51 protein-coding genes, 1 pseudogene and 2 riboswitches (1 of these 54 cut by a window edge) are annotated in these 53811 nt (G+C 73.4%); of the genes and pseudogenes, 29 read left to right on the top strand and 23 right to left on the bottom strand.

Annotated elements, in window-relative coordinates:
- Positions 1-131: 131 nt before the first annotated feature.
- Together RF640_RS07420 and RF640_RS07415 are read right to left on the bottom strand one after the other, a co-directional pair.
- Positions 132-1004 carry a hypothetical protein gene (locus RF640_RS07420; protein WP_161976663.1) on the bottom strand — a complete coding sequence of 291 codons (873 nt, stop codon included), beginning with the start codon at positions 1002-1004 and terminating at the stop codon, positions 132-134.
- The gene (locus RF640_RS07415; RefSeq protein ID WP_035927917.1) at positions 1001-2227 is read right to left on the bottom strand and encodes a homogentisate 1,2-dioxygenase; all 1227 of its coding nucleotides are present in this window, start codon (positions 2225-2227) and stop codon (positions 1001-1003) included. The genes RF640_RS07420 and RF640_RS07415 overlap by 4 nt, the downstream gene beginning before the upstream one ends.
- A 97-nt stretch (positions 2228-2324) precedes the next feature.
- Between RF640_RS07415 and RF640_RS07410 the strand changes: the two genes are divergently transcribed.
- The gene (locus RF640_RS07410; RefSeq protein ID WP_368827310.1) at positions 2325-2936 is read left to right on the top strand and encodes a MarR family winged helix-turn-helix transcriptional regulator; all 612 of its coding nucleotides are present in this window, start codon (positions 2325-2327) and stop codon (positions 2934-2936) included.
- Positions 2937-3183: 247 nt separating this feature from the next.
- On the top strand, positions 3184-4101 hold the full coding sequence (locus RF640_RS07405) for a type IV toxin-antitoxin system AbiEi family antitoxin domain-containing protein (RefSeq protein WP_126346924.1): 918 nt from the start codon (positions 3184-3186) through the stop codon (positions 4099-4101).
- A 73-nt stretch (positions 4102-4174) separates the two neighbouring features.
- On the opposite strand, the gene RF640_RS07400 is transcribed toward RF640_RS07405, so the two are convergent.
- From RF640_RS07400 to RF640_RS07390, 3 genes are read right to left on the bottom strand one after another with little or no spacing between them, the layout of a single operon-like run.
- A complete protein-coding gene (locus RF640_RS07400; RefSeq protein WP_035927922.1) occupies positions 4175-5365 on the bottom strand; it encodes an acetyl-CoA C-acetyltransferase in 1191 nt (396 codons plus the stop codon).
- A complete protein-coding gene (locus RF640_RS07395) occupies positions 5362-6063 on the bottom strand; it encodes a CoA transferase subunit B (RefSeq protein WP_115163072.1) in 702 nt (233 codons plus the stop codon). The genes RF640_RS07400 and RF640_RS07395 overlap by 4 nt, the downstream gene beginning before the upstream one ends.
- Positions 6060-6797, bottom strand: coding sequence for a CoA transferase subunit A (locus RF640_RS07390; RefSeq protein WP_017833113.1), 738 nt, complete (start codon positions 6795-6797; stop codon positions 6060-6062). The genes RF640_RS07395 and RF640_RS07390 overlap by 4 nt, the downstream gene beginning before the upstream one ends.
- 142 nt (positions 6798-6939) lie before the next feature.
- Between RF640_RS07390 and RF640_RS07385 the strand changes: the two genes are divergently transcribed.
- Positions 6940-7719, top strand: coding sequence for an IclR family transcriptional regulator (locus RF640_RS07385; RefSeq protein WP_035927930.1), 780 nt, complete (start codon positions 6940-6942; stop codon positions 7717-7719).
- 16 nt (positions 7720-7735) lie between these two features.
- Here RF640_RS07385 and RF640_RS07380 read toward each other — a convergent pair whose 3' ends face one another.
- Complete coding sequence (locus RF640_RS07380; RefSeq protein WP_035927934.1) at positions 7736-8500, bottom strand: 3-hydroxybutyrate dehydrogenase; 765 nt, start codon at positions 8498-8500, stop codon at positions 7736-7738.
- 192 nt (positions 8501-8692) lie between these two features.
- Positions 8693-8796, top strand: a riboswitch (SAM riboswitch).
- Between the two features lie 13 nt (positions 8797-8809).
- Between RF640_RS07380 and RF640_RS07375 the strand changes: the two genes are divergently transcribed.
- From RF640_RS07375 to RF640_RS07360, 4 genes are all read left to right on the top strand, one after another.
- A complete protein-coding gene (locus RF640_RS07375) occupies positions 8810-10012 on the top strand; it encodes a cobalamin-independent methionine synthase II family protein (RefSeq protein ID WP_368827306.1) in 1203 nt (400 codons plus the stop codon).
- A 46-nt stretch (positions 10013-10058) separates the two neighbouring features.
- Positions 10059-11270: a cobalamin-independent methionine synthase II family protein gene (locus tag RF640_RS07370; RefSeq protein ID WP_043738859.1), complete on the top strand. Its 1212-nt coding sequence runs from the start codon at positions 10059-10061 to the stop codon at positions 11268-11270.
- A 247-nt stretch (positions 11271-11517) separates the two neighbouring features.
- Positions 11518-12927, top strand: a complete 1410-nt coding sequence (locus tag RF640_RS07365; protein WP_368827304.1) for an MFS transporter — start codon at positions 11518-11520, stop codon at positions 12925-12927.
- A 137-nt stretch (positions 12928-13064) separates the two neighbouring features.
- Complete coding sequence (locus tag RF640_RS07360; protein WP_176337342.1) at positions 13065-14729, top strand: thiamine pyrophosphate-binding protein; 1665 nt, start codon at positions 13065-13067, stop codon at positions 14727-14729.
- Positions 14730-14778: 49 nt separating this feature from the next.
- Here the strand turns inward: RF640_RS07360 and RF640_RS07355 are convergent, their stop codons facing one another.
- Positions 14779-15582 (bottom strand): alpha/beta fold hydrolase, encoded by an 804-nt coding sequence (locus RF640_RS07355; protein WP_368827302.1) that lies wholly within the window; start codon positions 15580-15582, stop codon positions 14779-14781.
- A gap of 86 nt (positions 15583-15668) precedes the next feature.
- Here RF640_RS07355 and RF640_RS07350 point away from each other — a divergent pair, with 86 nt between their 5' ends.
- Positions 15669-16982, top strand: coding sequence for a condensation domain-containing protein (locus tag RF640_RS07350; protein WP_368827300.1), 1314 nt, complete (start codon positions 15669-15671; stop codon positions 16980-16982).
- 103 nt (positions 16983-17085) lie between these two features.
- The gene (locus tag RF640_RS07345) at positions 17086-17358 is read left to right on the top strand and encodes a hypothetical protein (protein ID WP_052132991.1); all 273 of its coding nucleotides are present in this window, start codon (positions 17086-17088) and stop codon (positions 17356-17358) included.
- A gap of 24 nt (positions 17359-17382) precedes the next feature.
- Here RF640_RS07345 and RF640_RS07340 read toward each other — a convergent pair whose 3' ends face one another.
- The 3 genes from RF640_RS07340 to RF640_RS07330 all read right to left on the bottom strand — a co-directional run bounded on the left by RF640_RS07340 (position 17383) and on the right by RF640_RS07330 (position 20563).
- Positions 17383-17763 (bottom strand): DUF1622 domain-containing protein, encoded by a 381-nt coding sequence (locus RF640_RS07340; RefSeq protein ID WP_368827299.1) that lies wholly within the window; start codon positions 17761-17763, stop codon positions 17383-17385.
- 78 nt (positions 17764-17841) lie between these two features.
- Positions 17842-19551 carry an FAD-dependent monooxygenase gene (locus tag RF640_RS07335; RefSeq protein ID WP_368827297.1) on the bottom strand — a complete coding sequence of 570 codons (1710 nt, stop codon included), beginning with the start codon at positions 19549-19551 and terminating at the stop codon, positions 17842-17844.
- A gap of 43 nt (positions 19552-19594) precedes the next feature.
- The gene (locus RF640_RS07330) at positions 19595-20563 is read right to left on the bottom strand and encodes an MBL fold metallo-hydrolase (RefSeq protein WP_035927953.1); all 969 of its coding nucleotides are present in this window, start codon (positions 20561-20563) and stop codon (positions 19595-19597) included.
- A 229-nt stretch (positions 20564-20792) separates the two neighbouring features.
- Between RF640_RS07330 and RF640_RS07325 the strand changes: the two genes are divergently transcribed.
- The 4 genes from RF640_RS07325 (at position 20793) to RF640_RS07310 (ending at position 24459) form a co-directional block, all read left to right on the top strand.
- Positions 20793-22001, top strand: a complete 1209-nt coding sequence (locus RF640_RS07325) for a thiolase family protein (RefSeq protein ID WP_115163075.1) — start codon at positions 20793-20795, stop codon at positions 21999-22001.
- Positions 22001-22786 carry an enoyl-CoA hydratase/isomerase family protein gene (locus RF640_RS07320; RefSeq protein WP_115163076.1) on the top strand — a complete coding sequence of 262 codons (786 nt, stop codon included), beginning with the start codon at positions 22001-22003 and terminating at the stop codon, positions 22784-22786. Before RF640_RS07325 ends, RF640_RS07320 begins: the two co-directional genes overlap by 1 nt.
- A 13-nt stretch (positions 22787-22799) precedes the next feature.
- A complete protein-coding gene (locus RF640_RS07315) occupies positions 22800-23669 on the top strand; it encodes a 3-hydroxyacyl-CoA dehydrogenase family protein (RefSeq protein ID WP_115163077.1) in 870 nt (289 codons plus the stop codon).
- A 79-nt stretch (positions 23670-23748) separates the two neighbouring features.
- A complete protein-coding gene (locus RF640_RS07310; protein WP_017833097.1) occupies positions 23749-24459 on the top strand; it encodes a tyrosine-protein phosphatase in 711 nt (236 codons plus the stop codon).
- A 59-nt stretch (positions 24460-24518) separates the two neighbouring features.
- Here RF640_RS07310 and RF640_RS07305 read toward each other — a convergent pair whose 3' ends face one another.
- Positions 24519-24956, bottom strand: coding sequence for a hotdog fold thioesterase (locus RF640_RS07305; RefSeq protein WP_368827293.1), 438 nt, complete (start codon positions 24954-24956; stop codon positions 24519-24521).
- Positions 24957-25113: 157 nt separating this feature from the next.
- Between RF640_RS07305 and paaZ the strand changes: the two genes are divergently transcribed.
- On the top strand, positions 25114-27204 hold the full coding sequence (gene paaZ / locus RF640_RS07300) for a phenylacetic acid degradation bifunctional protein PaaZ (RefSeq protein ID WP_017833095.1): 2091 nt from the start codon (positions 25114-25116) through the stop codon (positions 27202-27204).
- A gap of 145 nt (positions 27205-27349) precedes the next feature.
- Here the strand turns inward: paaZ and RF640_RS07295 are convergent, their stop codons facing one another.
- The 3 genes and pseudogenes from RF640_RS07295 to RF640_RS07285 all read right to left on the bottom strand — a co-directional run.
- The gene (locus RF640_RS07295) at positions 27350-27973 is read right to left on the bottom strand and encodes a TetR/AcrR family transcriptional regulator (RefSeq protein WP_368827291.1); all 624 of its coding nucleotides are present in this window, start codon (positions 27971-27973) and stop codon (positions 27350-27352) included.
- A 58-nt stretch (positions 27974-28031) separates the two neighbouring features.
- Positions 28032-29375, bottom strand: a complete 1344-nt coding sequence (locus RF640_RS07290; protein WP_368827289.1) for a phenylacetate--CoA ligase family protein — start codon at positions 29373-29375, stop codon at positions 28032-28034.
- Positions 29376-29499: 124 nt separating this feature from the next.
- A pseudogene (locus tag RF640_RS07285) lies at positions 29500-29892 on the bottom strand (hotdog fold thioesterase); the annotation flags it as partial.
- Between the two features lie 213 nt (positions 29893-30105).
- On the opposite strand from RF640_RS07285, the gene paaA reads away from it, so the two are divergent.
- The 7 genes from paaA (at position 30106) to RF640_RS07250 (ending at position 36951) form a co-directional block, all read left to right on the top strand.
- The gene (gene paaA / locus RF640_RS07280; RefSeq protein WP_017833091.1) at positions 30106-31122 is read left to right on the top strand and encodes a 1,2-phenylacetyl-CoA epoxidase subunit PaaA; all 1017 of its coding nucleotides are present in this window, start codon (positions 30106-30108) and stop codon (positions 31120-31122) included.
- A gap of 2 nt (positions 31123-31124) precedes the next feature.
- A complete protein-coding gene (gene paaB / locus RF640_RS07275; protein WP_017833090.1) occupies positions 31125-31442 on the top strand; it encodes a 1,2-phenylacetyl-CoA epoxidase subunit PaaB in 318 nt (105 codons plus the stop codon).
- Complete coding sequence (gene paaC, locus RF640_RS07270) at positions 31439-32266, top strand: 1,2-phenylacetyl-CoA epoxidase subunit PaaC (RefSeq protein WP_284563232.1); 828 nt, start codon at positions 31439-31441, stop codon at positions 32264-32266. Before paaB ends, paaC begins: the two co-directional genes overlap by 4 nt.
- A 7-nt stretch (positions 32267-32273) precedes the next feature.
- Positions 32274-32819, top strand: a complete 546-nt coding sequence (gene paaD / locus RF640_RS07265; RefSeq protein ID WP_017833088.1) for a 1,2-phenylacetyl-CoA epoxidase subunit PaaD — start codon at positions 32274-32276, stop codon at positions 32817-32819.
- Positions 32819-33979, top strand: coding sequence for a 1,2-phenylacetyl-CoA epoxidase subunit PaaE (gene paaE, locus RF640_RS07260; protein WP_284563231.1), 1161 nt, complete (start codon positions 32819-32821; stop codon positions 33977-33979). Before paaD ends, paaE begins: the two co-directional genes overlap by 1 nt.
- 87 nt (positions 33980-34066) lie before the next feature.
- On the top strand, positions 34067-34843 hold the full coding sequence (locus RF640_RS07255; RefSeq protein WP_368827285.1) for an enoyl-CoA hydratase/isomerase family protein: 777 nt from the start codon (positions 34067-34069) through the stop codon (positions 34841-34843).
- A 125-nt stretch (positions 34844-34968) separates the two neighbouring features.
- Complete coding sequence (locus tag RF640_RS07250; protein WP_368827283.1) at positions 34969-36951, top strand: M13 family metallopeptidase; 1983 nt, start codon at positions 34969-34971, stop codon at positions 36949-36951.
- Positions 36952-36982: 31 nt separating this feature from the next.
- Here RF640_RS07250 and RF640_RS07245 read toward each other — a convergent pair whose 3' ends face one another.
- A complete protein-coding gene (locus RF640_RS07245) occupies positions 36983-37339 on the bottom strand; it encodes a hypothetical protein (RefSeq protein ID WP_017833084.1) in 357 nt (118 codons plus the stop codon).
- A 90-nt stretch (positions 37340-37429) separates the two neighbouring features.
- Positions 37430-38236: a carbon-nitrogen hydrolase family protein gene (locus tag RF640_RS07240; RefSeq protein WP_095649815.1), complete on the bottom strand. Its 807-nt coding sequence runs from the start codon at positions 38234-38236 to the stop codon at positions 37430-37432.
- 164 nt (positions 38237-38400) lie between these two features.
- On the opposite strand from RF640_RS07240, the gene RF640_RS07235 reads away from it, so the two are divergent.
- Entirely contained in the window at positions 38401-38787 is a 387-nt protein-coding gene (locus RF640_RS07235; protein WP_095649816.1) for a YidH family protein, read from the top strand.
- Position 38788: 1 nt separating this feature from the next.
- Positions 38789-39157: a DUF202 domain-containing protein gene (locus RF640_RS07230; protein ID WP_035927992.1), complete on the top strand. Its 369-nt coding sequence runs from the start codon at positions 38789-38791 to the stop codon at positions 39155-39157.
- 93 nt (positions 39158-39250) lie between these two features.
- Here RF640_RS07230 and RF640_RS07225 read toward each other — a convergent pair whose 3' ends face one another.
- Positions 39251-40537, bottom strand: a complete 1287-nt coding sequence (locus RF640_RS07225) for an adenylosuccinate synthase (RefSeq protein ID WP_031282833.1) — start codon at positions 40535-40537, stop codon at positions 39251-39253.
- 241 nt (positions 40538-40778) lie between these two features.
- Here RF640_RS07225 and RF640_RS07220 point away from each other — a divergent pair, with 241 nt between their 5' ends.
- A complete protein-coding gene (locus RF640_RS07220) occupies positions 40779-42182 on the top strand; it encodes an amino acid permease (protein WP_109221908.1) in 1404 nt (467 codons plus the stop codon).
- A gap of 82 nt (positions 42183-42264) precedes the next feature.
- Here the strand turns inward: RF640_RS07220 and RF640_RS07215 are convergent, their stop codons facing one another.
- Genes RF640_RS07215 through RF640_RS07205 form a run of 3 tightly spaced genes read right to left on the bottom strand, consistent with a single transcriptional unit; the run spans position 42265 to position 43538 of the window.
- Positions 42265-42681 carry a VOC family protein gene (locus RF640_RS07215; RefSeq protein ID WP_017833078.1) on the bottom strand — a complete coding sequence of 139 codons (417 nt, stop codon included), beginning with the start codon at positions 42679-42681 and terminating at the stop codon, positions 42265-42267.
- 2 nt (positions 42682-42683) lie between these two features.
- The gene (locus RF640_RS07210; protein WP_095649819.1) at positions 42684-43181 is read right to left on the bottom strand and encodes an SRPBCC family protein; all 498 of its coding nucleotides are present in this window, start codon (positions 43179-43181) and stop codon (positions 42684-42686) included.
- Positions 43182-43184: 3 nt separating this feature from the next.
- Positions 43185-43538: a helix-turn-helix transcriptional regulator gene (locus RF640_RS07205; RefSeq protein WP_095649820.1), complete on the bottom strand. Its 354-nt coding sequence runs from the start codon at positions 43536-43538 to the stop codon at positions 43185-43187.
- A 265-nt stretch (positions 43539-43803) separates the two neighbouring features.
- A riboswitch (SAM riboswitch) is annotated at positions 43804-43910 on the top strand.
- Between the two features lie 70 nt (positions 43911-43980).
- Between RF640_RS07205 and RF640_RS07200 the strand changes: the two genes are divergently transcribed.
- Positions 43981-44907, top strand: coding sequence for a methylenetetrahydrofolate reductase (locus RF640_RS07200; RefSeq protein ID WP_017833075.1), 927 nt, complete (start codon positions 43981-43983; stop codon positions 44905-44907).
- Positions 44908-44963: 56 nt separating this feature from the next.
- Positions 44964-47369 carry a 5-methyltetrahydropteroyltriglutamate--homocysteine S-methyltransferase gene (gene metE / locus RF640_RS07195; protein ID WP_368827279.1) on the top strand — a complete coding sequence of 802 codons (2406 nt, stop codon included), beginning with the start codon at positions 44964-44966 and terminating at the stop codon, positions 47367-47369.
- Between the two features lie 73 nt (positions 47370-47442).
- Here metE and RF640_RS07190 read toward each other — a convergent pair whose 3' ends face one another.
- Positions 47443-49383 (bottom strand): ABC transporter ATP-binding protein, encoded by a 1941-nt coding sequence (locus tag RF640_RS07190; RefSeq protein WP_368827277.1) that lies wholly within the window; start codon positions 49381-49383, stop codon positions 47443-47445.
- A gap of 73 nt (positions 49384-49456) precedes the next feature.
- On the opposite strand from RF640_RS07190, the gene RF640_RS07185 reads away from it, so the two are divergent.
- Positions 49457-49957 (top strand): MarR family winged helix-turn-helix transcriptional regulator, encoded by a 501-nt coding sequence (locus RF640_RS07185; RefSeq protein ID WP_126346914.1) that lies wholly within the window; start codon positions 49457-49459, stop codon positions 49955-49957.
- 25 nt (positions 49958-49982) lie between these two features.
- On the opposite strand, the gene ald is transcribed toward RF640_RS07185, so the two are convergent.
- Positions 49983-51077, bottom strand: a complete 1095-nt coding sequence (gene ald / locus RF640_RS07180; protein WP_368827274.1) for an alanine dehydrogenase — start codon at positions 51075-51077, stop codon at positions 49983-49985.
- A gap of 75 nt (positions 51078-51152) precedes the next feature.
- Positions 51153-52154, bottom strand: coding sequence for a D-2-hydroxyacid dehydrogenase (locus RF640_RS07175; RefSeq protein WP_368827272.1), 1002 nt, complete (start codon positions 52152-52154; stop codon positions 51153-51155).
- Between the two features lie 64 nt (positions 52155-52218).
- On the opposite strand from RF640_RS07175, the gene RF640_RS07170 reads away from it, so the two are divergent.
- Positions 52219-53490 carry an aspartate aminotransferase family protein gene (locus RF640_RS07170; protein WP_368827270.1) on the top strand — a complete coding sequence of 424 codons (1272 nt, stop codon included), beginning with the start codon at positions 52219-52221 and terminating at the stop codon, positions 53488-53490.
- A gap of 94 nt (positions 53491-53584) precedes the next feature.
- Positions 53585-53811 carry the 5' portion of an NAD-dependent succinate-semialdehyde dehydrogenase gene (locus tag RF640_RS07165; RefSeq protein WP_368827268.1) on the top strand. It continues 1291 nt past the right edge of the window, so the window shows 227 of its 1518 coding nt (coding positions 1-227); the start codon lies at positions 53585-53587; its stop codon lies off the right edge, out of view.

The raw sequence follows: 53811 nt of genomic DNA, 5'->3' as shown, positions 1-53811 counted from the left end.
AGCCCGGGGGGGGGAAGGGGGGGGGGGGGGTGCTCGGGGGGGGGTTCCCCTTGGCGGGGGGGGGGGGGGGGGGAGGGGGGCCCCCCCCCGCCCGGGGGGGCCGGGGGGGGGGGGGGGGGGAGGGCGCCGTGTCAGGTGAGGCCGTGCGGGAAGAGGCCGAGGCGCTCGAGGCTCGCGGCGGGCTCGTCCACGCTGCACGTCCCGAAGGACGTGAAGGACCCGCGCCAGGACCCGTCGGAGGCCCGGGCGAGCTCGACGAGCGGTGCCGGGTCGGTCTCGGTGAGCAGCCGGGCCACCCGCTCGGCGGGCTCGTGGTCGCGGGCGGCCTCGGTGGCCATCGCGATGTTGAGGAAGCCGTGGTGGGTGAACCCCGTGGCGGGGTCCGTGTACCGCACGGCCTCGTGCAGGCCGGCGGTGAGCTTGAACGGGATCCGGGCGGCCACGGCCTCGGTGAGCACCGCGGCCAGCTGCTCGGGGCTGGGGAACAGGTGCGCCTCGATCCCGCCGGTGCGGTGCTTGAGGCGCAGCCCGGTGCCCTCCAGCAGCTCCAGCGCCCCGCCGCGGACCTGGTCCGCGGTCAGCTCCACGTAGACCGGGACGTCCTGCACCCGGGCCGCCTCGGTGATCTGCGCCTGCCAGGCGTCGGTGTCCGACGGGTCGGTCCTGAGCTCGACCGAGACGACCCGCAGCTCGGGCCCGGTCTGCTCGACGGCGTCCAGTGCGGCCTGCAGCTGCCCGGTTGGCGTCACGACGGAGACCTCGACCGCCCGGCCGCCGCGGTCCAGGCCGGCGGCGATGCGCCGGGCCTCCGGCAGGTCGTCGAGCTTCAGCACGGCCGGACCCACGGCGGCGACGAGCGGGTCCGCCCACCGCGCCACGTGGTCCGTGACCGCCTTCTCCAGCGGGGCGAGTCCCGGTGGGAAGGTCGCGGCGTCGTCGAAGAACGCAACGAACTGGGCCGGGACGCGCCGCTCGGCGGTCTCCGTGGTCGGGGCGGCGCTCACGAGTTCGACCAGAGCCCGCCGGTCCACTCCCGGCCGGGGGTCCAGGACGTGACGTACTTGCCGTCGTCGCCGGCCAGGCCTGCCTCGCCCAGCTCCAGCGGGGCGAAGGTGTCGACCATGACGGCGGTCTCGTCGAAGTACTCCACGCCCAGAGACTTCTCGATCGCCCCGGGCTGCGGGCCGTGCGGGTGCCCGCCCGGGTGCAGGGAGATCGAGCCCCTGCCGATGCCCGAGCCCTTGCGCGCCTCGTAGTCCCCGTCCACGTAGAACATGACCTCGTCCGAGTCCACGTTCGAGTGGTAGTAGGGCACCGGGACGGCCAGCTCGTGGTAGTCGACCTTCCGGGGCACGAAGTTGCAGATCACGAAGTTGCGCCCCTCGAAGACCTGGTGCACGGGCGGCGGCTGGTGCACCTTGCCGGTGATCGGCATGTAGTCCTTGATGTTGAAGGTGTACGGGTAGAGGCACCCGTCCCAGCCCACCACGTCGAAGGGGTGCTGCGGCAGGACGTGGACCGTCCCGTCCAGGCCGGAGGGGCCGCGGCCGCGGTGCTTGACGTAGACGTCCACGTCGGTCTCGTCCCGCAGGAGCACGCCGGTGGGACCGTGCAGGTCGCGCTCGCAGTAGGGGGCGTGCTCGAGCAGCTGCCCGTACTTGGAGAGGTAGCGGTGCGGCGGGGTGATGTGGGAGTTCGCCTCCACGAAGTAGAGCCGGGCCGTCTCGCCCTCCCGCAGCACCCAGCGGTGGATCGTGGCGCGCGGGATCATGACGTAGTCGCCCTCGACGGCCTCGAGCGGGCCGAACTGGGTCTCCACCAGGGCGGAGCCGCGCTCCACGTAGACGCACTCGTCGCCCACGGCGTTCTTGTACAGCGGGGACGTCTTCCCCACCCAGGCGTAGGAGAGCCGCACGTCCGCGTTGCCCATCACCAGCCGGCGGCCGGTCACCGCGTCGGTCCCGGCGGCCTGCTCCTCGGTGAACAGCTCGTGCAGCTTCAGGTGCCGCGGCAGCAGCGGGTCGTTGGGGGTCAGGGTCTGGTCGGGCAGCTCCCAGCCGCGGGTCCCGACGATCGCCGAGGGGATGTGCCGGTGGTAGAGCAGCGACGAGTCGGAGGAGAAGCCCTCCTCGCCCATGAGCTCCTCGTAGAGGATCCTGCCCTCGTCGTCCTTGAACAGGGTGTGACGCTGCCGGGGCACCGGGCCCAGCTGCCGGTAGTAGGCCATGGCCGTCTCCTTGCGTGTGGCGGTCTGTGATCCAGCTCTCCCCCAGATAGTAAAGCGTTGTACTATATGGGGCAACCCCTCCCCTAGAATCGACGCCATGCCCCTCGCCGACCGCACCGAGCCCCCAGCGACGCCCACCCGGGCGTCCACCGAGGCGTCCACCGAGGCGTCCACCGCGACGCCCTCCGCCGCCGCGCTGCCCGACTACTGGTCCTTCGTCCAGGCCGCCCAGCGCCGGATCTCCGAGGAGTTCCCCGACGCCGACCTCGCGGCCAACCGGGTGTTCCTCTCGCTCAACCGGTCCTCGTCCACCGCGGTCTACGACTTCGAGTCGTCGATCCACCGCCCCGCCGGCGGAACCTGGTCGAGCTTCCGGCTGCTCCTGGCCCTCTGGGTGGCCGGTCCCCTCAACCCCCACGAGGCCGCCCGCCTCACGGGGATGAGCCGCGCGGCGGTCTCCAACCTGACGGGCACGCTGGTCGGCAAGGACCTGCTCCGGCGCGAGGCCTCTGCCGCCGACGGCCGGTCCGTGACCCTGCACCTCACCGAGGCCGGGCAGGAGAAGATCCGCACGGCGTTCCGGGCCCAGAACGACCGGGAGAGCCAGTGGGCCGAGGCCCTCACCGAGGAGGAGCAGCACACGCTCGTGACGCTGCTGGAGAAGCTCATGGAGCAGCGCGAGCGGATCGGCGCCCGCGCCCGCAAGTAGCCCCGCGGGCGGAGCACCGCCGGGACCGCAGATCACCCCCTCGCCGGATGACCCGCTGGGGCCCGGGTGACCACGAAAAATCGTGGTCACCCGGGCCCCGGCGGGTCATCGGGTCATTCCGGGGTCAGGCGCGTCGAGCTCCGTCCGCACTGCACGCCGGGCGCTCACGCATCCCCCTCCCGGGCACCGTCCCCGTGCCGGGCCGGACCTCGGACGGGCGGGCCCCGCCGCGGTGAGCCTGACCCCCATGACCACGCTGCCCGGCCGGCTCCTGACCCTTGAAGCGCTACAGGACCTCGGCCTCTCGCCGTCCACCGTCACCCGGGCCGTCCGCCGGGGCGACCTCCTCCGGATCCGGCAGGGGGTGTACGCGACACCGTCCTGGTGGCGGGACCTGGGAGCGGAGGGACGGCTGCGGCAGATGCACGCCGCCCTGGCCCTGCGCGCCGCCAGTGCCCCGGTGTTCGGGCACTCCTCGGCGGCCCTGCTCCACGGCCTGGACCTGCTGCACCGACCGGCGGCACCGCACGTCGTCTCTCCGCCCGGCCGCGGTTCCCGGAACAACCGGACCTGCGTCCACCACTGGGCCGAGCTGCCGCCGGAGCACGTCGTCCGAGTGGGCGGGCTGCTGGCCACGTCCGTGCCCCGCACCGTGCTGGACTGCGCGTCCACCCTGCCCCTCCGCGAGGCGGTGGTGACCGCCGACCACGCCCTCCGCCGGGGCACCGAGCGCGCGGAACTCCTCGCCCTGCTCGAGCGCCGCGCCGGCGCGCCGGGGTGCCGCCGGGCCCGGCGGGTGCTCGACCTCGCCGACGGTCGCTCCGAGTCGCCCGGCGAGACGCTGACCCGGCTGGTGCTGCTTCGCGCGCGACTGCCCCGGCCGGAGCTGCAGGTGCGCATCCGGACGCCGCGCGGCCTGTATCGCGGGGACTTCGGGTGGCGGGCGCAGCGCCTGCTCCTGGAGTTCGACGGCGACACCGAGTACTACGACCACGGCCCCACCGACCGGGTCCTCGTGCAGGAGCGGCGGCGGGAGAAGGACCTCGCCAACGCCGGGTGGCGGATCCTGCGGACGGACTGGGCCACCGTGGTGCACCGGCCGGACGACCTGGTGGCTCTCGTGCGCCGGGAGCTCGCCGCGCGTGACCGCAGGATCATCGAATGACCCGCGGGGGCCCGGGTGACCACGAAAAATCGTGGTCACCCGGGCCCCCGCGGGTCAGCGGAGGGGGCGGGGGTCAGTCGCGGTAGAGCAGCAGCGCCTCGCCCTGGCCGCCGCCGCCGCACAGCGAGACCGCGGCCCGGCCGGAGCCCCGGCGAGAGAGCTCGAACGCCGCGTGCAGCGCCAACCGGGCCCCGGAGGCGCCGATCGGGTGCCCGACGGCCACAGCGCCGCCGTGGATGTTGGCCTTCTCCACCGAGTAGTCGAGGTCGCGCAGGGACTGGATCAGCACGGACGCGAACGCCTCGTTGATCTCGATGAAGTCCAGGTCCTGCACGGACCAGCCGGCCCGCTCGAGCGCGGCCTCGATCGCCCGGGACGGCTGGGAGTGCAGCGAGGTGTCGGGGCCGGCCACCTGGCCCGGGGCACCGACCACGGCCAGGTACTCGAGGCCGTGGCGCTCGGCGTACTCCCGGCTGGTCAGGACCACGGCGGCCGCGCCGTCCGAGAGCGGCGAGGAGTTGCCGGCGGTGATCGTGCCGTCCTTCGCGAACGCGGGGCGCAGCCTCGCCATGGACTCCGCGCTGGAGTCGGGGCGCACGCCCTGGTCGGTGTCGACGACGAGCGGGTCGCCCTTGCGCTGCGGGACGGACACGGGGGCGATCTCGTCGCGGAAGACGCCCTCCTCCGCGGCGCGGGCCGCGCGCTGGTGGCTCAGGGCAGCGACCTGGTCCTGCTCCTCGCGGGAGATCGAGCGCTCGCTGTTGCCGGACTCGGTGAGCGAGCCCATGGACACGCACGCGGCGACGTCGACGAGCCCGTCCTTGGCCACCGCGTCCTCGAGCTTGAGGTCGCCGTAGCTCTTGCCCTGCCGCACGCCCATCGCGAGGTGCGGGGCGTTGGTCATGGACTCCTGGCCGCCGGCCACGACGATCTCGGCCTCGCCCGCGCGGATCATCCGGGCGGCGTTGGTGATGGCCACGAGCCCGGAGAGGCAGACCTTGTTGACGGTCTCGGCGGGCACGCTCAGCGGGATGCCCGCGGTGACGGCCGCCTGGCGGGCCGGGTTCTGCCCGGCGCCGGCCTGCAGGACGTGGCCCATGAGCACGTAGTCCACCTGCTCGGGGGCGATCCCGCCGCGCTCGAGCGCGGCCCGGATGGCGTGGGCGCCTAGCTCGGCCGCGGTGAAGGACGCCAGGTGGCCCAGGATCTTGCCCTGGGGCGTGCGGGCGCCGGACAGGACGACGACGTCGGTGGCGGTGCTCATCGGTTCTCCTCAGCGCCGCCGGCGGCGGCGGTCTCGGTGGGGACGGTGTCGGGGGTGACGTCCTGCAGGTCCGTGCGGAAGGACGCCTCGGTCTTCTCGCGGATCTCGTCCTCGGTGACCCCGGGGGCGAGGCTGCGCAGCACGAGCCCGCCGTCCTCGACGTCGAACACGCACAGGTCCGTGACGATGCGGTCGACCACGCGCACCCCGGTGAGCGGGAGATCGCACTCGGTCTTGATCTTGGCGGAGCCGTCCTTGGTGACGTGCTCGGTCAGCACGACGACGCGCGGGGTGCCGGCCACCAGGTCCATGGCGCCGCCCATCCCCTTGACCATCTTGCCGGGGATCATCCAGTTGGCGAGATCGCCGGTGCCGGAGACCTGCATGGCGCCGAGGATCGCGATCTTGACGTGGCCGCCGCGGATCATCCCGAAGGACGTGGCGGAGTCGAAGATGGAGGCCCCGGGCAGCAGTGTGATGGTCTGCTTGCCGGCGTTGATGAGGTCCGGGTCCTCGTCGCCCTCGTAGGGGAACGGGCCCATGCCGAGCACGCCGTTCTCGGACTGCAGCACCACGTCGACGCCCTCGGGCAGGTTGTTGGCCACGAGGGTGGGGATGCCGATGCCGAGGTTGACGTAGTCGCCGTCGGAGAGCTCGACGGCGGCGATCGCCGCCATCTCGTCGCGGGTCCAGCTCATGCCTGGTCTCCGTTCTGCTGGGCGGCCCGCCCGGCGGGGCGGGGGCGGACGGTGCGCTGCTCGATGTCCTTGGGCGCGCCGCTGTATTGCGCGACGTGCTGGACGTAGACGCCCGGGGTCACGATGTGGTCGGGGTGGATCTCGCCGACCGCCACGACGTGCTCGACCTCGGCGAAGGTGACCTTCCCGGCGGTCGCGACGATCGGGTTGAAGTTGCGCGCGGTGTAGCGGTAGACGAGGTTGCCGTCGGCGTCCCCGGTGTGGGCGTGGACCAGGGCGATGTCGGCGACGATGCCGCGCTCCTGCACGTAGGTCTCGCCGTCGAACTCGGCGTGCGGCTTGCCCTCGGCCACGAGGGTGCCGACCCCGGTCTTCGTGTAGAAGGCGGGGATGCCCGCGCCGCCGGCCCGGAGCCGCTCGGCGAGGGTGCCCTGGGGGTTGAACTCGACCTCGAGCTCGCCGTCCAGGTACTGCTGGGCGAACAGCTTGTTCTCGCCCACGTAGGAGGCGAGGACCTTCTTCACCTGGCGGTTCTCGAGCAGGACCCCGAGGCCCTTGCCGTCCACGCCCATGTTGTTGGAGACCACCGTGAGGTCCGTGACCCCGGAGTCCCGCACCGCGTCGATGAGATCCCGGGGGATCCCGCTCAGCCCGAACCCGCCCACGGCGAGCGTCATGCCGTCCCGCAGGCTCTCCGCCAGCAGCTCGGCGGCGTTGTCTCTGACCTTGGACACCCTTGTCCCTTCCTCTCGTCGGACTGTGACCCAGCACTCAATCTAGGGAGCCTCCACATGCCGGTCAACAGATCCGGCGGCACGACGGCGCTTCTCCTCAGCATCCGGCCATTCGTCCCCCGACTGTCCATATAGTGGAGTCATGGGACAGGAGCGGACGACGGGCCAGGGGACCCAGGTGGTCCACCGGGTGGGGCAGCTGCTGCGGGCCGTCGCGGGGCGGGAACGGGGCAGCACGGTGGCGGAGCTCGCCGCCGAGACCGGGCTGACCCGCCCCACCGTGCACCGGCTGCTCACGGGACTGGCCGAGGAGGGCCTCGTGGACCGCGACGCCGGGACCGGGGCCTGGCAGCTGGGCCCCGAGCTGTACGTGCTGGGCGCGGTGGCGGCCCACCGCTATCCGATCCGGGAGCTGGCCGGGCCCTCGCTGCGCCGGCTCGCGGAGGCCACCGGCGAGAGCGCGTTCCTCTCGGTCCGCCGGGGGCTGGAGACGGTCTGCCTGGCGCGCGTGGAGGGCGCCTTCCCCATCCGCTCCCACGTCCTCTACGAGGGGCTGCGGCTGCCGCTCGGCGTGGCCTCGGCAGGGCTGGCGGTCCTGGCCCACCTCCCGGACGCGGAGGTGGACCGGGTCCTCGCGGCCACGGCCGGGGCCCGCGCCGAGTGGGGCCCGCTGCACACGCCCGAGCGGATCCGGGAGCTGCTCGCGGACGTCCGGCGGGAGGGCTTCGCCGTGAACCCGGGGCTGATCGTCGAGGGCAGCTGGGGCATGGCCGCCGCGGTCTTCGACGCGACGGGCGCGCCGGTCTACGCGCTGAGCCTCACGGGCATCGAGCCCCGGTTCAGCGGCGAGCGCCGGCAGCTCCTGGGCCGGGCCCTGCTCACGGAGGCCCACCGGCTCTCCCGGGAGCTGGGTCACCGCTGAGCGGCCCGGGGCGGGCTCAGCGCGCCGTCCAGCCGCCGTCCATCGTGTAGGAGGCCCCGGTGACCATGGACGCGTGCGGTCCGGCCAGCCACGCGACCAGGCTGCCGACGTCCTCCGGGTCCACGAGCTTCTTGATCGGCGTCTCGCCGAGCATGATCCGCTCCACCACCTCGGACTCGGGGATCCCGTGCACCCTCGCCTGGTCGGCGATCTGCTTCTCGACGAGCGGGGTGCGCACGTAGCCGGGGTTGATGCAGTTGCTCGTCACCCCGTGGGCCGCGCCCTCCACCGCGACGGTCTTGGACAGCCCCTCCAGGCCGTGCTTCGCCGAGACGTAGGCGCTCTTGTAGGGGGACGCCCGCAGCCCGTGCACGGAGGAGACGTTGATGACGCGCCCCCAGCCCCGCTCGTACATGTGCGGCAGCGCGGCGCGCACCAGCAGGAACGGGGACTCCAGCATCAGCACCAGGATCCGGTGGAAGTCCGCGGGGTCGAACTCCTGGAGGGGGGCGACCTTCTGGATGCCGGCGTTGTTGACCAGCACGTCGACCTCGAGGCTCAGCTCGGCGAGCGCCGCGGTGTCGAGCAGGTCGACGGCCCACGCGCGGCCGCCGAGCTCGTCCGCGACGCGCTGCGCCCCGGCCTCGTCGACGTCGGCCACGACCACGTGCGCGCCGGAGCCGGCGAGGGCCCGGGCGGCGGCCAGGCCGATGCCGCTCGCGCCACCGGTGACGAGCGCCGTGCGGCCCTCGAGGTCCTGCTGCTGGGGCGTCTGGGACATGGGGGTCCTTCCTCTGGTCCGTCGTGCCCGCGGGGTGAGGGGCACGGATCACCGCCACGGTATGTGATCCAGGCCATGTTCGCGAAGGACAGCTCCTCCCGGGAGTGCGCGCCGGGTCGCGTCACACGGCGTCATGTCCGTCATCCGGGCGCCGAATGGCGCAGCGCGCACGGGTGCGCTTGGATGACAGGGTCACCATCCAGAGCGGCCGAGAGATCTGGCTCGACGACGCCGCAGCAACCCGGGCGACGGCATCCCCGTCCCGCCTCCGGTGCTACCGCCAGGACCGATGGAAAGGACGCACGACCCATGCTGCGAAGCGCCGACCGCATCCGCACGACCCACGCCGGGTCCCTCCCGCGCACCCCGGCGCTGCTCGAGGCCAACCGGGCGAAGGGGGCCGTCCCGGAGGCGGAGTACGACCGGCTCCTGCAGGACTCGGTGGTCGACGTGGTCCGCCGACAGCGCGAGCTCGGGATCGACGTGGTCAACGACGGCGAGTACGGCCACGTCATGGCCGCGGAGGTCGACTACGGCGCGTGGTGGCACTACGTCTTCGCCCGGATCTCGGGCCTCACCCCCGGCGACGTGGACCTGTGGGAGCAGGAGCCGCAGCGCTCCTCGCCCGGCAGGGTGGTCCTGACGAGCTTCGGGGACCGCCGGGACCGCCGGCTCTTCCACGAGGCGTACACGGACCCCTCCTCGGGCATCACCACGGGCAAGCAGGCGCCGTTCCCGAAGATCACCGGGAAGCTGGAGTACACGGGCCACGCGGCGCTGGAGGCGGACATCCGCAACCTCAAGGCCGGGCTGCAGGCCACGGGCGCGAGCGAGGGCTACCTCGCCGCGCTGTCCCCGGGCTCGTGCGCGCGGCTGGAGAACACCCACTACGCGGACGAGGACGAGGTGCTGACCGCCTGCGCCGAGGTGATGCGCGAGGAGTACCGGGCGATCACCGACGCCGGGCTGATCGTGCAGATCGACGACCCGTCCATCGCGGAGAACTGGGACCAGGTCAATCCCGAGCCCGGCGTGGAGGACTACCTCGCGTTCACCCGCAAGCGGGTCGAGGCCCTCAACTACGCCCTCGAGGGCATCCCGGAGGAGCAGGTGCGCTTCCACCTGTGCTGGGGCTCCTGGCACGGCCCGCACACCACGGACCTCGGGTTCGAGCTCCTGGTGGAGCTCATGCTCTCCATCAGGGCCGGCGGCTACAGCTTCGAGGCCGCCAACGCCCGGCACGAGCACGAGTGGAAGGTCTGGCAGGACCACGAGCTGCCCGAGGGCAAGATCATCATCCCGGGGATCGTCTCCCACGCCACCAACGTGGTGGAGCACCCGGAGCTGGTGGCCGACCGGATCGAGCGCTTCGCCCGCCAGGTGGGCCGCGAGAACGTGATCGCCTCGACCGACTGCGGCCTGGGCGGGCGGATCCATCCGCAGATCGCCGCGGCGAAGCTCGAGACCCTCGCCCGCGGGGCCGAGCTCGCCTCCCGCCGGCTCTGGTCCTGACCGGCCCCCGACCTTCCCGCAGACCCTCAGGAGGACACGCATGACCATGCAGAACACCGACCACGTGCAGACCACCCACGTGGGCTCCCTGCCGCGGACCCCGCGGCTGCTCGAGGCCAACCAGCGGCACGCCGAGGGCGCCATCACGTTCGAGCAGCTCACCGACGAGCTCGCCGTGGGCGTCGAGGACGTGGTGCGCCGGCAGCGCGAGATCGGCGTGGACGTGGTCAACGACGGCGAGTACGGGCACACGATGTCCAGCGCGGTCGACTACGGCGCGTGGTGGAACTACTCCTTCTCCCGCCTCGGCGGGCTCACCCCGACCGACGAGGACCGGTGGGCGTCCACGGAGAAGAGGCGCTCCTCGCCCGGCCACATCGTGCTCACGAGCTTCCCGGACCGCCGGGACCGCGAGCGCTTCCGGGAGGCGTACGAGGACCCGGCGTCGGGCATCCTCACCGGGCGCTCCTCGACCACGCAGCCCAAGATCACCGGGCCGCTGACCTACACGGGACAGGAGGCCGTGGCCTCGGACGTCCGCAACCTCCGGGCGGCCATGGCGGCCACCGGGGCGCAGACCGGGTTCGTGGCCGCCCTCTCCCCCGGCTCCGCCGCGCGCGTGACGAACGAGTACTACAGGACCGACGAGGAGCTCGTCTACGCGTGCGCCGACGCGATGCGCGAGGAGTACCTGGCGATCACGGACGCCGGGCTGACCGTGCAGATCGACGACCCGTCCATCGCGGAGTCCTGGGACCAGATCAACCCCGAGCCCACGGTCGAGGACTACCTGGCGTTCACGCGGCTGCGCGTCGAGGCGCTCAACCACGCGCTGCGGGGGATCCCCGAGGAGCAGGTCCGCTTCCACCTGTGCTGGGGCTCCTGGCACGGCCCGCACACCACGGACCTCGAGCTGAAGCACCTCGTGGACCTGATGCTGACCATCAGCGCCGGCGGCTACACCTTCGAGGGCGCCTCCGCCCGGCACGCCCACGAGTGGAAGGTCTGGAAGGACCACGCGCTGCCCGAGGGCCGCGTGATCATCCCGGGCGTGGTCTCCCACTCGACGAACGTGGTGGAGCACCCGGAGCTGGTGGCCGACCGGATCGAGCAGTTCGCCTCGGTCGTGGGCCGCGAGAACGTCGTCGCGTCGACCGACTGCGGTCTGGGCGGGCGCCTGCACCCGCAGATCGCCTGGGCCAAGCTCGAGTCCCTCGTCGAGGGAGCGCGCCTGGCCACGGAGCGGCTCTACCGCTGAGCCGCATCCCGGCGTCCCCGACGCCCCTGCCGCGCCGCCGGGCCCGGTCCTCCTGCGAGGGCCGGGCCCGGCGGTTTCCATCCCCGGTGGTCTGTGTCACATGTAGTGATACATGGTTTGATTATTCCGTCCGGAGGGTGACAGGCGTCACTTCCGCCCGTAGTATCGCAATGCAATACCGAACGTTCGGTCATGATGCGTTCGGTTCCGCCGCGGACGTCGCCGTCCCCGATTCCCTGGAGATCCCATGGCGCACCCATCCTCCGCCCCGGCCGGGCGGCACGAGATGTCGCGCGAGGAGCGCAAGGTCCTCGCCGGCACCCTCGTGGGCACCACCATCGAGTGGTACGACTTCTTCATCTACGCCCAGGCCGCGGCCTTCGTCCTGGCGCCGCTGTACTTCGCGCCGCTGTCCGAGGAGAACGCCGGCCTCGCCCAGGTGGTCGCGTGGGCCTCCCTGGGCATCAGCTTCCTCTTCCGCCCGCTGGGCGCGGTGGTCGCCGGCCACCTCGGCGACAAGTACGGCCGCAAGATCGTCCTGGTCCTCACCCTGGTGGGCATGGGTGCCGCGACGATGCTGATCGGCATGCTCCCCACCTACGCGACGATCGGCATCTGGGCCCCGATCTTCCTGGTGCTCCTGCGCATCATGCAGGGCTTCTCGGCCGGCGGCGAGTGGGGCGGCGCGGCCCTGATGTCCGTGGAGCACGCCCCGCGGAACAAGCGCGGGCTCTTCGGCGCCTACCCGCAGATCGGCGTGCCGCTGGGCATGCTGCTCGCCACGTCCTTCATGTTCGCCCTCACCTCGATGATGTCCCCCGAGGACTTCCAGGCCTGGGGCTGGCGCATCCCGTTCCTGTCCTCCGTGGTGCTGATCGTGGTCGGCTACCTGATCCGCAAGACCGTCGACGAGTCCCCTGTCTTCAAGGAGATGCAGCTGCGCAAGAAGGAGTCCTCCGCTCCCCTGGGCCAGCTGTTCAAGCACCACAAGAAGCCGGTCACCCTCGCGGCCCTGATCTTCGCCGCCAACAACGCCGCCGGCTACCTGGTGATCGCGTTCTTCGCCTCCTACGGCTCCAACGTGCTGGGCATGCCGCGCTCGCAGACCCTCATCGCCTCCCTGATCGGCGGCGTGGGCTGGCTCGTCTTCACGATGTTCGGCGGCTGGATCTCGGACCGGATCGGGCGCGTGCGCACCTTCCAGATCGGCTACGCCATCATCATCCTGTGGGCCGTGCCGATGTGGTTCCTGCTGGACACCGCGTCCCTGCCGCTGTTCGCCCTGGCGATCGTGATCCTCACCGTGGGACTCGGCCCGTCCTACGGCCCGCAGTCGGCGCTCTACGCCGAGATGTTCCCGGCCCGCGTGCGCTACTCGGGCGTCTCGATCGGCTACGCGTTCGGCTCCATCATCGGCGGCGCGTTCGCCCCGATGATCGCGCAGCTGCTGCTCAACAAGACCGGGATGTCCTGGACGATCGGCGTCTACATCGCCGGCATCGCGATCGTCTCCTTCATCGCCGTCTCGATGGTGCCGAAGGACATCCAGGAGATCGACCTGCACGTCGAGGAGGTGCACGAGGACTACGTCGCCGAGCACCCCGAGGCCGCCGAGATCCTCGCGGCCGCCCAGGCCGCCGAGAAGCAGCGCGACTGAGCGCCGCCCCGGCCGAGGACCGAGCCGCCCGCCGGCACCCACGGGTGCCGGCGGGCGGCTCCGCTCGTGCGGGCACCCCGAGCACACCCCGCTCCCACCCCGGGCTCCCACCGGAGCCCCGCCGAAAGGACTCCTCCATGACCACCGACCTCCTGCTCCCCACGGTCTCGACGGCCGTTGCCGACGTGCTCGCCGAGCGCACCGACCACCTGTTCGGCCTGATGGGCAACGGCAACGCGCACCTGATCAGCTCGCTGACCTCCCGCGGCTTCGGCTTCACCTCCGCCCGGCACGAGTCCGCCACCGTTGCCATGGCCGACGCCTACCACCGGGCCACCGGGCGGACCGGGGCCGCCACGACCACCTACGGTGCCGGGTTCACCAACACCTACACCGCCCTGGCCGAGGCGCGGCTGGCCCGGATCCCCCTGGTCCTGGTCGTCGGCGACGCCCCGACCACCGGGCGGCGGGCCTTCGACGTCGACCAGACCACCGCGGCCGCCGCCGCCGGGGTCACCACCCTGGTCGCGGCCCCGGACAACGCGACCGCGATCACCCACCGGGCCTTCGACCTCGCCGCCCAGACCGTCCAGCCGGTGGTGCTGGCCCTCCCCTACGACCACGCCACCGCCCCCCTCACCGAGCAGACCGTCCTGGAGCCGCTGCCGGTCAAGCCCGCCTTCACCGCCTCCACCGAGGACCTCGACCGCATCGCCGGGCTGCTGCGCGCGGCGACCAGGCCCCTGATCCTCGCCGGGCGCGGAGTGCTCCTGGCCGGGGCCACCACCCCGCTCACCGAGATCGGGGACCGGCTCGGGGCGCTGTTCATGACCTCCGCCATGGCCACCGGGGTCTTCGGCTCCCCGTGGGACCTGGGCATCGCCGGGGGCTTCACCCGCGCCCACCGTCTGGAGCTCGCCCGGCAGGCCGACGTCGTGCTGGTCGCCGGGGCATCGCTGAACGCCTTCCAGCTGCGCTACGGCACGCTCTTCGCCGAGGGCACCCGGGTGATCCGCATCGACAACGAGCCCGAGGACCGCACGCCCCCGGTCACCGACTACGTGCGCGCGGACCTGGGACCGTTCCTCCAGGGACTCACCGGCCGGATCTCCGCCGCCGCCCCGGAGAACACCTGGCGGGCGGCCGCCCCGGAGGTCGCCACCGACGCCTTCCGCGGCTCCGCCCCGGTCGAGGACCCGGCCGAGTTCGGCCCGGACGGCCGGCTCAACCCCCGCGCCGTCGTCGCCGCCCTCGAGCACGTCCTCCCCGCCGAGCGCTCCGTGGTGATGGACGGCGGCCACTTCATCGGCTGGGCCCCGATGTACCTGACCGTGCCGGACCCGCAGGCCATGGTCCTGGTCGGCACCGCCTTCCAGTCCATCGGCCTCGGCTTCGGCTCCGCCTCCGGGGTCTCGGTGGCCCGCCCCGACCGCACCACCGTGTTCGTCACCGGCGACGGCGGCGGGCTGATGGGCCTGGCCGACCTCGAGACGTTCCTGCGCGCCACGAAGCGCGGGGTGATCGTGGTGCTCAACGACTCCGCCTACGGCGCCGAGCTGCACCAGTACGCGTCCAAGGGCCTGGACCCCACCGCGATGCTCATCGACGAGGTCGACTTCGCCGCCGTGGGCCGGGCGATGGGCGCGGCCGGGGCCAAGGCGCACACCCTGGCCGACCTCACCGCGCTCACCGACTGGCTGGCCACCCACGACGAGGGCGTCTTCGTCCTCGACGTGGCCATCTCCCAGCAGGTCGTCGCCGAGTTCATGTCCGCCTCCCTCACCGCTGGCCGCCGGCTCTGACCCGCCGGCCCCGGCGAGGCCCCGGCGGACCCCTGCGGACCTTCGCGGATCAGCCGGGCGAACCGGCCCCCCGGTCCGCCTCCACCGCCCGGACGAAGTCCGCGCACCGGCGCGGCCACTCGGCCAGCTCGGCGGGCGTGCCGGCCACGTGCAGGGCGTCGCCGGGCAGGGCCGCGCGCAGCGCCTCGGCCGTGGACAGCGGGTGGGTGGCGTCCTCGGACCAGGCCAGCACCAGGCTCGGCACGCCGATCCGCGACAGCTCCTCGACCGGCGGGAGGTCGGTGCCGGCCGCGCCGCGCAGCACGGCGGGCAGCAGGCCGGGGTCGACGCGCGGCGGGTGCACCGGCCGGTCCGCCACGGCGGGCGGCCGGGTCGCGGCGCGGCCGGCCCGGAGGTAGGCCTCGAGGCCGTGGCGCTCCACCAGGTCCGCGCCCTGCCGGTACGTCCCCGCCTGGCCGCGGCGCGAGGCCCAGGCCGTGGAGGGCACGCAGAGCGTCAGCGAGCGGAACCGCCCGGGCTCGGCGAGGGCGGCGTGCAGCAGCGTGGCCGCCCCCATGGACGGGCCGATCCCGTGGACCGGCTCACCGGGCGCCACGGCGTCCAGCAGGCGCAGCAGGTCCTCGGCCAGCCGGGGCCAGGTCCAGTCCGCGGCCACGGGCTCCGCGGCGGAGCCGCCGTGGCCCCGGGCGTCGTAGCGCACCGTCCGGTGCCCGCTCAGCCCGGCCGCCAGGTCCAGACCGCCCGCGGTGTTGGTGGCCCGGTCGGACAGCAGCCCGTGCAGCTGGACGGCAGGCGGGCCGGAGCCGGTCACGTCGTAGGTCAGGCGGCAGCGGGGGAGCTCGAGCGTCGGCATGCCGCCACGGTACGCGTAGATTGTGACCACCCGTGGACCGGACGCGTCCTCGGCGGCCGGCCCCCCGGCCCGACCAGGAGGTGCGCATGCGGCTGACCAGCATCACGCACGCCCGGCTGCCCGAGGGCCGCCTGTCCAGCTGCACCGTCCCCGCCGAGGGCGCCGGCCGGCCGCTGCCGGTGTCCTTCGACCAGGGCATGCACGTCGGAGCCGGTCCCCGCCCGGGGTCCTGGATGGCCGTGGCCGTGGAGCTTCCCGCGCCGGTGGACGCCGCGCACCTGGGCGAGGCCTGGGCGGGTGTCGTGCGGCGGCACCACACGCTGCGCACCGTCTTCTCCGCCGACGACGACGGCCGCGTCCGGCTGCACGAGATCGCCGACGCCGTGCGGCCCGTGTGGACCCGGCACGAGGTCGGCGCCGCCGGGACGCGGGCGGCCCTGCAGGCGGTGGCCGACGCCGCCTGCTCCCCGCTGGCCCGGCCCTCGCACCGGCTGTGCCTGATCGAGCCCGCGGCCGGGCCCGCCGTCGTCGTGCTCGCCGCCGACCACGCGCACGTGGACGCCTGGTCCCTGCCCCTGCTCGCCCGGGACCTGCTCGACGGGCTGGACGATCTCCGCGCCGGCCGCCCGGCCGGCGCGGGCCGGGCGCCCGCGGCGTCCTTCGCCGAGCACACGCGGGAGCTCGCCGCCCGCCCCCCGGCACCGCCGCACGTGGTGCGGCGCTGGGCGCGGATCCTCGCGGACGGCGACGGCGCCCTGCCCGTCTTCCCCCTGCCGCTGGGGGAGCCCGGCGCCCCGGCACCCGAGACGGTGACCACGCACGACGTCCTCGACGCCGAGGGCCTGGCTCGCCTGGAGGCGCGCGCCGACGGGCTGCACGTCCGGCTGCTGGTCCTGGTGGTCTCGGTGCTGACCCGGGCGACCGCCGAGCTGGCCGGCCGGCCCCTGCGCGCGGTCCTGCCCGTGCACAGCCGCACCGAGCAGCACTGGCGCGACGCCGTGGGCTGGTTCATCACCAACTCGGTGCTCGAGTGCTCGGACCCCGATCCGCAGGCCTGCCGCACTGCCGTGCGCGAGACGCTGGAGCTGGGCTCGCACGCCCTGGAGCCGATCCTGCGGCCCCACGGCGGCATGCCCGTCCCGCCGGGGATGTTCATGCTGTCCTACCTCGACTACCGGCGGCTGCCCGCCACCCTGGCCCCGGAGCTGCGGGCGCAGCACATCTCCGCGTCGGCGCCGACCACCGGGGTGCAGGTGTGGTTCGTGGTGGGCGAGGGCGGCCTGCACCTGCGGGCGCGCTACCCGGGCACCGGGCAGGCCCGCTCGTCGGTGGAGGCGTGGCTGGGCGCCGTCGGCGCGGGGCTGCGCGCGCAGGCGCGCCCGGAACCGGACCGCGGATAGCCGCGGGCCCGGACGCCCCCGAGGGCCCGGTCCGGGTACCCGTGCGCCCTGCCCCCGCCCCGGTCCGCCGACTATCCTGGTGGCAGCGGGCAGAAGGGGTCAGATGGACGACCGGACGATCGCCAGGACGCAGGCCAGGTTGATCCGCACCGCGCTGACGAGCACCGGGCTGGGTGCGCGAGACCTGTGGCTGCGGTACGTCCACCTGGGCGGAGAGGTCGGGGAGCTGGAGCTCGACGCCTACCTGCACCACGCCCTGTACCTGCCGCCCCGGCACCGGGACAGCCTGGCGCGGGCCGCCAACCAGCTGGTGCCCGGCCACCGGGTCCCGTGCAGCCGGGACCTGCGCCCGGAGGAGTACCCGCCCGAGGCCTGAGCGCCCGGCCGGGGGCCGGCGGGCCTACGCGGCGCGCTCGGGCAGGGGCGCCGCCTCGTCCTGCTTCTTCTGCCACGGCCACCGCCCGCTGATCTCGAGCTCGAGGGACCAGCTGAGGAAGGTCCGCACGACCACGATGAGCGCCAGCACCCCCACCGACTCGAACGTGGGGGTGATGGCGACGGTCTTGATGATGTCCGCGGCCACGAGCAGCTCCAGGCCCAGCAGGATCGAACGGCCGAGCCGCTGCCGGTAGCTCTCGTAGGTGTCGCGCTCCCCGCTCCCCCGCCCCAGCAGGTCCCGCCCGGCCAGGAGGGTCGCCATCACCGTCCCGACGACGATGGCGACCACGCCGGCGACGTCGACGGCCTCCCCGACGAGCTCCATGGACTCCTGGAACGACATCCTGCACCTCCGGTGACCCCGGCGGGACGCGCCGGCTCGAGTCTGCGATGAGGACGCCAGGATCTCACGGGTCCGCCGTCAGCCGGCGGCGGCGACCTCCTGGGGCACGGTCTCCGGCGCGGAGCCCCGCCGCCTGGGGGGTCCCGGCGGCCGCTCGCGCTCGGCGAGGACCCGGGCCGCCTCCGAACCGGGGGCGGCGACGGTGTTCTGCAGGGCCCGGCTCAGCGCCCGGGGGTCCGTGCCGTCCACCACGGCCGCGATGTGCGAGTCGGGGCGGATCACCCACACGTCGGTCGGCTCCGGCTTCAGCGCCTCGGCGAGCTTGCCGGTGGTGTCGATGTCCGCGATGGCGTGCAGGCGCAGCGGGGACCGGATGGCGGCGAGCGCGGTCCCGCGCACGAGCTCCTGGTCGACCGCCGGGCCGGTGAGGAGCAGGATCCCGAAGCGGGCGAGCTCGCGGACGCGGTCGGCGGCGATGCCCGGGACGGCGACCGGGACGTCCGGCAGCAGCACCCCGGGGACGGGGTCGGGGACCTCCCCCTTGGGCGGGCGTCCGGCGAAGGTCCGGGTGGGGTGCGGGGTGGTGAGCGGGGAGTCGACGTACCAGAAGGGCTCGGCCAGGCGCCCGGAGTCCACATAGGTGGACGCGGCCGGGTCGCCGATCGCCCGCTCGAGCTTGGCGAGCCGCTCGGCCAGCTGCTCCTCGGTGCGGGGCACGAGGAAGTCCATGGTGGCCTCGGTGACCTCGAGGTTCTCGACGGCGGCGGCGCGGCGCTCGACGTCGTAGGACTCCAGCAGCGCCGGATCGGCGTTGCCGCGCAGCACCGAGGTCAGCTTCCAGGCGGCGTTCTCGGCGTCGCCCACGCCCGAGTTGAGCCCGCGGGCGCCGAACGGGGAGACGATGTGCGCGCAGTCCCCGGCCAGCAGCACCCGGCCCACCCGCATCCGGGAGGCCAGCCGGGCGTGGAAGCGGTAGACGGACTTCCAGACGATCTCGTAGTCCGTGTCCCCGATGATCTGGCGGATCCTCGCGTCGAGGGCCCCGGAGGCCTCCTCGGCGTCGAGGTCGTAGTCGCCGGGCACCTGCCAGTCGATCCGGAAGGTCGAGTCCGGGCACGGGTGGATGAGCACCTGCCGGCCGGGGTTCCACTCGGGGTCGAAGTAGAAGCGGCGCTCGGTGGCCCAGCCGGGGATGTCGGCCCGGATGTCGCAGATCAGGAACTTGTCCTCGAACGAGCGGCCGTCGAAGCTCACCCCGAGCTGGTCGCGCAGCGACCGCGCCTTCGAGCCGAGCGCGGCGATCGCGTAGTCGGCCACGATCTCGGCCCGGCCCCCGTCGCGGCAGGAGCACACCACGGCCACGGAGCGCTCGTCCTGGGTGATCGAGACGATCTCGTGGCCCCAGACCTCCTCGATCAGCGGCTCGGCGGCGATCTTCTGCGCGAGCAGCTCCTCGGTGCGGGTCTGCGAGATGTTCACGAACGGCGGGAACGGGGACTGCCCCCTGTCCCGGAAGGGCTGGGCGAACAGCTCCTTCTCCCGGTAGAAGGTGCGCGCGGTGTCCCACGTGACGCCCTCGGCGGCCACCTGCCGGCCCACGCCCACGGCCTCCCAGACCTCCAGGACGTCGCGCTGCTGGCAGATCGCCTTGGACCCGATGGGGTCCCGCTCGGCGCGGGCGTCCAGGACCGTGACGGGGATGCCCCACCGCGCCAGCAGCAGCGCCGCGGTCTGGCCCACGGGCCCGTTGCCGAGCACCAGCACCTTGCCGGAGTCGAATCGTCTCACTGTCGCCCTCCTCGTTCTCGTGTCGCTGCTCGTGGGGACCGGGTCAGCCGTTCTGGAGCTGGTCCCAGACCTCGCGGTCGCGCTCGGCGGTCCAGATGACGGGCCGCTCGATGCCCGAGAGCTCGTCCCACAGCCGGGAGACGTCGAAGGGCAGGCAGTGCTCGAAGATCGGCCAGTGTCCGAAGTCGTCGTAGAGGGCGGTGTGCACGGCCTCGAAGGCGTCCTTGAGCGTCCCGCCGTTCTTCTGGACGGTGCCGACCTCCTCGATCATGACGTCCAGGAAGCGGCGGGTCTGCTCGATCGCCGCGTCCACGGCCTCCCGGCCCCTCGAGACCGCCCCGCGCCCGCCCACGAGCTGCTCCGCACCCAGCGCCTTGACGGCGTCGAGGGTGTGGCTCGCCCAGTCGCGGTGGAAGGCGTCCCCGGTGTAGAGGGCGGCCTCGGCCTCGACCAGGTCCCCGGCGAAGAGGATCTTCTGCTGGGGCAGCCAGGCGACGATGTCGCCCTCGGTGTGGCCGCGGCCGAAGTGCTGGAGCACGAGGTCCCCGCGGTCCCCGCCGAGGTCGATGGTCAGCTTGTCCCGGAAGGTCACCGTGGGCCAGGTCAGGCCCGGGACGGTGTCCGCGCCCTTGGCCAGGCGCGGCATGCGGCCGAACTCGGAGGCCCAGTCCTCCTTGCCGCGCTCCACGATGAGGTCGTAGGTGTTCTCGTGGGCGACGATCGTCTCGGCGTGGAAGGCCGAGGCGCCGAGCACGCGCACCGCGTGGTAGTGGGAGAGCACCAGGTAGCGGATCGGCTTGTCGGTGTGCTTCCGCAGCTCCGTCAGCCACTCGGCGGCCACCACGGGGGTGGCCAGGGCCTCGAAGCAGACCAGGAAGTCCTCCCCCTCGATCGCCCCGATGTTCGGGTCCCCCTCGGCCGTGAGGGCGTAGACGCCCTCGGCCAGGATCTCGAGGGTCTTCTGCTTCTCGCCGAGGTCCGCCGAGGACGCGAAAGACTTGGTGGTGCCCATGTGCCGTCTCCTTCGTGGGGCCGCGCAGGACCCGGGATAGTCAAATGCTGTATTAGTTCCACGGTAGCCCCCGGACCTTGATTTGTGAAGCAGGCCACAGGCGATTGCTGTCGTAGCTCTGTTGACCCCGCGGGCGCACGCGTGGGAAGGTTTGATGAACGATCGGTCGGTAAATTCGGGCGACGATGCCCGGATGCCGGCCGCACCCCGTCGCGACAGGAGCCCACCCATGCCCGCAACCCCTCAGGCCCTCCTCGTCGGCGGGGCCCGCACCCCGGTGGGCCGCTACGGCGGCGCGCTGGCGAGCGTGCGCCCCGACGACCTCGCCGCCCTCGTGGTCAGGCACGCGGTGACCGACGCCGGGATCGACCCGCACGACGTCGACGAGGTGATCCTCGGCAACGCCAACGGCGCCGGCGAGGAGAACCGCAACGTCGCCCGCATGGCCTGGCTGCTCGCCGGCTTCCCCGACACCGTCCCCGGCATCACCGTCAACCGGCTCTGCGCCTCCGGGCTCTCGGCCATCATCATGGCCTCCCACATGATCAAGGCCGGCGCCGCCGACATCGTCGTCGCCGGCGGCGTGGAGTCCATGTCCCGCGCCCCCTGGGTGATGGAGAAGCCGGCCAAGGCGTTCGCGAAGCCCGGCGACGTCTTCGACACCTCCATCGGCTGGCGCTTCACCAACCCCGAGTTCAAGAAGCAGGACAAGATGACCTACTCGATGCCGGAGACGGCCGAGGAGGTCGCGATCGTCGACGGGATCTCGCGCGAGGACGCCGACGCCTTCGCCGTGGCCTCCCACGAGAAGGCGATCGCCGCGATCGACGCCGGGCGCTTCGCCCCCGAGATCGTCCCGGTGACCGTCACGGGCCGCAAGGGTGCGACGACCGTCGTCGACACGGACGAGGGCCCCCGCCCGGGCACCACGATGGACGCCCTCGCGAAGCTGCGCCCCGTGGTGGACCACGGGACGGTCGTCACCGCCGGCAACGCCTCCTCCCTCAACGACGGCGCCTCGGCGATCCTCGTGGTCTCCGAGCGCGCGGCCGAGAAGTACGGGCTGGCCGCCCGGGCCCGGATCGTCGACGGCGCCTCCGCCGGCGTGGCCCCGGAGATCATGGGCATCGGCCCCGTCCCCGCCACCCAGAAGGTGCTCCAGCGCACCGGATGGGGCATCGGCGACCTCGGGGCGGTCGAGCTCAACGAGGCCTTCGCATCCCAGTCCCTGGCCTGCATCCGCCGCCTCGGCCTCGACGCCGGCACCGTCAACAACGACGGCGGGGCGATCGCGCTCGGCCACCCGCTGGGCTCCTCCGGCTCCCGGCTCGTGGTGACGCTGCTGGGCCGGATGGAGCGCGAGGGCGCCGACCGCGGCCTGGCCACCATGTGCGTGGGCGTGGGCCAGGGCACCGCGATGCTCGTGGAGAAGCTCTGATGGTCGGGCCCAGCGAGATCCTCGGCGCGGAGTTCACCGCCCTGCGGCTCGAGGAGCGCGAGGACCGCCTGCACGTGGTCCTGGACCGCCCCGACGTGCGCAACGCCATCGACGCGACCATGGTCGAGGAGCTGCACACCGTGTGCGGCCACCTCGAGCGGCACCCGAAGATCCTGATCCTCTCCGGCACCGAGGTGAACGGCCGGGGGATCTTCGCCTCCGGCGCCGACATCGCCCAGCTGCGGGAACGCCGCCGCGACGACGCCCTGGCCGGGATCAACTCCCGGATCTTCGACCGCATCCACAGGCTGCCCATGCCGGTGATCGCCGCGATCGACGGCTACGCCCTGGGCGGCGGCGCGGAGCTGGCCTACGCCGCGGACTTCCGCATCGCCACCCCGCACCTCACGATCGGCCAGCCGGAGACGAATCTGGGCATCATCGCCGCCGCCGGCGGGCTGTGGCGGCTCAAGGAGCTGGTCGGCGAGGCGGTCGCCCTGGACATCCTGCTCGCCGGCCGGCTCCTCGGCGCGGACGAGGCCCTGGCCCTGCACCTCGTCACCGAGCTGCACGAGCCCGCGGAGCTCGTCGGCGCCGCGCACGCGCTCGCCGACCGGATCAGCGCCCAGGACCCCCTGGCCGTGCGGATCTCCAAGCGGGTCTTCGCGGCACCCCCGTCCGCCCACCCGCACATCGACGAGCTGGCCCAGGCCGTGCTCTTCGAGTCGGAGGCGAAGTTCGACCGCATGCAGACCTTCCTGGACCGCAAGAAGAACAAGAAGTAGGAGCACCCCGACCATGACCGAGAAGCACGCACTGGCCGTTCCCGCCGTCGTCGGCGTCCTGGGCGGAGGCCGCATGGGCGCGGGCATCGCCCACGCCTTCCTGCTCGCCGGGGCGAGGGTGACCGTGGTGGAGCGGGACGGGCAGGCAGCGGAGGCCGCCCGCGAGCGGATCGAGCGGGACCTCGCCAAGTCCCTGGAGCGCGGGGGCGTGGACGGCAACCTGGACGAGTGGGCCGAGAACCTGACCGTCTCCCTCGACCACGCCGACTTCGCGGACTGCGAGCTCGTCGTCGAGGCCGTCCCCGAGGCGTGGGACCTGAAGGTCGCGGCCCTGCAGGAGGTCGAGCGCCACCTCCCCGAGACCGCGTGGCTGGCCACCAACACCTCCTCGCTGTCCGTGGACGGGCTGGCCGAGCAGCTGGGACGCCCCGAGCGGTTCTGCGGGCTGCACTTCTTCAACCCCGTGCCGGCCTCGAAGCTCGTGGAGGTCGTGAACTCGAAGCACACCGGCGAGGAGCTCAGACGGCTCTCGGTGCAGTGGGTCGAGGGCCTCGGCAAGACCCCGGTGGTCGTCAACGACGCCCCCGGCTTCGCCTCGTCGCGGCTGGGCGTGGCGATCGCCCTCGAGGCCATCCGCATGGTCGAGGAGGGCGTGGCCTCTCCCGCCGACATCGACAACGCCATGGTCCTGGGCTACAGGTTCCCGGTCGGCCCCCTGGCCCTGACGGACATCGTGGGCCTGGACGTGCGCCTGGGCATCGCCGAGTACCTCGAGTCGCAGCTCGGCCCGCGCTTCGCCCCCCCGCAGCTGATGCGGGACATGGTGGCCCGCGGCGAGCTCGGCCGCAAGACCGGCAAGGGCTTCTTCGACTACGACCAGTAGCACCCGCCCCCTGCCGTCCCGCCCTCCCGGGCGCGGGCGGGCGGGACGCGCCGTCGGACTCGGGTCCTAGGGTGGGGGCATGCACGCACAGCCCGGGACCCCCGCCGCGTGGGACGGCGCGCTCAACGCCCGGCGCCTGGCCGGCGACGTGTGGCGGATGGGCCGCTCCGAGCGGCTGAGCCCCTCGGGGTGGCGCGCCGCCGCGGCGGACGGGGTGCGCACGGTCGTGGACCTGCGCAACGCGGACGAGCGGCGGCGCCGGCCCACGGACCCCGCGGACGACCCGGCCGCCCGCGCCGGCATCACGGTGCTGCACCGCCCCACCGAGGACCCCGCCCATCCGCAGTTCCCGCTGGTGGGCACGCCCTATCTGCACCACCCGCGCGGCTACCGCGACTACCTGCGGCTGTTCCCGGCCTTCCTGGCCGAGGCGGTGCGGGCGGTGGCGACCGCCGAGGGCGCCGTGGTGGTGCACTGCTCGGCCGGCCGCGACCGCACGGGGGTGCTCGCGCTACTGCTCCTGGGGCTGGCCGGAGCGCCCCCGGAGCGCCTCGTCGCGGAGGACGAGGCCGCCGCGCGCGGGATCAACGAGTGGCACCGCGTCTCGCCCGTCCCCCACCCGGTCGAGCGCCACCACCCCGAGCACGAGCTCGCCCCGCTGCTCGCGGGGCGCCGCGCGGCCCTCGAGGAGCTGCTGGACGGGTTCGACGCCGAGCGCTGGCTCGTCGACGCCGGGCTGTCGCCCGAGGAGCTGGCCGCCCTGCGCCGGCGGCTCCACAGCCCGTCCTGATCCGCCCCCGTCCGGCGTCCTGACCCGCCGGCGGGCGGACCCCGGGCCTGGTTCCCGGTCTAGCCCTCGGCGGGGTTCGTGGCCTGCTGCGGCTTGCCCTTGAGGAAGTTGGTGATCCGCACGGTGCACAGCCGGGCGCCGTCCTCGTGCTCGAGGACCACCTCGTGGCACGTGAGGGAGCGTCCGAGCTGCAGGGCGGTGGCCGTGGCGGTCACGGTGCCCGTGCGGGATGACCGGTGGTGGGTGGCGTTGACGTCCACGCCCACGGCGACCTTGCCCATCGTGGAGGCGTGGATCACCGCGGCCCAGGAACCGACGGCCTCGCCGAGGGCCACCATGGCGCCGCCGTGGAGCAGGCCCAGCGACTGGCGGTTGCCCTCGACGGGCATGGAGGCGACCACGCGCTCCGCCGACTCCTCGAGGACGGTGACGCCCATCTTCTCGTCGAGCTCGCCCAGGACGATGCGCCAGGGCTCGTGGGTCTCGGTCGTGGTCATGGCACTCCTCGGGCGCTCGGCGACGGGGCAGGACCACCGTGGGGCAGTGGTCCCGGGGTGTGACGTAGGTTATCGTGGTCATAATACCGAACGATCGGTCAGGATGCGGGCGACGGACCGGCCGCCCGCGCGCACCCGAGCGAAAGGACCACGCACCGTGGCAGCACAGACCCAGACCATCCTCCCCAGCTACCTGAGGGGCCGGTGGTGGTCGCCGGAGAACCCGCAGAAGGTGACGGAGGTGGCCGACGCCTCGACCGGCGAGGTCGTGGCGCGCGTGTCCACGGACGGCATCGACATCGCCTCCGCCGTGGACTACGGCCGGACCGTGGGGCAGCGCTCCCTCGGGGAGCTCACCATCCACGAGCGGGCGCTCAAGCTCAAGGAGCTCGCCCAGTACCTCACCGAGCACAAGCAGGAGCTCTACGACGTCTCCTACTCGACCGGGGCCACGCTGAAGGACCACTTCTTCGACGTGGACGGCGGCATCGGCACCCTCTTCACGTTCTCCTCCAAGGGCCGGCGCGAGCTGCCCAACGCCAACGTCGTCGTGGACGGGGCGGTGGAGCAGCTCTCCAAGGACGGGTCCTTCCTGGGCGAGCACATCTACACCCGCATGCCCGGCGTCGCCGTGCAGATCAACGCGTTCAATTTCCCGGTGTGGGGCATGCTCGAGAAGTTCGCCCCCGCCTTCATCGCCGGCATGCCGACCCTGGTGAAGCCGGCCACGCCGACCGGCTACGTCACGGCCGCCTGCGTGCGCCTGATGATCGACTCCGGCATCCTGCCGGAGGGCTCCCTGCAGCTGGTCTCCGGCTCCGCCCGGGACCTGCTCGACCACCTGGACTACCGCGACCACGTGGCCTTCACCGGCTCCGCCGGCACCGCGCAGTCGCTGCGCCACCACGAGAACGTCATCGACGGCGGAGTGCGCTTCACCGCCGAGACGGACTCCCTCAACGCCGCGATCCTCGGCCCCGACGCCACCCCGGAGACCCCGGAGTTCGACGCCTTCGTGAAGGCGGTGTTCGTCGAGATCACCTCCAAGGCCGGGCAGAAGTGCACGGCCATCCGGCGCGTCATCGTCCCGCAGGACCGCGTGGAGGACGTCGTGGCCGCCGTCGCCGAGCGCGTGCAGCAGCGCGTGGTCATCGGCGACCCGCGCACCGAGGGCGTCACCATGGGCGCCCTGGCCTCCAAGGAGCAGCAGGGCGAGGTCCGCAAGGCCGTGGAGCGCCTGGTCGCCGCCGGCGGCACCGTCCGCCTGGGCGGCCCGGATGCCTCCGTCGGCGACGCCGACACCGGGGCGGGCGCCTTCTTCCCCGTCACGGTGCTGTCCTTCGACGACCCGGACACCCCGGAGGTGCACTTCGTCGAGGCCTTCGGCCCCGTCACCTCCGTGCTCGGCTACACCGACGTCGACGACGCCGTGCGGCTCGCCGCGCTCGGCGGCGGCTCGCTCGTGGCGACCGTGTGCACGAACGACGGCGCGACCGCCGCCCGGTTCACCGCGGGCATCGGCTCGCACCACGGGCGCGTGCACTTCCTCAACCGCCAGGACGCGAAGACCTCCACCGGCCACGGCTCCCCCATGCCGCACCTCGTCCACGGCGGCCCCGGCCGCGCCGGCGGCGGCGAGGAGCTGGGCGGCGTGCGCGGCGTCAAGCACTACATGCAGCGCACCGCGATCCAGGGGCCCCCGGACATCCTCACGGCGGTGACCGGGGTCTGGCACCGGGGCGCCGCGGCGAACACCGTGACCCGCGAGGCGGTCGAGAACGGCACCGGCGAGCACCCGTTCCGCAAGTCCCTGGAGACGCTGCGGATCGGCGACCAGTTCGCCTCCGAGCTGCGCACCGTGACCCTCGAGGACATCACCGAGTTCGCCGAGAAGACCGGCGACACCTTCTACGCGCACACCGACGAGGAGGCCGCCACGGCCAACCCGTTCTTCCCGCGCCGGGTGGCCCACGGCTACCTGCTGGTCTCCTGGGCCGCCGGGCTGTTCGTGGAGCCCGCCCCCGGTCCCGTCCTGGCGAACTACGGCCTGGAGAACCTGCGCTTCATCACGCCGGTGACCTACGACGACCACATCCGGGTGACCCTCACCGCCAAGCAGATCACCCCGCGGGTCACCGACGAGTACGGCGAGGTCTGCTGGGACGCGATCCTGCACAACCAGCACGACGAGATCGTGGCGACCTACGACGTGCTGACCCTGGTCGCGAAGACCTGGCCCACCGCCTGACCCGGGCGAGACCCGCCCGGACTGTCGGGTCCCCCCGAAGCACGCGATCCCTCACGCACCGGGCGTGGGGGATCGCGTGCTTCGGGGGGACCCGGCGGCGAGCGGCCTCCGCGGTCGGGGCTCGGCGGAGCGACCGGGCGAGGGCTCAGGAGGCCCGCAGCCCCGAGAAGGCGAGCGCGACCACGGTGTCGGCCAGCCCGTCGTCGGCCCTGTCCGGGTCCGGCCGGTACCAGTCGACGATCGAGTTGATCATGCCCAGGAGCAGCCGCGAGGCGGACCGGCCGCTGAGGTCGCGGCGCAGGTCGCCCTCCGCCTGCGCCTGCTCGATGAGCGCGCCGACCCGGCGGGTGACCGTGCGGCGGCGCTCGAGCGCCCTCGTCTCGACCTCCGAGTTGCCCCGCAGCCGCAGCAGCAGGGTCACGTACGGCATCTGCTCCACGAGCACGTGCACGGTCCCGCGGATCACCTGCTCGAGCCGCTCGACCGCCGAGGCCTGCGTCCGCTCGGCGGCGGCCAGGACCTCCTCGAGCGCGTCGAGGGCCCGGCCCAGCGCCTGCTCGAGGATCTCCTCCTTGGACTCCACGTGGTGGTAGATCGCGGACTTGGAGATCCCCAGGTGCTTGGACAGCGTCCCCATCGACGTGGCGTCGTAGCCGTGCACGTTGAAGACCTCCACGCACACGGCGAGCAGCGTCTCGCGGTCGTAGCCGGGCCGGCCCCGGCGCGGGGCCGCGCCGTCCGGAGGGGCGGGCGCCGGTGCGTGCGTCATGGGGACCTCGATCTCGGTGGGGACGGGCAGGACAACGATCTTATGCCGCGGCGGGGCATCACGCGTCCTTGCGGTGGTCGTAGACGCGGCGCAGCTTGCCGGAGGACCGGGCGAGGGTCCCCGGCTCGGCGATCCGGATCGAGGCCGAGGAGCCGATCTTCGTCTTGATGGCGTGCAGGAGCTTCTGGCCGCCCGCCTCGGCGGCCTCGACGGTCACCTGCTCGCGCCGCTCGATGTTGATGGTCATCTGGTCCATCCGGTGCGGGCGGGTGATCTCGAGCGTGAAGTGCGGGCTCAGCTCCGGCACCTGCAGGGCGAGCTCCTCGATCTGGGAGGGGAACAGGTTGACCCCCCGCAGGATGATCATGTCGTCTGAGCGGCCCGTGATCCGGCCCATCCGCCGGTGCCCGGGCCGGTCCGTGCCGGGCAGCAGGCGGGTCAGGTCGTGGGTGCGGTAGCGGATGATCGGCAGGGCCTCCTTGGTGAGCGCCGTGAAGACGAGCTCGCCGGGCCGGCCGGTGTCCTGGACCTCGTCCGTGAACGGGTCGATGATCTCGGGGCGGAAGTGGTCCTCCCAGATGTGCGAGCCGTCCTTGGACGCGGCGGACTCGCCGGCCACGCCGGGGCCCATGACCTCGGAGAGGCCGTAGATGTCGCATGCGTCGACGTCGAAGGCCGTCTCGATCTCGCGGCGCATCTCCTCGGTCCAGGGCTCCGCCCCGAGCACCGCGGTGCGCAGCGACGTCTCCCGCGGGTCCAGGCCGAGCTTCCTGAAGCCGTCGGCGATGGTCAGCAGGTAGGTGGGGGTCGAGAGGATGGCCTCGGGCTCGAAGTCCCGGATCATCTGGACCTGCTTCTCGGTCTGCCCGCCGGACATCGGGATGACGGCGCAGCCCAGGCGCTCGGCGCCGTAGTGGGCACCGAGCCCGCCCGTGAACAGGCCGTAGCCGTAGGCGTTGTGCACCTTGTCCCCGGGGCGCACGCCCGAGAGCCGGAAGCAGCGGGCCACGAGGCCCGCCCAGGTGTCGATGTCGTTCTGCGTGTAGGCCACCACGGTGGGCTGCCCGGTGGTGCCGGAGGAGGCGTGGATCCGCCGGACCTCGGACATCGGCACCGCGAGGGACTTGAACGGATACGCCTTCCGCAGGAACTCCTTGTCCGTGTACGGGAAGAGCCGGAGGTCCTCGAGCTCCTTGAAGTCGCCGGGGTGCACGCCGTGCGCGTCGAAGAGCTCCGTGTAGGCGGCGACGTTCTCGTAGGCGTGGTGCAGGGTCCAGCGCAGCCGCTCGACCTGCAGGGACTCGATCTGGTCCCGGCTCATCGTCTCCTCGGGGTCCGGCTGCGACCGGTCCGCCGGGGCGGGGGCGGGGGTGTAGGGGTTCGGGACGGAGCACTCGGTCATGTCAGACTTCCTCGGGCTGCGGGGCGGACGGCTGGGCGGACTGCAGGACGGGCTGCGCGGCCGGGTCCCCGGCAGGGTCCTCGGCAGGGCGCTCCGCGGGCGTCGCCGCGCGGAGGGCGGGGTTGGGGATGGTGCGGCTGCGGCCCCGGAACTCGGCGATGAGCCGGCCGTCGGCCAGGACCTGGATGTCGTAGACGCCGCTGCGCCCCGCCTGGGCGCGCACGGTCCCCACGGCGGTGAGCTCCTGCCCGCGGTAGGCCGAGGCGAGGAAGTTGATGTCCACTCCCGCGGCCACCGTGATGGTGGTGCCGTCCCCGGCGGGGTCGTTGCAGGCGAGGGCGAAGCAGGTGTCCGCGAAGGCGAAGACCATGCCGCCGTGGGCGATGCCGAACCCGTTGAGCATCTCCTCCCGCAGGGTCATGCGGATCTGGGCGTGGCCGTACTCGGCACGGTCCACGGTGATGCCCATCCAGCGCGAGGTGCGGTCCCCCGCGAGGATCGGATGGCCCTGGGACATGTAACTCTCCTCACAGTTCACGACCGAATGTTCAGTAGACAATCCCACTCCGCCGCCCGTGTCAACCCGTGCCGCCCCGGAGGAGCGCGGGAGCACTCCATCGGCGCCACCTGTTGACGCCACCCCCGGGGGGCTTATATTCTGAACGAACGGTCAGTTAGTCGCGTGCGGCCCTCCCGCCCCGCGGCGCCATCTCGTCGGAAGAGGGACACCATGACTACGCAGAACACGGGGCTCCACGCCGTGCCCGCCGCGGACGCGGCCGAGCAGGCGGAGCTGGACCGCGCGGGCGAGGAGCACTTCGACCGCATCATCGCCGAGGACTCCCGGATCGAGCCGCGCGACTGGATGCCCGCCGCCTACCGCAAGACCCTGGTCCGCCAGGTCTCGCAGCACGCCCACTCCGAGATCATCGGCATGCAGCCGGAGGGCAACTGGATCTCCCGGGCGCCGTCCCTCAAGCGCAAGGCCATCCTCATGGCCAAGGTGCAGGACGAGGCCGGCCACGGGCTGTACCTCTACTCCGCCGCCGAGACCCTGGGCACCCCCCGCTCCGAGCTCAACCAGCAGCTGCTGGACGGCCGGGCCAAGTACTCCTCGATCTTCAACTACCCCGCGCGCACCTGGGCCGACATGGGCGCCATCGGCTGGCTCGTGGACGGCGCGGCGATCGCCAACCAGGTCCCGCTGTGCCGGGCCTCCTACGGCCCCTACGGCCGGGCCATGGTCCGCATCTGCAAGGAGGAGTCCTTCCACCAGCGCCAGGGCTGGGAGATCCTCTACGAGCTCTCCCACGGCACGCCCGCCCAGAAGCAGATGGCCCAGGACGCCGTGAACCGCTTCTACGGCCCGTCCCTGCAGATGTTCGGCCCCCCGGACGACGACTCGCCCAACTCGAAGCAGTCCATGGCGTGGAACATCAAGCGCTTCTCCAACGACGAGCTGCGCCAGCGCTTCGTGGACATGATCGTGGAGCAGGCCGCCGCACTGGACCTGACCCTGCCGGACCCGGACCTCAAGTGGAACGAGGAGCGCGGCCACTACGACTACGGACCGCTGGACTGGGACGAGTTCAAGGCCGTCGTCGGCGGCCGGGGCCCGTGCAACCTCCAGCGCATGCAGCGCCGCCGCACGGCGCACGAGGACGGCGCCTGGGTCCGCGAGGCCGCCGCCGCCTACGCCCGCAAGACCGCCGCGGAGCGCGCCTCCGCCGAACTCATCGGAGCCTGAGCATGAGCGAGAACACCGTGAGCCCGATCGGCGCGCCCTCGGACGAGTGGCCCCTGTGGGAGGTGTTCGTGCGGTCCTCGCGCGGGCTCTCCCACGTCCACGCCGGATCCCTGCACGCCCCGGACGCCACGATGGCCGTGCGCAACGCCCGGGACCTCTACACCCGCCGCAACGAGGGGACCTCCGTGTGGGTGGTGCCCTCCGCGGCCATCACCGCCTCGGACCCCGACTCCAAGGGCGGGTTCTTCGAGTCCGCCCAGGGCAAGAGCTACCGCCACGCCACGTACTACACCAAGAGCGAAGGGGTGAAGCACCTGTGAGCTTCGCATCCCACGAGTCCGCGACCCGGCAGAGCGCGGGCGACGCCATCACCGCGGAGGACATCCGGGCCGGCGGAGCCAAGGCCCCCGAGGACGTGGCCCGCTACGCCCTGTACCTGGGCGACGACGCCCTGATGCTCGCCCAGCGCCTCGGCTGGTGGATCGCCCGGGCCCCGGAGCTCGAGGAGGACATCGCGCTGGCCAACATCGCCCTGGACCTGCTCGGGCACGCCCGCTTCCTGCTCACCTACGCGGGCACCGCGTGGGGGAAGACCGAGGACGACCTCGCCTACTTCCGCGACGAGGAGGAGTTCCGCTCCTGCCGCCTCGTGGAGCAGGAGAACGGCGACTTCGGGCAGACCATCGCCCGGCAGCTGATCTTCTCCTACTACCAGTACGAGCTCTACCGCCGCCTCGTCCGCTCCACCGACCCGACGCTCGCGGCCATCGCGGACAAGGCGCTCAAGGAGGTCGAGTACCACCAGGACCACGCGAGCCAGTGGATCCTGCGCCTGGGCCTCGGCACGGAGGAGTCCAAGCGCCGCGTCCAGGCCGGCCTCACCTACATGTGGCCCTACGTGGACGAGCTGTTCCACGACGACGAGCTCGTCGAGTCCCTCGGGGCCGTCGCCGTGCTCCCGTCCTCCCTGCGCGCCGACTTCGACCGCCGGATCACCGCGATCCTCGACGAGGCAGGACTGTCCGTCCCCGAGGTCCTGGGTGCCTGGGGCGGCGACCGCTCGGGGCAGTTCAGCGAGCAGCGCGGCCACATCCTCGCCGAGATGCAGGTGCTGGCCCGCCAGCACCCCGGCGCCACCTGGTGAGGAGGCGATGACGATGACCGGCTCCGAGCAGACGGGCGCCACGCAGGTGACCGGCCGCGAGCTGCGCCCCCGGGACGAGGCCGCCGGCCGCGTCTGGGACATCGCCGCCACGGTGAACGACCCCGAGGTCCCCGTGCTCTCCATCGCCGACCTCGGCATCCTGCGGGACGCCCGGCTGGAGGGCGCGCGCGCCGTCGTCGTCATCACCCCGACCTACTCCGGGTGCCCCGCGATGGAGACCATCACCACGGACGTCACCCGGGCGCTCAACGCCGAGGGCTACGACGACGTGCGGGTCGACCTCGTGCTGCAGCCGGCGTGGACCACGGACTGGATGAGCGACGAGGGCAGGCGCAAGCTCGACGAGTACGGCATCGCCCCGCCCAGCGGCCGGGCCGCCGCCGGCCCCGTCCGGCTGGGGCTCACCGTCAAGTGCCCGCGCTGCCACTCCCTGAACACCCGCGAGCTGACCCGCTTCGGGTCCACCGCCTGCAAGGCGCTCCACGTCTGCAACGAGTGCCTGGAACCCTTCGACTACTTCAAGGTGCACTGATGACCGAGATCACCGCCCCCGCCCGGCGCCGGGCCACGTTCAACACCCTCGAGGTCTCCCAGGTCCGCAAGCTCACCGCGGACTCCGTCGAGGTGGCCTTCACGGTGCCCCCGGAGCTCGTGGACGACTACGACTACCTGCCCGGGCAGTACGTGGCGCTGCGCGCCCACATCGACGGGCAGGAGGTCCGCCGGTCCTACTCGATCTGCGCGGAGCCGCGGCCGGGCGAGATCCGGGTGGCGATCAAGCAGGACATCGGCGGGGTCTTCTCCACCTGGGCCAACAGCTCCCTGAAGGCCGGCGACACACTCGACGTCATGAACCCCCAGGGCGCGTTCATCTCCAAGCTCGGGCTCACCAGCATGAACGACCCCGAGCGGCTCGCCGCCGAGGAGGTCGCGAAGAACGCCTCGGTGCACCTCGTGGCCTTCGCCGCGGGCTCCGGGATCACCCCGATCATGGCGATCGCCAAGGCCGTGCTGCGCGCCTCGGAGTCCTCCACGTTCGACCTCGTCTACGCGAACCGCTCCGCGATGGAGGTCATGTTCGCCGAGGAGCTCGGGGACCTCAAGGACAAGTACCCGTCCCGCCTGGCGGTCCACCACGTGCTCTCCCGCGAGCAGCGGATCAGCCCGCTGATGTCCGGGCGGATCGACGCCGACAAGCTCCAGGACATCCTGGACGAGGTGCTCCAGGTGGACCGGACGGACGAGTGGTTCCTGTGCGGGCCGTTCGAGCTCGTCCAGCTGTGCCGGGACACCCTCGCGGAGCGCGGCGTGGCCGAGGAGAAGATCCGCTTCGAGCTGTTCAGCACCGGCCGTCCCGAGACCCCCCAGGGGCAGCAGGGACGCGTGGTCCCGGCGGACCCGTCGGGCGAGAAGTACGACATCACCTTCACCCTGGACGGGCTCTCCTCCTCGATCGAGTCCCCGAAGAACGCCCAGGAGACCGTCCTCAACGCCGCCCTGCGGGTCCGCCCCGACGTCCCGTTCGCGTGCGCCGGCGGGGTGTGCGGCACGTGCCGCGCGAAGGTCGTCTCCGGGGAGTTCGTGATGGAGGAGAACTACGCCCTCGAGAAGGACGAGATCGAGAAGGGCTACGTGCTCACCTGCCAGACCCGTCCCACCTCCAAGGAGCTCGTCGTCGACTTCGACGCCTGAGCCGCTCGCTCCGGGGGCCCGGCACCGTGCAGGTGCCGGGCCTCCGGGCCGTCCCGCCCCCAGTCCCGACCTCACCGAGGAGCAGCAGTGATCGACCTGACCATCGACGGATCCGTGGCCGAAGTGGTGCTGAACGCACCCGGCAGGATGAACGCCCTGGACGAGGCGGCACTCGCCGAGCTCGGCGACGCCTACGCCGAGGCGGCGAAGGCCGGCGTCCGGGCCCTCGTGCTGCGCGGCGAGGGCCGCGGCTTCTGCGCCGGCCGCGACATCTCCGCGGTGGACCCCGCGAGCGACGACGCCCACGGCTTCCTGGCCGGGAAGGTCACCCCGCTGCTGCGCGCCATGACCCGGTTCCCCGCCCCGACGTTCGCCGCCGTGCAGGGCGCGTGCCTGGGCGTGGGGCTCGGCCTGGCGATCGCCACGGACGTGGTCTACGTCGCGGACAGCGCCAAGATCGGCTCCCCCTTCGCGAACCTGGGCGCGACCCTCGACTCGGGCGGGCACGCCCTGTTCACCGAGCGGCTCGGCGCCCACCGGACCCTGGACCTCATCTACACGGCCGAGCTGATGAGCGGCCAGGAGGCCGTGCGCTCCGGGCTGTTCAGCCGTTCGGTACCCGCCGACGAGCTGCTCGAGCTCACCCGGGCCAAGGCGGCGGCCGTGGCCGAGGGCGCGACCGGCGCGTTCCTCGCCTCCCGCGAGCTCGTGGCCCAGATCCGCGACGAGCGCCTGGGGCTGTGGGAGTCCGTCGAGAACGAGAACCGGGTGCAGGGCGAGCTGTGCCGCAGCGCCGACTACGCCGAGGGCTTCGCCGCGTTCCAGCAGAAGCGCCCGCCGCGGTTCACCGGCGGCCGGTCCTGACCCGGGAGGACGGTCCCGCCGGGTCCGGGCCCCGGGGCGCACGCGGGCCGGACCCGGGACGAACCGGGTTAAGCGGTCGGGGAACAGCCCGCCCGCTCCGCCGGGAGCCGGTTAACGTGGTGGGCATGACATCCACGGTGACCTCTTCGGTGTTCGACCTCTCCGGCTTCGACCGCTCCGTCCGCCCCCAGGACGACCTCTACCGCCACGTCAACGGCACCTGGCAGCGCCGGACCGAGATCCCCGACGACAAGCCGTCCGTGGGCGCGTTCATCGAGCTGCGGGACCAGGCGGAGGCCGCCGTGCGCGAGCTCATCACCCGGGCCCGCGCCGGGGACCCGGAGGCCGTGGAGTCCAAGATCGCGAACCTCTACGCGTCCTTCATGGACGAGGAGCGGATCGAGGCGCTCGGCGCCTCCCCCCTCGCCCCGGACCTCGCGGAGGTCGACGCCGTGGCGGACGTCCCCGGCCTGGTGCGCCACCTGGGCCGGATGATCCGCCGCGGTGCGGGCGGCCTGGTCGGCGTGGACGTCGACGCCGACCCGGGCGACCCCGAGCGCCAGCTCGTGTTCGTGGGGCAGTCGGGGCTGGGCCTGCCCGACGAGGAGTACTACCGGGACGACCAGCACGCCGCGATCCGCGGGAAGTACCTGGAGCACGTGCGGACCATGCTGTCCCTGGCCGGGGTGGAGGACGCCGAGGAGCAGGCCCGCGCCGTGGTGGACCTCGAGACGCGGATCGCCGCCCACCACTGGGACAAGGTCACGGTCCGCGACCTCACCAAGATGTACAACCCCATGGGCTTCGAGGAGCTCGCGGCCTCCACCGCGGTCCTCGACTGGCGGCTCCTGGCCGAGGGCGCGGAGCTGCCCGGGACGGCGCTGCGCACCGTGGTCAACGCCCAGCCGAGCTTCTTCACCGGGGTCGAGGAGCTGCTCGTCGACGAGCTGCTGCCGTCCTGGCGGTCCTGGGCCCGCTGGCACCTGGTCTCCGCGCGCGCCTCCTACCTGTCGTCCGCGTTCGTCGAGGAGGACTTCGCCTTCTACGGCACCGTGCTCTCGGGGACCCCGCGGCTCAAGGACCGCTGGAAGCGCGGGGTCGAGCTCGTCAACGGGGTCCTCGGCGAGGCCGTGGGCGAGCTCTACGTCGCCGCGCACTTCTCCCCCACCGCCAAGGAGCGGATGGACGAGCTCGTGGCCAACCTCCTGGAGGCCTACCGCGTCTCGATCACGGGCCTGGACTGGATGACCGAGGAGACCCGCCAGGAGGCGCTGAAGAAGCTCTCCCAGTTCACCCCGAAGATCGGCTACCCCGAGAAGTGGAAGGACTACTCCTCCCTGCGGATCGACCCCGAGGACCTGGTGGGCAACCGGATCCGCACCACGGAGTTCCGGCTCGCCGAGCTCGTCCGCAAGGCGGGCCAGCCGGTGGAGAAGCACGAGTGGCTCATGACCCCGCAGACGGTCAACGCCTACTACCACCCGCTGCGCAACGAGATCGTCTTCCCGGCCGCGATCCTGCAGCCCCCGTTCTTCGACGAGGACGCCGACGACGCCGTGAACTACGGCGCGATCGGCTCCGTGATCGGCCACGAGATCGGCCACGGCTTCGACGACAAGGGCTCGACCTGCGACGGCGACGGCCGGCTGCGCAACTGGTGGACCGACGCCGACCGGCAGGCCTTCGAGGAGCGCACGGCGGAGCTGGTGCGCCAGTACGACCGCCTGGTCCCGGAGCAGCTCGCGGAGGAGGGCACGCACGTCAACGGCGAGCTCACCCTCGGGGAGAACATCGGGGACCTGGGCGGGCTCACGATCGCCCACCAGGCGTGGCGGATGTCCCGGGAGACCGGCAGCGCCTTCGGCCCCGGGGAGCTGATCGACGGCTACAGCCCCGAGCAGCGCCTCTTCCTGTCCTGGGCCTACGTGTGGCAGCAGAAGTCCCGCGACGAGGCGCTGCGCCACCGCATCGCCACCGACCCGCACTCCCCCAACGAGTTCCGGGCCAACCAGACGGTCCGCAACGTCCCCGCCTTCTACGAGGCGTTCGGGGTGCAGGAGACGGACGCGCTGTGGCTGCCCGAGGTGGAGCGCGTGCGCATCTGGTGACCGGGGGCCGGGATCCGTCCCGGCCTCCGGCTCAGCCGCCGGAGCTGACCAGGAACACGACGGCGACCAGCCACAGGACGAGGAACAGCACCAGGACGCCGAGCAGGACGGTGCCGACCCAGCCGAGCACCCGCCCGGGAACGGCGGGGGTGCCGAGCTTCTCGGCCTCCCGCGCCTGCCAGATCGCGAAGGGGCCCAGCAGGGGCAGCACCACCACGCTCAGGATGCCGAGGATCAGCGCGGTGTCGGCGTGGCTGCGGCCCACGGCGAAGCGCTCCGCCTGCCACGGCGGCGGTGGGCCCCACGGGGTCGTCGGGCCGCCGCCGGCGTGCCCGGACCCGCCGGGGCCGTCCGGGCGCGGCGGGGCATCGGAGCGGTCGTCGTCCACGGGGTCCTCCAGGGGTCGTCGGTGCAGTCGGTCAGACCGGTCGGTCGGTTCAGTCGGTCGGTCGGTTCAATCGGTCGGTCGGCGGTCGCCTCAGCCCTCGTCGGAGGGCAGCAGCTCCGCCGGGCCGAACCGGCGGTTCGCGAGCACGGGCACGGTCTCGCGCACCTCGGCGATGCGCTCGCGCATGACGTCGGCGGTCAGCACGGTCTCGTCCTCCCCCGCCTCGGCGACCACCACGCCGAGCGGGTCGAGCACCGCGGAGCGGCCCACCGTGTGCTCGGAGCAGGTGTCCGCGGCCGCGACCCAGACGGTGTTCTCGATCGCGCGGGCCTTGAGCAGTGCCTGCCAGTGGTCCACCTTGTGCTCGCCGGCGAACCAGGCCGCGGGCACGGTGAGCAGCTCCGCCCCGGCGTCGACCACGGCGCGGCAGATCTCGGGGAAGCGCAGGTCGTAGCAGGTGATCATGCCGACCGCGAGCTCCCCGATCCGCACCACCGTGACGCCCTTGTCCCCCGGGCGGATCCGGTCGGACTCCCGGTGGCTGAAGGCGTCGTAGAGGTGGAGCTTGCGGTACGTGCCGAGGATCGCGCCCTGCGCGTCCACGGCCACGAGCGTGTTGTAGGGGCGCCCGTCGGCGGAGCCCTCGTAGCCGCCCGCGATCACGGCGACGCCGGTCTGCGCGGCCAGGAAGGACAGCTGCTGGACGAACCCGGACCAGCCGCGCAGCACCAGCTCCTCGAAGTCCTCCCCGAGGAGCTGCTCGGAGAACATGGCCTCCTCCGGGAACACCACCAGCTGCGCCCCGCCGGCCGCGGCCTGCTCGGTGAGCCGGCGCATGGTCCCCAGGTTCTCGGCCGTGTCGGCGGTGGGTGCGAACTGTCCGACGGCGATCTTCACGGGTGTCCTCCTCGGCGGGTCGCGGCTGGAGCTCCCACTGTATCCGCGACCGGTGCATCCGCGACCGGCCCGTGCGCCTGTCTGTGCCCCCGCCCGTGGCACAGCTCGCGGCACGGCCCGTGGCAGGATGGGGCCGACACGACCGTGCGAGCGAAGGGCAGGCGATGGGCGAGCAGTCCGAGACCCCGGGGCGACGCCGGCTGTCCGAGCGCGTGCTCGGCGGCGGGACCGCCCCCGACCCCCGGTTCACGCTGGCCAACGAGCGCACGTTCCTCGCCTGGATCCGGACCGCGCTCGCGTTCCTGGCCGGCGGGATCGCCATCGAGGCGTTCACCGCGGACCTGTTCGACGACGGCGTGCGGAAGTTCCTCGCGATCGTGCTGCTGGTGCTGAGCATGCTCCTCAGCGCGGGCGCCACGTTCCGCTGGATCGGGGTGGAGCGGAGCATGCGGCGCCAGGCCCCGCTGCCCTTGCCTTTGATCGCACCGGTGCTCGCGGTGGGCGGGGCGATCGCGGCGGGAGTGCTCGTCGTCGTCGTCCTGCAGGGCTGAGATGCCCCGCCCGCAGCTCCGCCGCCCTCCGGGGCCCCCGGACCCCCCTCGGCCGCCGCACGGGGACCCCGGGCTGCAGCCGGAGCGCACCACGATGGCCTGGGGCCGGACCCTGATGTCCTTCGTGGTGGTCTCGGCGATCTTCCTGCGCTGGCTGCCGCACCACGGGCCGTTCGTGCTGGTGCTGTTCGGCCTGGCGGTCCTCACGGCGGCGGCGATCTACGTCACGCAGCGCCCCCGCTACGTCCGCAGCGCCCGCGGCATCGTCGAGGAGGGCACGGAGCCGGAGGTCGGCGCCGTGCTGGCGACCTCGGCCGCGATGCTCGCCCTCGGCGCCCTCGGCATCTGGGTGGTCCTGGTCCTCGTCTGAGCGTTTCCCTGCCCTGCCCGCGAGGTCGCACGTGCCGGCGACCGGGGCGCTCGAGGTCGCCGACGCGTGCAACCGCGCGGAGGAGAGGAGGGATCAGTTGATGAGGTCGCGCACCACGATGGTGTCGTCGCGGTCCGGGCCCACGCCGATCGCGGACATCCGGGTGCCGCTCATCGACTCGAGCGCCTCGACGTAGGCCCGGGCGTTCGCCGGCAGGTCCTCCAGGGTGCGGCAGCCGGTGATGTTCTCCTCCCACCCGGCGAAGTGCTCGAAGATCGGCTTCGCGTGGTGGAACTCGGTCTGGGTCATCGGCATCTCGTCGTGCCGGACGCCGTCGACGTCGTAGGCCACGCACACCGGGATCTGCTCGATGCCGGTGAGGACGTCGAGCTTGGTGAGGAAGTAGTCGGTGAAGCCGTTGATCCGGGAGGCGTGGCGGGCCATCACGGCGTCGTACCAGCCGGTGCGGCGGGGACGGCCCGTGTTGACGCCGAACTCGCCGCCGGTGGTGCGCAGCTGCTCGCCCATCTCGTCGAAGAGCTCGGTGGGGAACGGCCCGGCGCCCACGCGGGTGGTGTAGGCCTTGATGATGCCGATCGCCCGGGTGATGCGGGTCGGCCCGATGCCCGAGCCCACGGACGCGCCGCCCGCGGTGGGGTTGGAGGACGTCACGAACGGGTAGGTGCCGTGGTCGACGTCGAGGAAGGTCGCCTGGCCGCCCTCCATGAGCACCACCTTGTCCTCGTCGAGGGCCTGGTTGAGCAGGTAGGTCGAGTCCACGATCATCGGGGCGAGCCGGTCGGCGTAGCCCAGGAAGTACTGCACGACCTCCTCGACGTCGATGTCCCGGCGGTTGTAGAGCTTCACGAGCAGCTCGTTCTTCTGCCGCAGCGCGCCCTCGATCTTCTGCCGCAGGATCGACTCGTCGAGGACGTCCTGGACGCGGATGCCGAGCCGGCCGACCTTGTCCATGTAGGCGGGCCCGATGCCGCGGCCCGTGGTGCCGATCGCCCGCTTGCCGAGGAAGCGCTCCGAGACCTGGTCCATCGTCTGGTGGTACGGGGCCACCAGGTGGGCGTTCGCGGAGACGCGCAGCCGGGAGGTGTCCGCCCCGCGCGCCTCGAGGCCGTCGATCTCCTCGAAGAGGGCCTGGGGATTGACGACGACGCCGTTGCCGATCACGGGGACGGCGTTGGGGCTCAGGATGCCCGCCGGCAGGAGCTTGAGCTCGAACTTGTCGCCGCCCACCACCACGGTGTGCCCCGCGTTGTTGCCGCCGTTGGGCTTGACCACGTAGTCCACGCGGCCTCCCAGCAGGTCGGTGGCCTTGCCCTTGCCCTCGTCGCCCCACTGGGCGCCGACGATCACGATTGCTGGCATTGAACGACTCTCCTGCCTGGATGGAACGGGACTTCTCCCGCGGGCCCCGGCGGAGGCGCGCACCGGCCGGGCACGACAACGCCCCTGCGTCGGCCCGCTCCCACCCGCGCGACCGGGACGGCGCGACGCCGGCAGGAGGAGACCCAGGGGCTCGTACCGTGCAAGTCTAGCGGGCCGTGACCCGGGACCGGCATCCGCCGCCCCGTCCGGCGGCCACCGCGGTCCGATACCCTCGATGCTCATGAGTTCCCCTTCCACGTGGACCCCGGGCGGGTCCCCGTCCTCCGCGCCCGCGGCCGCCCCGGGCACCCACCTCAAGGCCCGGCACCTCGTGATGATGGCCCTGGGCAGCGCGATCGGCACCGGCCTGTTCATCGGCACGGGCGCCGCGATCCGCACCGCCGGGCCGGCGGTGCTACTGTCCTTCCTGGTGGCGTGCGTGCTGCTCGTGCTCGTGATGCGGGCGCTGGGCGAGATGGCCGCCGCGGATCCGTCCCCCGGCGCGTTCTCCACCTACGCCGAGAAGGCCATGGGCCGCACCGTGGGACGCACCCTCGGCTGGCTGTGGTGGGCGCAGATCGTGGTGGTGGTCGCGGCGGAGGCCACGGCCGCGGCCCAGCTGCTCGCGGAGCTGTGGCCGGTGGCCGAGCAGTGGGTGCTGGCGCTGCTGTTCATGGTGGTGTTCACGGCGATCAACCTGGTGCGGGTGCGCACGCTCGGGGAGACCGAGTTCTGGTTCGCGCTGATGAAGGTGCTCGCGGTGCTGGCCTTCCTCGCGGTCGGGATCGCCGTGCTCCTGGGCCTGACCGAGGAGCCCTCCCCGGGGCTCGCGAACCTCACCGCTCACGGCGGCTTCCTGCCCCACGGCCCGACCGGGGTGGCCGCCGCGCTGCTCGTGGTGGTCTTCGCGTTCGGCGGCACGGAGCTCGTGACCATCGCCGCCGCGGAGACCGAGGACCCGCAGCGCAACGTGGCCCGCGCCGTGCGCACCATCCTGGTCCGGATCCTCGTCTTCTACGTGGGCGCCGTGACCGTCATGGTCCTGGTGCTGCCGTGGAACGACGAGCAGCTCTCGGTCAGCCCGTTCGTGGCCGTGCTGGAGACCGCCGGGGTGCCCGGCGCGGACGTGCTGATGGCCGTGGTCATCATCCTGGCGCTGCTCTCGGCCCTCAACGCGAACATCTACGGCGCGTCCCGGATGCTCTGGTCGCTGGCCCGCCGCGGCTCGGCGCCGCGGGCCTTCGCCGACGTCTCCGACCGCGGGGTCCCCCGGAGCGCGGTGGTCGTCTCCGTGCTCTTCGGCTTCGCCGCCGTGGTGCTGAACTACCTGTGGCCCGAGACCGTGCTGCTGTGGATGCTCAACACCGTGGGCGCGACCTGCCTGGTCGTCTGGGGGCTCGCGCTGGTCTCGCAGATCGTCCTGCGCCGCCGCGCGGACCGGGACGGCACCGAGCTGCCCCTGCGGATGTGGGCCTTCCCGTGGCTGTCGTACCTGGCGCTGGCGCTCCTCGCCGGGATCGTCCTGCTCGGGCTGCTCGACGGCGCCGTGCGGGGCCAGCTCCTGCTCACGGCCGGGCTGGTGGCGCTCATCGCCCTGGCCTCGAAGGTGCTCGGCCGCCGGGCCGAGCACGCCCCGCAGGACTGATCCGGCGGAGCCGCGGCTCCGCCGGGGCCACGGGCACAGGACATGCCGCGGTGCGCGGCCGTCGCCGGCGCCGGTGACGGTGTCAGAGGCGGTGCTCCGGCGGGATCAGCGGGCGCTCGGCGCGGACCCGCAGCTCCTGGACCGCCCACGAGTTGCCGTCGGGGTCGCTGAAGCCGAAGACGGTGCCGCCGTCCCGCTCGTCGAGCACCGTGATCCCGCTCACCTCCACGCCCCGGGACAGCAGCTCCTCGCGGGCCGCCCGGGCGTCCGCGACCACCAGCTGGAGCCCGCGCAGGGATCCGGGGGCCATCTCCCGGTGGGCGGGGAGGTTGCCCACCACGATCGAGCAGCCGGACCCGGGCGGGGTCAGCTGGGCGATGTCCATCTGCTCGGTGGTGGTGTGGTGGTCGAGGTGGAAGCCGACCTGGTCCCGGTAGAACTCCACGGCCCGGTCGACGTCGCGCACCGGCACCAGCACCACCTCGAGCGTCCAGTCCACGGTCAGACCCCGCCCTGCGCGGTCCGCCCGCCCAGCAGCTCCTCGAGCCGCTCGTAGCCCTCGGCCACGCCCTTCTCCATGCCGGATCCGACCATCCCGTCGCGGGCCTCCTGGGACGCGTGGACGGTGTGCCCGCGCAGCCGGCACCGGCCGTCGCCCAGGTCCTCGAAATGCAGGTACTCCAGGTCCACGGCGTCGGGCCAGTCCTCGTACTCGAAGGTCTGGACCACGAGCTCGTTCTCGCGCACCGTGTGGAAGACGCCGCGGAAGGCGTACTCCTCGGTGCTGTCCTCGCCGCGCTGGACGAACCGGTAGGCGCCGCCGGGGCGGAACTCGAAGCCGTCGATCCGGGTCCGCAGCCCGCGCGGCCCGATCCACTGCCGGAACAGCTCGGGGTCGGCGTGGGCGCGGAAGACGTCGGCCACGGGGTGGTCGAACTCGCGCTCGAAGTCGATGAAGGGCAGGCCGTCGGGGACGGTCAGGTGCAGTGCGTGTCCCATGGTTCAGTCCTGGGTGTGCTGGCCGCGGTCCGCGGCTCGGGTGTCGAGCACGGCGTCGAGGCGGCGGAACTGCTCCTCCCGGACCAGCCGGTACCGGTCGATCCACGCGGTGAGCGCCTCGAGCCGTGCGGGGTCCAGGTGGACGGGCCGGCGCTGGGCGTCACGGGTGCGCGTGACGAGCTGCGCCTGCTCGAGGACCTGGATGTGCTTCGAGACCGCCTGGAGGGAGATCGCGAAGGGTTCCGCCAGTTCGGTGACCGTGGCCGGTCCGCGGCTGAGCCGGGCGACGATGCGGCGGCGGACCGGGTCGGCCAGGGCCAGGAAGGCCCTGTCGAGCTCGTCGTCGCCGGGATCCACGGTGTTTGTCAACTGATTCCTTGATCAACCTGTTGGTTGTCAAAGACTAGGCCGCCCGCCCCGGCCCGGCAAGACCCGAGACCGGATCGTGACGGCCCCGGACCTGCGCTCCTCATGGGCCTCGCCGCCGGTGCGTCGTCGCCGGTGCGTCGTCGCGCGTCGGTGTTGCGTCCTGTGACGCCGCGGTCGTCACAGTCGGCGCACCGGCGTCTTCTGGGCGCCCGCACTTGGCAGCGCGGCGGGGCAGCCGCTGGAATGGGTCCTGCATCTATCCAGAGCGGCCGAGAGACCTGGCTCGTCGACGCCGCAGCAACCATCCGCGCCCCCGCCACGGGGTGCGCGGAACGGTGCTCCCGCCAGGACCGATGGAGCTGTCGCAGCCTCCCGGGTCCACTCCGGGACGGCTGCTGCCCTCCCTCGGGGTGACCCTTGGAGGAAGAACGTGACACCACGCCCGACCGCCCGGCCGGCGCCGCCGTCCCTGTCCTACGAGCTCTATCCGCCGCGCAGCGCGGCGAGCGCCGACACGCTGCTGCGGACCATCGAGGAGCTCGAGCCCACCCGTCCCGACCACGTCTCGGTGACGTACAGCGGGGACGAGCAGCGCCGGGACAGCTCGCTCGCCCTGCTCGACCACCTCCTGGCGCGCACGAGCCTGCGGCCCCTGGCCCACCTGACGTGCGTCGGCAGCACTCGGGCCGAGCTGGAGCAGACCGTGGCCGCACTGGTCCGCCGCGGCGTCCGGGGCGTCCTGGCCCTGCGCGGCGACCTCGACCCGGGGGCCGAGCCGGGCGAGCTGCGGCACGCCGGCGAGCTCGTGGAGCTCGTGCGCGAGGTCGAGCAGCGCCACACCGCGGCCCTGGCGGCCGGCCGGCTCGCCGTGGGCGTGGCCGCCTACCCGACCCGGCACCCGGAGTCGCCGTCCTTCCGGCACGACGTCGAGGTGCTGCTGGCCAAGCAGCGCTCCGGGGCGGACTTCGCGATCACGCAGGTCTACTTCCGCCCGCAGCGCTACGAGCGCCTGGTCGCGGCGGCGCGGGCGGCCGGGGTGACGATCCCGATCGTCCCGGGGATCATGCCGGTCACCGACCCGCGGCGGCTCCGGACGCTGTGCCGGCTGGCGGGCCTGGCGCCCCACCCGGGCCTGGCCGCCGCGCTGGAGGACGCGCCCGGTCCTGCCGAGCGGCACCGCGCCGGCGTGGCCTTCGCGGCGCGGCTGGCCCGCGCCGCCCTGGACGCCGGCGCCCCCGGGCTGCACCTCTACACCTTCAACGAGCACGGGGCCGCGCTCGACCTGCTGGAGCACGTGGACCTCCCGCGCGTCCCGCACGTGCCCGTCGCGCTCGAGGACCTTCTGCTCCCCGCCTGAGCACGCGCCCACCCACCGTTCCGCACGACCCCTCGACACCCCTTCAGGAGACCACCATGACCACTGTCCCGTTCCCCGCCGCCACCATCACCGGCTACCCCCGGATCGGCCGCCGCCGCGAGCTGAAGAAGGCCCTGGAGGCCTACTGGGCCGGGCGCTCGACCCGCGAGGAGCTCGAGTCTGCGGCCGCCGACCTGCAGCTGGCGACCCACCGCCGGCTCGTGGAGCTGGGCCTCGGCGCCCGGGACTCGTCCCTGCCCGCGGCGTTCCCCCTCTACGACCAGGTCCTGGACACCACCGTGGCCCTCGGGGCGGTGCCGGCCCGCTTCGCCGATCTCGCCGACGCCGAGGGCCGGCTCGGCCTCGACGCGAGCTTCGTGCTGGCCCGCGGCGACGCCGGGCGCGCTCCCCTCGAGCTGACCAAGTGGTTCGACACCAACTACCACTACCTCGTGCCCGAGATCGGCCCGGAGACCCCGCTCCGCGCCACCGCCGACCGGCTCGTGGCCGACGTCCGCCGCGCCGCCGCACACGGCTTCACCGTCCGCCCGGTCCTCGTGGGCCCGGTGTCCTTCCTCCTCCTCGCCAAGGCCGACGACGACGCCCCCGCGGGCTTCGACCCGCTGCAGCGGCTCCCCGAGCTGCTGCCCGTGTACGCGCGGCTGCTCCAGGAGCTCGCCGCCGCCGGCGCGGACTGGGTGCAGCTGGAGGAGCCGGCCCTCGTGGCGGACCAGGACGTCCCCGGCGAGCAGCTCGCCTCGTCCGTGTGGGACGCCTACACGGGCCTGACCGCCGTGACCGGGCGCCCGCAGCTGTTCGTCACCACGTCCTACGGCTCCCCCGGGCCGCTGCTGCACCCGCTGGCCTGCTCCGGGGTGGAGGCCCTGCACCTCGACCTCGTCAAGGGCGCCGCCCCCACCGCCGAGGAGCTGGAGCTCTTCCGGGGCGAGGACTCCGCCGTGCTCGTGGCCGGCGCCGTGGACGGGCACAACGTGTGGCGGGCCGACCTGGCCGGCCGGCTCGACCAGCTCGCGGAGCTGGCCCGCGGGGGCGCCCAGGTGTCCGTGGCCTCCTCCACGTCCCTGTTCCACGTCCCGCACGACGTGGCCGAGGAGACCCGGCTGGACCCGCAGCTGCGGAGCTGGCTCGCCTTCGCCGACCAGAAGGTCGGCGAGATCGTCACCCTGGCCCGCGGTCTCGCCGCCGGGACGGAGGCGGTCGCGCCGGAGCTGGCCGAGGCCGCCGAGGCCCGCCGCACCCGGCAGGACGCCGCAGGGGTCCGGGACGCGGCCGTGCGCGAGCGCGCCGGGTCGCTGACCGCCGCGGACATCGGACGGTCTGCCGCGGAGGTCCGCCGGAGCGCCCAGGACGGCCGGGCCTTCACGGCCTCCGGCCCCCTGCCCCCGCTGCCCACCACCACGATCGGATCCTTCCCCCAGACCGCCGAGGTCCGTGCCGCCCGCGCCCGGCACCGCGCCGGCGCCCTGACGGACGCGCAGTACGACGCCTTCCTGCGGGAGGAGATCGAGCGGGTCGTGCGGCTGCAGGAGGAGCTGGGCCTGGACGTGCTGGTGCACGGCGAGCCGGAGCGCAACGACATGGTCCAGTACTTCGCCGAGCACCTCGACGGCTTCGCGACCACCGTCCACGGCTGGGTCCAGTCCTACGGCTCCCGCTGCACCCGCCCGTCGATCCTGTGGGGCGACGTCAGCCGGGAGGGTCCGGGCCTGCGCGGCGAGGCGTTCACGGTGCCGTGGATCGGCCACGCCCAGTCCCTCACCGACAAGCCGGTCAAGGGCATGCTGACTGGCCCGGTGACGATCCTCGCGTGGTCCTTCGTGCGCGACGACCAGCCGCTCGGCGAGACGGCGAACCAGGTGGCGCTCGCGCTGCGGGACGAGGTCGCGGACCTCGAGGCCGCCGGGATCGGGATCATCCAGGTGGACGAGCCGGCGCTGCGGGAGCTGCTGCCGCTGCGCCGCGCGGACCAGCCCGCCTACCTCGGCTGGTCGGTGGACGCGTTCCGCCTGGCCACCTCGGGGGTGCGGGACGAGACCCAGATCCACACCCACCTGTGCTACTCGGAGTTCGGCGAGGTGGTGGGGGCGATCGACGGCCTGGACGCCGACGTCACGAGCATCGAGGCGGCCCGGTCCCGGATGGAGGTGCTGACCGACCTCGAGGCCGCCGGCTTCTCCCGGGGCATCGGGCCGGGCGTGTGGGACATCCACTCCCCGCGCGTGCCCTCCCAGGAGGAGATCGAGCAGCTGCTCGAGCGGGCCCTCGAGCACGTCCCGGCGCGGACCCTGTGGGTCAACCCGGACTGCGGCCTGAAGACCCGCGGCTACGAGGAGACGAGGGCGTCGCTGGAGCACCTCGTGGCGGCGGCCCGGACGGCGCGCGAGCGGGTGGCGCAGCCCGCCGGCCGGCCGCTGATCGTCCAGCACGGCACCCGCGGCTGACCCCGGGCGCACCGGCCGGCCCGCGGGAGCCCGCGTGACCACGGACGTCCGTGGTCACGCGGGCTCCCGCGGGTCAGGAGGCGGCGCCGGGGCGCGGGCCGGCGCCGCCGGCCGGGCCGGTCCGGGCGGCCAGCCGGGCGAACGGGCCGCCGGCCGCGCGCAGCTCCCGCGGCGCGCCCCGCTCGACGATGCGTCCGCCCTCGAGCACCACGACCTGGTCGGCGTTCTCGACCGTGGAGAGCCGGTGCGCGATGGTCAGGGTCGTGCGGCCGGCGGCCAGCCGGTCGAGGGCCTCCTGGACCTGCGCCTCGGTGGTGTTGTCCAGCGCGCTGGTGGCCTCGTCGAGGACCAGCACGGGCGGGTTGCGCAGCACGGTCCGGGCGATGGCCAGGCGCTGCTGCTCCCCGCCGGAGAAGCGGTGGCCGCGCGCGCCGACCACGGTGTCCAGCCCATCCGGCAGCCCGGCGACGGTGTCGGCGACGCGCGCGGCGCCCAGGGCGGCCCACAGCTCGGCGTCGGAGGCGTCCGGATCGGCCAGCAGCAGGTTCGCGCGCACCGTGGCGTGCACCAGGTAGGTCTCCTGGGAGACGACGCCCACGATCCGGGCGAGGTCCGCCGGATCGATCTCCCGCACGTCGACGCCGTCGATCGTCACCCTGCCGCGGGCGACGTCGTTGAGCCGCGGCAGCAGGGAGCCGAGGGTGCTCTTGCCCGAGCCGGTGGGTCCGACCACCGCCGTGGTGGTGCCCGCCGGCAGCACCAGGTCGAGCTCGTGCAGGACGTCGGCCCCGTCGTCGTAGGCGTGGCGCACGCCCTCGAACCGGACCTCGCCGCGCACGGCGGCCGGATCCAGCCGGACGGGCGCGGCGGGCGGGACGATCTGCGGCTCGAGGTCGAGGTACTCGAAGATCCTGCTGAAGAAGGCCAGCGCGGACACCCACTGCACGCCGATGTTCAGCAGACCCATGACGGGCCGGAAGATGGTCCCCTGCAGGGCGGTGAATGCCACGAGGGTGCCGATGGTCATGCCGCCGCTGGTGGCCGGGAAGCCGGCGGCCAGGTAGATCACGGCGGGGATGGCGGCGAAGACGATCTGCATGGTGGCCATCCGCCAGCGCCCGGCCAGCTGGCTGCGCAGCTCCAGGCCCACGAGCCGGTCGGAGCGCTCGGTGAAGCGCTCCGCGTCCCGCGCGGTGGTGCCCAGGGTCTTGGCCAGGCGGACCCCCGAGACGGACAGCCCCTCCTCCACCTGGGTGTGGAGCGCGGCGAGCTCCCGCTGGCGCTCGTCCGTGACGTCCCGGCGGATCAGGGCCACGCGGCGGGAGAGCCAGATCGCCGGCGGCAGCACCACCAGGGAGACGAGGCTCATCGCCGGGGACAGCGCCACCATGGCCACGGCCGTCGCCACGGCGGTGGTGAGGTTGGACGCCACGCCCGTGGCGGAGCTGGTGACCACGGACTGCATCCCCGCGATGTCGTGCGTGAGCCGCGACTGCACCTCCCCGCCCCGGGTCCGGGTGAAGAACCCCAGCGACTGGGCCTGCAGGTGGGTGAAGAGCTGCACGCGCAGCGCGTGCATCACCTGCTGGCCCATGGCGGTGGCCATCCAGGTCTGGACCACGCCGATCACGGAGGTGAGCGCCGCGACCCCGACCATCGAGGCGGTGAGCAGCACCAGCAGGCGGGTGTCGCCGCCCGGCAGGGCGTCGTCGATCACGCCGCGGACCAGGAACGGCTGGGCGAGGTTGACGACCGAGGACGCGGTGATGAGCACGACGACGAGCGCGATCGTGCCCCGGTGCGGGGCGAACAGCGCCGCGATCCGGCGCGGGCTGACGGGGTGCCGGGCGAGCTGCGTCCGGTCCGCGGGGTTCCGGCGCGCAGGCCGACCTCCGCCCCCGCCCCCGCCGCCTCCGGGGCCGGCGCCGGGCAGGACGCCCGGGCTGTCGGCCGGGGTGCCTCCGCCGTCGTGCGCCGGGGTGCGGACGCGCGCGGGGTGCTGGGTCGTCGCCATGGGATCCTCCTCGGGAACTATCAAGGAGGTTACCTCTCTATGAGGTAACCCGCAATGGGGATAGGATGACGCCATGCCCAACGACGCTCCGGATCCGGCCCGCCTGGGGGACCTGCTGCACGCCGTCTTCCGCCGGCTGCGCCGCCGGTGGGCCGAGCAGCTGGCCCCCTTCGGACTGACCCCGCACCAGTTCCGGGCGCTCGACGCCCTCGCCGGATGTGCCGGTGAGCCGGGGCACCGGCACGGCCCGGCCGGGACCTGCCGCCACGGCGGCGGGTCCGCCAGCCTGCGGGTGAAGGACCTCGCCGAGGCCCTGCGCATCGCCCCGCGGTCCGCCACGGAGGTGGTGGACCTGCTCGAGCAGAAGGGGCTCGTGGAACGGGTCCCGGACCCGTCCGACCGGCGGGCCACACTGGTGGCGCTGACGCCCCGGGGCACCGGTCTGCGCGAGCGGGTCCGGGAGGACCGGCGCCGGGAGTCCGAGGAGTACTTCTCGCGGCTGGCCCCGGAGGACCGGGTCGAGCTGGAGCGGCTGCTCCGCCTGCTCACCGCGGACGGCCCGGCGCCGGACTGAGCCCCGGCGGGACGTCCGCCGGGACTCAGTCCAGCTGCGCGGGCAGGTCCGCGAAGGCCTCCGCCACCCCGGCGTGCCGGATCCGCCCGGCGGCCGTGTTGAGCCCGGCCGCGAACTCCGGATCGGCGGCCAGGGCCTGCTCCGGGCCGCGGGCCAGGCGCCGCAGATAGGGCGTGGTGGCGTTGCCGAGGGCCCGGGTCGCGGTGCGCGGCACCGCGCCGGGCATGTTCGCCACGCAGTAGTGGGTGATGCCGTCCACCTCGAACGTCGGGTCGTCGTAGGTGGTCGGGTGGGAGGTCTCGAAGCACCCGCCCTGGTCGATGGCGACGTCCACGAGCAGGGCGTGGTCGTGCAGCACCGCGAGGTGCTCGCGGCGCACGAGCTTGGGCGCCGCCGCCCCCGGGACGAGCACCGCCCCGATCACCACGTCCGCCCCGGAGATCTCCTCCTCGAGCACGTGCTCGTCGCTCATCAGCACGCGGGCCCGGTGCCCGAGCAGGTCGGTGAGCTCGCGGATCCGCACGCCGTTGGCGTCGAGGACCGTGACGTCGGCCATCAGCCCCGAGGCCATCAGGGCGGCCTGCGTGCCCACGACCCCGCCGCCGACCACCACGACCCTGGCCGCGGCGACGCCGGGGACCCCGCCCATCAGGAGCCCGGGGCCGCCGGCGTTGGACTGCAGGTGGTGGGCGGCGGACTGCGCGGCGAGCCGGCCCGCGATCTCGGACATCGGCTGGAGCAGGGGCAGGGTCCGGCCGGCGCGGACGGTCTCGAAGGCCACGGCGGTGGTGCCCGCCTCCAGCAGCGCCTCGGTGAGCGGGCGGTCGGCGGCCAGGTGCAGGTACGCGAAGAGCGTGAGGTCGGGGCGCAGGAAGCCGTACTCCTCGGCCACCGGCTCCTTCACCTTGACCAGCAGCTCCGCCCGCTCCCACACGGCGGACCGGTCGACCACCTCGGCCCCCGCGGCGGTGTAGGCGTCGTCGTCGAACCCGGAGCCCTCCCCCGCGCCGGTCTCCACGAGCACCTCGTGGCCGTCCCGCACGAGCTGGGTCACCCCGGCGGGCACGAGGCCCACCCGCCGCTCGGCCGGCTTGATCTCTCTGGGAACTGCTACGCGCATGGTCCGTGCTCTCCTCTCGTCGTGGCCCGCCGGCACGGGACCCGCGGCGCCGTCGCCGGCGGTCCCGCCGCCCCCTCACCGGGAGCGGACGTAGCCGGCGTTCTTGTCCACCTGGTCGACCAGCCGCTCCCCGGCCGTCCAGCGCCGGAGGTTGTCCTCGAACTGGGCGGCGAGCTCGTCCCGCCACCCCTCCACGTCCCCGCACATGTGCGCGGACACGTGCACATTGTCCATCGCCCAGAAGGGGTGGTCCCGCGGAAGGGGCTCCGTGTCGAAGACGTCCAGGGTCGCGGCGGCCGGACGCCCCGCCCGAAGGGCCTCCAGCAGCGCGTCCTCGTCCACCAGCGCGCCCCGGCCCACGTTCACGAGGTGGGCGTGCGGGGACATCGCCGCGAGCACCCGGGGGCCCACGATCCCGTGCGTCCGCCCGGTCAGCGGGGCGGCCAGCACCACGTGGTCCGCCCACCCGGCGTGCTCGGCCAGCTCGGCGGCGGGGACGACGGTCCCGAAGTCCGGGTCCTCCGCCCGCGCCGTGCGCCCGGCGCCGCGGACCTCCACCCCCACCGCCCGCAGCAGGCGGGCGGTGGCGCGGCCGATCCCCCCGGTGCCCACGACGAGGGCCGTGGAGCCCTGGGTGCGCCGCAGCTCGCGGTGCACCCACCGGTGCTCGCGCTGCAGCCGCGCGCTCCGGTGCAGCTGCTTGTCCTGGGCCAGGACCGCGGCGAGGACGAACTCGGCGATGGGCCGGTCGAAGACGCCGTGCGCGTTGGTCACCAGCACCGCCGAGGAGCGCAGCGCCGGGAACAGCACGGCGTCCACCCCGGCGGCCGCGACGTGCACCCAGCGCAGCCCCGTCGCGGCGTCCCACGCGCCGGCGAGCGCGTCCGAGAAGAAGTCCCACAGCAGCAGCACCTCCGCCGGGCGCCGCCCGCCGGTCCCCGCGAGGGCGTCGGCGAGGCTCTCGCGCGTCACCACCGTGACGTCGGCGAGGGCCCGGAGGGCCTCCTCGTTGCCGGGCGGTGGCGTGCCCTCGGCGGTCAGCACGACGACACGGGGCGGCTCGCGCACGGTGCTCATGGGGCCACCCTACGGGGGCGGTCCGATTGTTGACAATCTGCACGGGCTGTTCCCATGATGGGCCATGACCTCACTGAGTCCGCTCCTGAAGCAGGCGACCCCGGTCGTCGTCGACTCCGCCCGGGGCTGCTGGATCTCCGGCACGGACGGGCGCGAGTACCTGGACTTCACCACCGGGATCGGGGTGACCAGCACGGGCCACTGCCACCCCCGGGTGGTCGAGGCGGCCCGCGAGCAGGTCGGCCGGGTCATCCACGCCCAGTACACGACCGTGCTGCACCCCCCGCTGCTCGAGCTCACCGAGAAGCTGGGCGAGGTCCTGCCGCCGGGCCTGGACTCCGTGTTCTACGCCAACTCCGGCTCCGAGGCGGTCGAGGCCGCGGTGCGGCTGGCCCGGATGGCCACGGGCCGGCCCAACGTGGTGGTCTTCCAGGGCGGCTTCCACGGCCGCACGGTGGCCGCGGCGACCCTCACCACCGCCGGCACCCGGTTCTCCGCCGGCTTCTCCCCGCTCATGGGCGGGGTGCACATGGCCCCGTTCCCCTACGCCCACCGCTACGGGTGGGACGAGCGGACGGCGGTCGACTTCGCCCTGCGGGAGCTGGACTACCTCCTGGTGACCAGGACGGCGCCCGAGGACACCGCGGCCCTCCTCATCGAGCCCGTGCTCGGCGACGGCGGCTACCTGCCCACCCCGCCGGCCTTCCTCGAGGGGCTGCGGGAGCGGGCGGACCGGCACGGGATCCTGCTGGTGCTGGACGAGGTGCAGGCCGGGGTGGGGCGGACCGGGCGGTTCTGGGGCCACCAGTTCGCGGACGTGGTCCCGGACGTGCTGATCACCGCGAAGGGCCTCGCCTCGGGCTTCCCGATCTCCGCGATCGCGGCGCCGACCGCGCTGATGGAGCGGGGCTGGCCCGGCTCGCAGGGCGGGACCTACGGCGGCAACGCCGTGGCCGCCGCGGCGGCCTGCGCCACCCTGGACGTGGTCCGCGACGAGCACCTGGTGGAGAACGCGCGGGTCCGCGGGGACCAGCTGCAGGCGGGGCTGCAGCCCCTGCAGCAGCGCTACCCCGGGATCAGCGACGTCCGCGGCCGCGGGCTGATGCAGGGCGTCGAGTTCGCACAGGAGGACGGCTCCCCGGACGCCGCCGCCGCGCTCGCCGTGCAGCAGGCCACCACCGGCCACGGGCTGCTCACCCTGACCTGCGGGCCGGCCGGCAACGTGGTCCGGCTGATCCCCGCACTGGTGGTCTCCGAGGAGGAGGTCCGCACGGGCCTCGAGCGCTTCGAGGCCGCCCTGGCCGAGGTCCTCGCCGGGGCGGCGGCGACCGCATGAGCCCCGTCCCGTCCCGCACCGCGCCCGGACGCACCGGATCCCGCCTCGGACCCCGCGCCGCACCCCGCGCCGATCCCGACCGGAAGGACACCCCGTGACCGACTCCGCCGCCCCCACCACCGCCCCCATCACCGCCTCCGAGGACGTCCTGCGCCGGTCCCGGGAGGCCGTCGCCGGGGTCAGCACCGGGGTCTTCGTCGACGGCGAGTGGACCGAGGCCGCCTCCGGGCGCCGCTTCGACGTGGTGGACCCGGCCACCGAGGAGGTCGTCGCCACGGTGGCGGACGGCGGCCCGGAGGACGCCGTCCGGGCGATCGAGGC

The sequence above is a fragment of the Kocuria sp. CPCC 205231 genome, from assembly GCF_040980965.1.
In the GTDB taxonomy this organism is placed as follows: Bacteria; Actinomycetota; Actinomycetes; order Actinomycetales; family Micrococcaceae; genus Kocuria; species Kocuria rosea.
Note: the sequence above shows the minus strand (reverse complement) of the source record. Positions and strands in the feature narration are given on the sequence as shown.

Bases quoted from the DNA above. Each gene is read 5' to 3' on its own strand.
- RF640_RS07185 (WP_126346914.1), top strand. From the start codon at position 49,457: ATGCCCAACGACGCTCCGGATCCGGCCCGCCTGGGGGACCTGCTGCAC.
- RF640_RS07210 (WP_095649819.1), bottom strand. From the start codon at position 43,181: ATGGGACACGCACTGCACCTGACCGTCCCCGACGGCCTGCCCTTCATC.
- RF640_RS07370 (WP_043738859.1), top strand. From the start codon at position 10,059: ATGCAGAACACCGACCACGTGCAGACCACCCACGTGGGCTCCCTGCCG.
- RF640_RS07235 (WP_095649816.1), top strand. From the start codon at position 38,401: ATGGGCGAGCAGTCCGAGACCCCGGGGCGACGCCGGCTGTCCGAGCGC.
- RF640_RS07365 (WP_368827304.1), top strand. From the start codon at position 11,518: ATGGCGCACCCATCCTCCGCCCCGGCCGGGCGGCACGAGATGTCGCGC.
- RF640_RS07225 (WP_031282833.1), bottom strand. From the start codon at position 40,537: ATGCCAGCAATCGTGATCGTCGGCGCCCAGTGGGGCGACGAGGGCAAG.
- RF640_RS07175 (WP_368827272.1), bottom strand. From the start codon at position 52,154: ATGAGCACCGTGCGCGAGCCGCCCCGTGTCGTCGTGCTGACCGCCGAG.
- RF640_RS07350 (WP_368827300.1), top strand. From the start codon at position 15,669: ATGCGGCTGACCAGCATCACGCACGCCCGGCTGCCCGAGGGCCGCCTG.
- RF640_RS07315 (WP_115163077.1), top strand. From the start codon at position 22,800: ATGACCGAGAAGCACGCACTGGCCGTTCCCGCCGTCGTCGGCGTCCTG.
- RF640_RS07355 (WP_368827302.1), bottom strand. From the start codon at position 15,582: ATGCCGACGCTCGAGCTCCCCCGCTGCCGCCTGACCTACGACGTGACC.
- RF640_RS07320 (WP_115163076.1), top strand. From the start codon at position 22,001: ATGGTCGGGCCCAGCGAGATCCTCGGCGCGGAGTTCACCGCCCTGCGG.
- RF640_RS07375 (WP_368827306.1), top strand. From the start codon at position 8,810: ATGCTGCGAAGCGCCGACCGCATCCGCACGACCCACGCCGGGTCCCTC.
- RF640_RS07340 (WP_368827299.1), bottom strand. From the start codon at position 17,763: ATGTCGTTCCAGGAGTCCATGGAGCTCGTCGGGGAGGCCGTCGACGTC.
- RF640_RS07415 (WP_035927917.1), bottom strand. From the start codon at position 2,227: ATGGCCTACTACCGGCAGCTGGGCCCGGTGCCCCGGCAGCGTCACACC.
- RF640_RS07395 (WP_115163072.1), bottom strand. From the start codon at position 6,063: ATGAGCTGGACCCGCGACGAGATGGCGGCGATCGCCGCCGTCGAGCTC.
- RF640_RS07230 (WP_035927992.1), top strand. From the start codon at position 38,789: ATGCCCCGCCCGCAGCTCCGCCGCCCTCCGGGGCCCCCGGACCCCCCT.
- RF640_RS07405 (WP_126346924.1), top strand. From the start codon at position 3,184: ATGACCACGCTGCCCGGCCGGCTCCTGACCCTTGAAGCGCTACAGGAC.
- paaB (WP_017833090.1), top strand. From the start codon at position 31,125: ATGAGCGAGAACACCGTGAGCCCGATCGGCGCGCCCTCGGACGAGTGG.
- RF640_RS07410 (WP_368827310.1), top strand. From the start codon at position 2,325: ATGCCCCTCGCCGACCGCACCGAGCCCCCAGCGACGCCCACCCGGGCG.
- RF640_RS07190 (WP_368827277.1), bottom strand. From the start codon at position 49,383: ATGGCGACGACCCAGCACCCCGCGCGCGTCCGCACCCCGGCGCACGAC.
- paaE (WP_284563231.1), top strand. From the start codon at position 32,819: ATGACCGAGATCACCGCCCCCGCCCGGCGCCGGGCCACGTTCAACACC.
- RF640_RS07345 (WP_052132991.1), top strand. From the start codon at position 17,086: ATGGACGACCGGACGATCGCCAGGACGCAGGCCAGGTTGATCCGCACC.
- RF640_RS07325 (WP_115163075.1), top strand. From the start codon at position 20,793: ATGCCCGCAACCCCTCAGGCCCTCCTCGTCGGCGGGGCCCGCACCCCG.
- RF640_RS07305 (WP_368827293.1), bottom strand. From the start codon at position 24,956: ATGACCACGACCGAGACCCACGAGCCCTGGCGCATCGTCCTGGGCGAG.
- paaA (WP_017833091.1), top strand. From the start codon at position 30,106: ATGACTACGCAGAACACGGGGCTCCACGCCGTGCCCGCCGCGGACGCG.
- RF640_RS07290 (WP_368827289.1), bottom strand. From the start codon at position 29,375: ATGACCGAGTGCTCCGTCCCGAACCCCTACACCCCCGCCCCCGCCCCG.
- RF640_RS07250 (WP_368827283.1), top strand. From the start codon at position 34,969: ATGACATCCACGGTGACCTCTTCGGTGTTCGACCTCTCCGGCTTCGAC.
- RF640_RS07385 (WP_035927930.1), top strand. From the start codon at position 6,940: ATGGGACAGGAGCGGACGACGGGCCAGGGGACCCAGGTGGTCCACCGG.
- RF640_RS07220 (WP_109221908.1), top strand. From the start codon at position 40,779: ATGAGTTCCCCTTCCACGTGGACCCCGGGCGGGTCCCCGTCCTCCGCG.
- RF640_RS07400 (WP_035927922.1), bottom strand. From the start codon at position 5,365: ATGAGCACCGCCACCGACGTCGTCGTCCTGTCCGGCGCCCGCACGCCC.
- RF640_RS07360 (WP_176337342.1), top strand. From the start codon at position 13,065: ATGACCACCGACCTCCTGCTCCCCACGGTCTCGACGGCCGTTGCCGAC.
- metE (WP_368827279.1), top strand. From the start codon at position 44,964: ATGACCACTGTCCCGTTCCCCGCCGCCACCATCACCGGCTACCCCCGG.
- RF640_RS07295 (WP_368827291.1), bottom strand. From the start codon at position 27,973: ATGACGCACGCACCGGCGCCCGCCCCTCCGGACGGCGCGGCCCCGCGC.
- ald (WP_368827274.1), bottom strand. From the start codon at position 51,077: ATGCGCGTAGCAGTTCCCAGAGAGATCAAGCCGGCCGAGCGGCGGGTG.
- RF640_RS07170 (WP_368827270.1), top strand. From the start codon at position 52,219: ATGACCTCACTGAGTCCGCTCCTGAAGCAGGCGACCCCGGTCGTCGTC.
- paaD (WP_017833088.1), top strand. From the start codon at position 32,274: ATGACGATGACCGGCTCCGAGCAGACGGGCGCCACGCAGGTGACCGGC.
- RF640_RS07330 (WP_035927953.1), bottom strand. From the start codon at position 20,563: ATGGGCACCACCAAGTCTTTCGCGTCCTCGGCGGACCTCGGCGAGAAG.
- RF640_RS07310 (WP_017833097.1), top strand. From the start codon at position 23,749: ATGCACGCACAGCCCGGGACCCCCGCCGCGTGGGACGGCGCGCTCAAC.
- RF640_RS07380 (WP_035927934.1), bottom strand. From the start codon at position 8,500: ATGTCCCAGACGCCCCAGCAGCAGGACCTCGAGGGCCGCACGGCGCTC.